The sequence below is a fragment of the Streptomyces sp. NPDC001231 genome (assembly GCF_042896885.1).
In the GTDB taxonomy this organism is placed as follows: Bacteria; Actinomycetota; Actinomycetes; order Streptomycetales; family Streptomycetaceae; genus Streptomyces.
Genome location: NZ_JBIAXS010000016.1, coordinates 95737 through 150414, shown reverse-complemented (window position 1 = coordinate 150414; position 54678 = coordinate 95737). Strand labels below are relative to the sequence as shown.

The following is a 54678-nucleotide window of genomic DNA, read 5'->3' as shown; positions in this document are numbered from 1 at the left end:
ATAATAGGTCGGCGACACCGGCAGGTGCACACGACATGACACACCACACGACAAGGGAGCCGCACAGGCCCCGGAGGAGTCCCAGGTTGAGCACCCACACGACGGAGTCCGCGGACCGGCGGATCTTCATCGACAAGCAGAGCCCCACCGCCTACCGCGCGCTCGTCCAGACCGCGGAAGCGGTCCGTACGGTCACCGCCGAGGCGGGGCTCGACCGGACGCTCGTGGAACTGGTCAACCTGCGCGTGTCGCAGATCAACGGCTGCGCCTACTGCCTCAACCTACACACCAGGGCGGCCGTGCGGGCGGGCGAGACCACCCAGCGGATCGGGGTGCTGGCGGCCTGGCGGGACACCGAACTGTTCACCCCCGACGAGCGCGCGGCGCTCGCGCTCGCGGAGGCGACCACCGACCCCGGTGACGCGACCCTTCAGGAGGCCGCGTACGACACGGCCCGCGAGGTGCTCACCGACGACCAGATCTCCGCCGTGATCTGGGCTGCGGTCACCATCAACGCGTTCAACCGGGTCTCGATCATGAGCAAGCATCCGGTGCGGCCGCAGTAGACGGCCCCTGGCCGGGGCGGCTCAGCGCTGCCGCAGGTATTCCGCGCCCAGCGCCCGCAACCGGTCGTGGACCCCGGTGTAGGCGCGGGCGCCGCCGAGGATCCGCTTGGGCAGCTTGGCGACCATCGTGTACTGGGTGTCGCAGACGTTCGCGGCCGGCGCAAGACCGGCCTGGCTGACCAGCTGATAGGCGTCCAGCTGGTCGAGTCCCAGCAGGTCCGCCGTCCACTGCACCAGATCGTGCTGGCTGATCCGGAAGGCGTCCTCCAGTGGGCGCGCGTGGCCCGTGCTCAGCAGGAAGTCGTCGTTCTCCAGCCGCGGCACCGCGGGCGCGCCGCCCTTGACGAGATCCACCGCCACGACCGTGTTCATGGCGGTCTCCACCGCGGTCCCGCACACCTCGCCCTCACCCTGCCGGGCGTGGCCGTCCCCGATGGCGAGCATCGCGCCCTCGATGTTGACGCCGAAGTACACGGTGGTTCCGGCGCGCAGTTCGGGGGTGTCCATGTTGCCGCCGTGCACACCCGGCGAGATGGACATCAGCCGTTCGCCCGCGGCGGGGGCGACGCCGACCGTGCCGTGCATCGGATCCAGCGGCAGGTCCACCGCGAAGTCGCTTCGGCGGGCCTCGAACCGGCAGGTGCCGGCCTTGGCGTCGATGGCGTAGAGCCAGACCCGCTCCTCCAGCGCCGGATGCAGCATGGCGGTGGCATGGGTGGCGGTCAGCGCGCCGAAGTGCGGGAAGGTGCTGGACACGCCCCAGTCACGGGCCGGGGAGATGTCCACGAAGTGCACCGCCAGCGCGTCGCCGGGTTCGGCGCCGGCGACGGCGATGGGACCGGTGACCGGGTTCAGGTAGGGGAAGGCGCACACCTGGCTGGGCAGGTCGGCCGTCGCGCGTACCCGGCCGCCGAAGCAGTCCTCCGTGGTCAGCTCCACGACGCTGCCGGGCGGCACCGTCACGACGGGCGACCCGCCGCCGAAGGAGTAGGCGTACCGGTCCGGGTCCGTGGGGATGCTGATCACCTGGGCGAGCGTGTTCAATGCGACTCCTTGCCTGCGGGGGAATACGGGATGCGGCGTGGGCGAGCGGCGCCTATCCGTCGCGCGGCGGTGTCGCCGCCGGCTCGTCCGTGGTCTCCATGACGGCCAGGCGCGGTCGGCGGCCGGTCAGCAGCAGCCCGGCCAGTACCGCCGCACCGACGCCCAGCCAGACGAACCCCAGTCGCTGCGCGGCGATGTCGGCGTTGAACACGACGTAGGCCAGGATGGCGAAGCCGATGGCGGGCGCGATCAGATGCCGCCAGTAGTCGCGGCTGCGCCGGCGGATCAGGTAGTGGACGACCACGGACACGTGCAGGACCAGGAAGGTCGTCAGCGCGCCGAAGTTGATCAGAGTGCTCAGCAGAGTGACGCCGTCGTCGCGGGAATTCATGTAGAGGCCCAGCACCAGCGAGACGGCGGCCGTGAGCAGGGTCGCGTTGACCGGAACCCGGTGCCGTGGGTGAACCCTGGCCAGGAAGGAGGGCAGTTGCCGGTCCCGTGCCATCGCGTAGAGCAGGCGGGAGGTGGCGGCCTGGGCCACCAGCGAGTTGGCGAAGCCCCAGGCCACGGCGGTGGCCGCGGCGGTCAGGGTGGCCAGCCACTCGCCGGAGGCCACGCGGGCCGCGTCGTAGAAGGCGGTGCCGTCGGGATCGCCCCGGTCGATGAGCTTGTCCGGGTCGGGCACCAGCAGGGAGGCCAGCCAGGTCTGGACGATGAACAGGGCGCCGGCCAGCAGCAGCGCCGCCACCATGGAACGACCGATGGCGTGGGCGGATTCCTTGTTCTCCTCGGCCAGCATCGAGATGCCGTCGAACCCGAGGAAGCTCAGCACGGCGATGGAGACGGCGCCGAAGACCAGCCCCCAGGAGAAGGTCCCGCCGTTGTAGACCGCGGTGAAGTCGAAACCGCGCCCCTTGCCCTGGGCGAGCGCGATCACGCCGACCACCACGAAGACCGCCAGCACGACGAGTTCGGCCAGCAGCATCACCTTGTTGACCCGCGCGGTCATCTGGATGCCCGCGTAGTTGACCGCGGTGTTGAGCACCACGAAGCCCAGCAGCCAAAGCCACACCGGGACGGCCGGGACCAGCGAGTTCATGGCGATCCCGGCGATCAGGTAGAGCAGTCCGGGCACGAGCACGTAGTCGAGAAGGATCATCCAGCCGGAGAGGAACCCGACGGGAGCCGCGATGCCCCGTCCGGCGTACGCGTAGACCGAGCCGGACATGGGGAACGCCCGGGCCATCTGCGCGTACGACAGCGCGGTGAACATCATCGCCACCATGCCGATCGCGTAGGTCAGGGCCACCATGCCGCCGGAGCCCTGGAAGACGCTGCCGAAGATCCCGAAGGGCGCGATGGGCACCATGAAGACCAGCCCGTAGACCAGCAGGTCGCGGAAGGTCAGGGAGCGGTGGAGTTCTTGCCGGTAGCCGTAGTTCTGGAGCGAGTCGGGAGGCGGATGTTCGGCCATCGCGTTCTCCTCACTGCTGGGTGCCGGAACTGCGGGGGAGAGCGTAGGGCCAGTCGGTTCCGGACGGAAGCGTCACGGTGCAGACGGGCCGATCGGTCGCGCTCCGGACGCGTGGCCGCCGCTCATGGGCGAGGGCGCTCCGAAGAGCGCCCCAGGTGATGGTCCCGCACAGGCCCGCGCCCGGCCCGGTCAAGTGCGCTGGTCGCCACGTGGTCCCCGAGAATGACCGAGGGGCCTTTTCAGATGTCCTCTGAAAAGGCCCCAGACCGGCGACTTCGCAAAGTCGGGACGACAGGATTTGAACCTGCGACCCCTTGACCCCCAGTCAAGTGCGCTACCAAGCTGCGCCACGTCCCGGTGCGTTCGTGCGGGGATCCGCCCGAACGCGCAGGTGAACCTTACCTTACGCGGGCGGGTGCGGCCGATTTCCGGCTATCCCTCGGCGCCCGTGTAGGCGGCGGTGGTGCGGTCGGCGGCCTCGCGTGCGCGTGCCGGGTCCTCACCGCTCGCGACGTTGGCCGCGTACCACCGCTCGCTGCTCGCGGCGACGAATCGGCGGCCCTCCTCGGAGCCCACCCAGGCCATGGCCTCGCGGGAGTCGACCGGAGCGCCGCTCGACAGATGGCGGGTCAGGCCGATGAGCATCATGTCCCAGCCGACCCCGACCGCGCCGGGACCGAACTCGCCCCACTTGGTGTCGTCGATGTGGAAGAGGTGGTCCAGCTCGAAGCGCGTGCCGCCGCCGTCCCGCGCGGTCAGGCGCAGCTCGATCCAACTGGTCTCGCCGCCGTACTCCCAGGTCGCGGCGAAGCCCTTGGGCGGGTCGCAGCGTTCGATCGTGCCGCCGGCGTTGCCCTCGAGTTGGTAGTGGCCGCCCAGGCGGAGTTCACCGGTGACGGGGAGGAACCAGCGCGGGATGCGTTCGGGGTTGGTGCAGGCGTCCCAGACGTCGTCGAGCGGGGCGTCGTAGGACTGACTCACGGTGACCACACGGGCCTCGGCCGCCTTGAAGACGCGGCGGCCGACCTGGCGGTCCACGGCGTTGATCTGATGGGTCACGTCGATCATGGGGTGCTCCTCGGAGGGTCGTCGGCACCGCGCAGCCGGCGTTCGCGCCTGCCGCGGGCCAGCTCGGTGGCCAGCGCGTCCAGGGGCTGGGCCCAGAAGCCGCGGAACCGGTCGAGCCAGGCGTCGACGTCCTTGAGCGGTGCGGAGTTCACCGCGTACAGCCGCCGGGCGCCCTCGGGACGGACGGTCGCGAAACCGTTCTCCCGCAGCACCTTCAGATGCTGCGACACCGCGGGCTGCGAGATCCCGAACTCCGCCGTGACGGCCTCGCAGACGGCGCCGGAGGTCTTCTCGCCGTCGGCGAGCAGTTCCAGTATCCGCCGCCGGACGGGGTCGCCGAGGACGTCGAACGCGTGCATGGCCGCCAACGTATCACCCACCACTTATATAAGTCACCACTGATACGCCATCCGGCGCGAACCTGGGCCCGGCACACCCTCAGCGGGTGCGCCGGGCCGTCTCGGCGGCCTCGTGTTCACTCTCGACGTCCTTGGCGTAGACGAGGAAGTCGTCGACCATACGGTGGAAGAGCGCCGCGAGGCGGCGCAGGTCCTCCGGGGACCAGTCGGCCAGGGCGAGCTGCATACCGCGGGCCCCGACCTCACGGATGCGGGAGATGGCGTCCCTGCCGAGGTCGGTGAGCTGGATGCGCTGGGCACGGCGGTCGTCGGGGTCGGGAATCCGGATCACATGGCCGGACCGCTCCAACTGCTGCACCGTGCGCGTGACATGGGAGGCCTCCACACCCAGGCGGTTGGCCAGCTCCCCCGGCCGCTGCGGCTCGCAGTCGGCGATCTGGCGCAGCAGGGCGACCGCCGCCCGATCCAGCGGCACCCCGGCCAGACTCATCAGCCTCTCGTGCTGCCGGGCCCGTGTCCCCAGGTAGGTGATGCGCATCAGGGCGCGCTCGATCTCGGCCACTTCGGGCGAGACGGGTCCGGTGGGCGACGATGGAGTGACCATACCGACAACTTTACCATATCATTGCCTTACTCAAGCAATTTGCTGCGAACCCGGAACGCGGTACGGCGATGCGTGCGCGGAGCCGTTTCCCCGGCCGCTCACACCCTCGGGCCGCGTCCCCGGGGACGGCTGGGACGTCCCCGGGGACGCGGGGACGGCATCACGGAGGCGTGGCGCGGAAACGCTGGGCGGCATGCGATCACGACGCGTGATCGCAGGAACGACAGCCCGGAGGTTTCCATGATCCGACGGACCCTCACCAGCGGCGTGCTGGCCACGGTCGCGGCGCTCGCGCTCGTGCCCACGGCGGCCGACGCCGCGCCGGCCGACCCCGGCTCGCGCCCGGCCGTGTCGGCGGTCGCCCCGCACCTGCTTCCCTCGATGCTGCCCGAGCCCGCCCAGCAGGCGCGTCACGTCAACCGGTGGGCGACGCACCACCGTTCGACCCACTCCCTCGGACGCGTGGTCACGCACCGCCGGGCGCTGAACGTCCGCTCCGGCCCCAGCACCCGGTACCGGGTGGTCGGCGTCCGGCACGCACACCGCCTGGTGGCACTGAGGTGCCGGACGCACGGGTCCTGGGTGGGCGGCACGCGGCAGTGGTACCGCCTCGCGCACGCACGGGGTTACGTCTCCGCGCACTACGTACGGGTCCGGAGCACCCTGCCGTGGTGCTGACACGCCGTCACGCACCTGTGCGGTGACCGGCGGGCCCGTCCAGGAGCAGCGCGCTCCCGGACGGGCCGTCGGCTCGAGGTGTGTGGGTGCCCTCAGCCCGGGAATCCATCCCGACAACCGGGGCGAAACGCCCAAAGCGGGAGTGGAGTCGGGAGCAGCAGCATGCGGCAACCCCAAGGAACGGCAGCGTCACCCGGGCAGTTGACGACAGCCCTGCGCGAGCTGCGGGACCGTACGGGTCTGAGCCTGGCGGCCCTGGCCGCGCGCACTCCGTACAGCAAGTCCGCCTGGCACCGCTATCTGACCGGGGCCAAGCACCCTCCCCGGTCGGCCGTGGAGGCGCTCGCCCGGCTCGCGGGCGCCGATCCGGTCCCGGCGCTGGCACTGTGGGACGCCGCCGGCGAGTCCCCTTCCGTGGCCGCCGAGCCCGATCCCGAGCCTGATCCCGAGCCCGGGCCTGATTCCGAGCCCGGGCCTGATTCCGAGCCCGGGCCTGATCCCGATCCCGGGCCCATCCCCCGTCCCGAGTCCGAGTGCCCGTCCGAGCCGGCGAACCCGCCCAGGGCGCGGCTGGGACGCCTGCCGCTGCTGACGGCTCTCGCCCTGCCCGCCGCGGCCACCGCGGTGGCCGCGGTCCTCCTCACGCCCTCCCCCGACAGGCCACCCGGCGCCCGGGTGGTAGTGGCGTCGCCACGCTGTCACGACGCCTCCTGTCAGGGCGAGTTGCCCGATGCCTCGGTCTGCGCCGGGGACGCGCGCACCCAGAGCTCCGTGGCGGGCGCGACGTACACCGTGCAGCTGCGGTACTCGCCCTCCTGCCGTACCGCCTGGTCCCAGGTGCGGGTACGGGGCGCGGTCGCCCGGGAGATCTCCGTACGGATGGGCGGGAACGTCCTGTCGGCCACCTACGCCGCCAACGACACCAGCGGCGACACGAGCCCCATGCTCAGCGTCTCCTCCCCACGGGGTGTGGAGGCCTGCGCCGAGGTCGAGGGGAAGCTGGCCTGCACCGGTCTGGGCCCCGACGCGCCGGACCACCCGTGACACCCCCCGGGTGGGACGCGTCTCTTCCAGGTTCCTCCCCTCACGCCAGGCCTTGGCCGACTCGCCGCGCTCGCCGAAGGTCAGGCACGCGATGGTGACCTTCTCACCGCGCGCGGCGGCCAGGGCGATCGCTCCGCCCGCGCGCCACACGAAGTCCCCGGCGTGCGCGGTGACGACGAGTGTCGATCGCGGACGGGACCGGGGCCGCCCCTGGTCGGGCGAAGTCGAGGGCTGGGGGGAGGGCGCGCCTGGATGCGTCGTTGCTCATACTCCGTGCCTTGGTGGACAGGTGTGCGCCCACGACTCGCCGCCGTACGCGCGACGCACGCGTCGCGCGACCTCCCTGCCGGGCGACGCGTCAGTCGCGCAACGCGTCGATCACGCTGGTGAGGTGGGCGCGGACGGCCGCCTCGGCCGCCTGCGGGTCCCTGGCCCCGATCGCCTCGATCATGGCCAGGTGCTCGCTCAGGGACTGCTGTGGACGTCCCGGCCGCAGCGCCAGCTGATAGCGGTGGCGCACCAGTTGGGCGTTGAGCCGTTCCAGCAGTTCCACGGCCGTGCGCTGGCCGGAGAACTCCCGGATCCGGCCGTGCAGTTCGTGGTTGAGGTCGGAGTAGGTGACCGGCTCGCCCTCCTTCACGGCCCTCTCCATCGCCGTGCCGAGGTCCACGAGTTCGGCCAGCTGCTCGTCGCTCGCCGCGGCGGCCGCCTTGGCCGCGCACAGCCCTTCGAGGACCATGCGGCACTCGGTGATGGCGACCGCTTCCTCCACGGTCACCACCCGTACCCGCGAGCCCCGGTTGCGGATCCGCTCGACCAGGCCCTGAGCCTCCAGATCGATCAGCGCCGCGCGGATGCTGGCCCGTGTCACACCGAACTGCTCGGCGAGTTCGTTCTCCACCAGCCGCTGAGCCGGTGCCATCTCGCCGTGCAGGATCGCCTGCCGCAGCCGCGTGAGCGCATGCCGCTTGGCCTGCTCCCCGCTGCTCGGACCGGCTTGGTTCGGCATCGTGCCCTCCTTGAGTGAGTGCGTGTCGAACCTAAATCTAGCGACAAGATTGTCAACAATTTTGTCGGTCATATTGCCCGCACATGCCTGCCCGCGTGCGCCTGCCCGCATGGGCCCGCTCGCACGTGCCGGGCTTCCCGCCGGAAGCGACGAAGTGTCCGTGGGCCGGGGCCGATCCCCCACACTCTGTCAACGTTCCCGTGCCGTCCGCCCCGGCTAGGGTCACGGCATGACGCACAGTTTCGTTCTGCACGTTCCCGACGCCGACCTCGTGCCCGAGCCGCTCGAACCGGAGCAGATCGTCTCCGGGACGCCCGAGGTGACCGGCAAGGTGGTCTGGGAGTCGGCCGACGGCCGGCAGATCCGCGGGATCTGGCAGATCACCCCCGGGGTGGTCACCGACACCGAGGCGGACGAGTTGTTCGTGGTGATCAGCGGCTCGGCGACCATCGAGGTCGAGGGCGGGGCGACCCTGCACGTCGGCCCCGGCGACATGGCGGTGCTGCGCGAGGGCGACCGCACGACGTGGACGGTGCACGAGACGCTGCGCAAGGCGTACGCGATCAACCTGTGAGGCAGGTCGCGGGGTTCAGCCGGCCACCGGGTGCGGCGGCATGTTGTACGGGGTGACCACCTGGATCGCCGACGGAAGCGTCGGTCCCGCGGGCGGCAGGGCGCCGTGGGCCCGCATCACCAGGTGGCAGGCCTCCCGCATGTCCTGCCGCAGGTCGTGGTGGAGCACCGCTGACAGGCGGTGCTCGCGCAGCAGGCGGGTGTTGTCCTGGTCGAGGTCGTGCGCGATGAACACCGCGCACTCGCGGCCGAGGTCCGCGAAGGCCCGCAGGGTGGCGATGTTGCCACCGCCGATCGAGTAGACCGCGCGGATCTCCGGGTCGCGCTCCAGGGCGGCCCGCACGAGGTCGTACTGCGTGGCGTCCAGCCCCTGCCCCTCGGCGATCTCCACCAGCGCCCGCCGGGGGTGTCGGGCGCGCATGGCGCCGCGGAAGCCCATCTCGCGTTCCTCCTCGTTGCGGAAGAAGCCGCTGCTGAGGCTGGTGAGCACGTTGCCGGGCCGGTCGCCCAGCCACTGGCCCATCAGGTACGCGGCCGTCGCGCCCGCCGCCCGGTTGTCGCTGCCGACGTAGCCGAGCCGGGCGCTGGCGGGCAGGTCGGTGACCAGGGTGACGACCGGGATGCCGGCCGCCACCAGCCGGCCGACCGCCGCGCTGACCTCGGGGACGTCGGGGGCCTTGAGGATCACGCCCTGCGAGCCGCGCCGCGCGATCCGGTCGAGTACGGCGATCTGCTCGCGCGCCGGACCGGTCTCGCGGAAGTGGAAGCGGGAGCGCACCACGGCCGGGTGCAGGGACGGCAGTTCGGCCTCCAGGGCGGCCCGTACGGCGGTGCTGAACCGCTCGGGCGCCTGCATCACGATGTCGACCATGAAGGTACGGCCCACCAGCCGGACCTGGGTGCGCTGACGGTCGAGGTCGGCGATGGCCCGGTGCACCTCCCGCGCGGTGCTCTCCCGCACCCCGCCGCGACCGTTGAGCACCCGGTCGACGGTGGCCTCGCTCAGCCCTGCCTGACGTGCTATCTCGCGGATCGGGAAGGGGTGGCCCATGCGGCAGGCTCCTTGGGAGGTTCCCTGAGGGGTTTTTGATGGCTCGCTGCTGGTTGTTCGAGGTGTTTGTACTGACAAGAATGGCAGGACGCGACGGCCCTCGTGGCCGGGTCCGCCGGCGACCGTCCCCGTGACCGAGTCCGCCCGTCACCGTCCCCGAGTCCGCCCATGACCGTCCCCGTCACCGAGCCCGCCCGACGACCGTTCCCCTGGCCGCGTCGCCCGACGACCGAAAGGACGACGATGTCCTCCACCCCCGTACACCGCCGCGTCCGGCTGTCCGAGCAGGACTGCGACCTCGACTCCTTCCGCGCGCTCGTCGACCGAGCGACCGATGCCGCCGACTACCCGCACGCCTCGTCGGTGGAGCACAACGTCCTCGTCTACGACGCCGAACGGCTGCACGGGGCCGGGGAGCACAACGCCCTGCGGGCCGAACTGGTCCACGCCCTGGACGAGGGCCCCGGCATCGTGGTGTTCCGGGGCGCCTTCCCCGACACCGCGGTGGTCGACCGGGCCACCGCCGTCTTCCGCGCCCTGATCGCCGGGCAACGTGCCTCGGGCGCTGGCGCCGGGGACCACTTCGCGAAGCCGGGCGCCAACGACCGGGTGTGGAACGCCCTGGAGAAGGCGGCGCTGCACGACCCGGAGACGTTCGCCGACTACTACGCGAACGACGTCCTGGCACTGGTCGGCGAGGCCTGGCTGGGCCCCGGCTACCAGGTCACCTCGCAGATCAACGTGGTCAACCCGGGCGGCGCGGCCCAGACGGTGCACCGCGACTACCACCTGGGGTTCCTGGCCAACGAGGTCGCCGCCGCCTACCCGGCGCACGTCCACCGGCTCTCCCCCGTGCTGACCCTCCAGGGCGCTGTCGCGCACTGCGACATGCCCGTGGAGTCCGGTCCGACGATGTACCTGCCGTACTCGCAGCGGTACGAGCCGGGTTACCTCGCCTGGCGACTGCCCGCGTTCCAGGCCTACTTCGAGGACCACCACGTGCAACTGCCGCTGACCAAGGGGGACGCCGTCTTCTTCAACCCGGCGCTCTTCCACGCCGCCGGGACGAACCGGTCGGCGGACATCCGGCGCATGGCCAACCTGCTCCAGGTCTCCTCCGCCTTCGGGCGGGCGATGGAGACCGTGGACCGCGAGGCCGTCGCAGGCGCCGTCTTCCCGGTGCTGCTCAAGCGCAAGGCGGAGGGTGCCGACGCCGCATGGCTGGACCGCGTCGTCGCCGCGAGCGCCGAGGGCTACCCGTTCCCCACCAACCTCGACAGCGATCCGCCGGTGGACGGTCTGGCCCCGCCCTCGCAGGCGGACCTCGTACGGCGGGCGGTGCGCGAGGAGTGGACACCTGACGCGCTCCGCGCGGAGCTGCGGGCCGCTGCCGAGCGACGCGAGAGCTGAGGAGAGTCATGGGACTTCTCGACGGATCCACGAACGGTCTGCTGCACGGCAAGGTCGTCCTCGTCAACGGCGGCAGCCAGGGAGTGGGGGCCGCGATCGCGCGGGCCGCCGTCCGTGAGGGCGCCGTGGTCGCCGTGACCGGGAGGCGGACCGAGCCGGGCGAGGACCTGGTGGCGGAGCTGACGGCCGCCGGGGGCAAGGCCATGTTCGTCCGGGCCGACCTGGCCGACGCGGAGCAGGCCAAGGGATCGGTGGCGCGGGTGGTCTCCGCGTACGGACGGATCGACTGCCTGGTGAACTCCGCGGGGCTGACCTCGCGCGGCACGCTCCTCGACACCACGCCCGAGCTGTTCGACGCGCACATCGCGGTCAACCTCAAGGGGCCGTTCTTCGCGATGCAGGCGGCGGTGGCCGACATGGTGGCCCGCGGGGCGCCGGGCACGGTCGTCAACATCATCACGTCCTCGGCGCACGGCGGGCAGCCGTTCCTGGCGCCTTACGTCGCCGCCAAGGCCGGCCTGGCCGGGCTCACCCGCAACGCCGCGCACGCCCACCGCTTCGACCGGGTGCGGATCAACGGCCTGAACATCGGCTGGACCGCGACCGAGGGCGAGGACGCCACCCAGCGTGCCTTCCACGGCGCCGGTGACGACTGGCGGGAGCGGGCCGGAGAGCGGCTGCCGATGGGCAGGCTCGGCCGGCCCGACGAGATCGCCGACTTCGTGGTCCTGCTGCTGTCCGAGCGGTCCGGGGTGGTCACCGGATCCGTGATCGACTGGGACCAGAACGTGCTCGGCGGACTGGACTGACGTACTGCCGCACCACTCGCGCGACCACGCACCACCCACGCACGACCCACGCACCCAAGGAGCATCAGCCCCCATGCGTATCGGAATCCTCGGCCTCGGCCGGATCGGCGCCTTCCACGCCGAAACCCTCTCCGGACTCGACACGGTCGAGTCGCTCGTCCTCGCCGACCCGTTCACGGACGCCGCCAAGGCCGCCGCCGAGCGGTTCGGGGCGGAGGTGGCCGACTCGGCCGAGGCGGTACTGGCCGCCGGGGTGGACGGCGTCGTCGTGGCCGCCGCGACCGACGCCCACCCGGCGCTGATCCTCGCCGCCGTCGACGCCGGTGTCCCCGTCTTCTGCGAGAAGCCGGTGGCCCGCACCATGACGGAGGGCGTCGAGGTCCTCAAGGCGGTCCAGGGCAGCGGTGTACCCGTGCAGATCGGCTACAACCGCCGCTTCGACGCCGGTTTCGCCGCCGCCCGGGCCGCCGTGCGGGCGGGCGAGCTGGGCAGGCTGCACACCGTGCGGTCCACCACGCTCGACCCGGCGCCGCCGCCGGCCGCGTACATCGCCGCCTCCGGCGGGATCTTCCGGGACTGCTCGGTGCACGACTTCGACATCATCCGCTGGGTGACCGGGCGGGAGGTGACCGAGGTGTACGCCGTCGGCGGCAACCGGGGCGCCGACTACATCAGGGAGGCGGGCGACGCCGACACCACAGGGGCGGTACTCACCCTGGACGACGGAACGATCGCGGTGGTCTCCAACAGCCGCCACAACGCCCGCGGTTACGACGTCCGCATGGAGCTGCACGGCTTCGAGGACTCGATCGCCGTCGGCCTGGACGACAAACTGCCGCTGCGCTCCGTCGAACCCGGGGTGACCTTCCCCGACGGCACCCCGCACGACTTCTTCATGGACCGCTTCACCGCCGCCTACCGCGCCGAACTCACCGCGTTCACCGAGGTCGTGGCCGGCCGACTGCCCTCTCCGTGCACAGTCGCGGACGCGCTGGAGGCCGGCTGGATCGCCGAGGCCTGCACCCTGTCCCTCCACGAACACCGCCCGGTACGCATCGACGAGGTACGAACCGCCTGACCCACCGACGCAAGACCGGCTGCGCGGGTCCGCCGGTCCGGCCCCGACCGACCCGGCGGGCCTGCAAGCCCCACGCCACGGGCCACACAACCAGCCCGCTGGCCCGGCGGGTCCCCGTGGCCCGCTCCGGCAATCCACGCGTCCATCCGCTCGACCTCCCCTGCGAACCCGCATGCCCCTCCGGGTCACGTAACCACCCTGACGGGCTGGCGGGCCACGCGACCGGCACGCGGCTCGCATGACCGGCCGTGCGGCCCTGTGCGGTCCACGTGATCAGCCCGGCGAGTCCCCGTGGCCCGGTCCGGCAATCCACCTGCCCGGCCATCCGACCCAAGCAGCCGCCTCTGCCAACCCGCATGCCCCGGCGGGCCCACGCGGACTGTACGGCCGGGCTGACGGGCTGGCGGGCCACGCGGCCGATCCGGCGGGTCCCCATGGCCGGCCATGCGGACCGTTGCGGCCCTTGTCGTCAGGGCTGCGGGCCCGCCCCCGCGAGTGCGGCGCGTTCGCGGGCTGTGCGGACCGTTGTCGAGAGGGTGGCGATGTCGTAGGCGCCGTGGTGGCGGCGGCCGTTGACGAAGAAGGTCGGGGTGCCGGAGACGGCGCTGAGGTCGGCCGACTCCACGTCGTCGGCCACGCGCTGCGCGCCCGCCCGTTCCCGCAGGTCCCGGCGGAAGCGGTCCACGTCGAGGCCGATCTGCTCGGCGTGGCGCAGGAGGTCCTTGGGGCTCAGGTCGCCCTGGTGGCTGATCAGGACGTCGTGCAGATCCCAGAAGCGGCCCTGGCGGGCGGCGCCCTCCGCGGCCTCGGCGGCGAGCTGCGCGTTCGGGTGGACGTCGGTCAGCGGCAGGTGCCGCCAGACGTAGCGCACGTCGTCGCCGAAGTCGGCGAGCAGCTCCCGCACGACCGGCTCGGCGAGTCCGCAGTACGGGCACTCGTAGTCGCCGTACTCGACCAGGGTCACCGGGGCGTCGAGCGGCCCGCGGACGTGGTCGCGCTCGGGGTCGACGGGCTCGCCGAGGTCGACGATGACCCGGCCCCGGCCCAGCAGCGCGCGGGCCCGACGACGCTGGGGCAGCAAAGCGAGGACCCCGGTCACCAGCCAGGTGACGGCGAAGGAGCACAGGACGGTCGCCAGGATGCCGATCTTCGCCTCCTCCAGCCGGGTTCCGCGAAAGGCGAGGGTGGCGATCAGCAGGGACACGGTGAAGCCCACCCCGGCCAGGCCGCCGCCCGCGGTGATGGCGCCCCAGCCGATCGGCGGGCGCAGCCGGCCGCGGCTCAGCCGCACGGCGAGCCAGGTGGAGCCGACGATGCCGATCGGCTTGCCGACGACGTAGCCGAGCAGGATGCCGACGGTGACGGGTGAGGTGAAGGCGTCCGCGAGCCGGGCCGCGCCGAGCGGGAGACCGGCGTTGGCCAGCGCGAACAGCGGCACGATGAGATAGCTGGTCCAGGGGTGGAGCATGCGCTGAAGCCGCTCGTTGGGCGACAGCGCGGTGGCCAGGCCCCGGCGCAGGGTGCGTTCCAGCTCGGGTGTGGGCTGCTCGCGGAAGCGCCGGAAGAGCCGGCTGGCGCGTTCCAGGGCGTGCCGCCGGGCCGGGTGGGCGTAGGTGAGCAGGCCCATGACCAGTCCGCTGACCACCGGGTCGACGCCGGAGCGCAGCAGCGCGCCCCACAGGACCAGGGCGACGAGCGCGTACACGACGGAGATCCGTACGCCGGCCACGCGCAGCGCGATCAGCACGGCGAGGACGCCGAACGCGGTGAGCAGGGCGGGCACGTAGAGGGTCCCGCTGTAGGCGAAGGCGATGACGGCGAGAGCGAGGAAGTCGTCGGCGACCGTGACGCCGAGCAGGAAGACGCGCAGGCCGCCCGGCAGCCGGGAGCCGAAGACGGCGAGGATGCCGAGCGCGAACGCCGTGTCGGTGGACATGGCCGCGCCCCACCCCCGGGCGGTGGCGTGGCCCGCGTTGACGGCCAGGTAGATCGCCACGGGTACGGCCATGCCGCTGATCCCGGCGATCGCCGAGAGCGCGAGCCGCCTGCGCTCTCTCAGCTCGCCGATGTCGAACTCCCGGCGGGCTTCCAGGCCGACGACGAAGAAGAACAGCGCCATCAGCCCGCTGTTGATCCACTCCCGCAGTCCCAGGGAGACCCCGGTCGAGCCGACCATGAACGACACGTGGGTGCGCCAGAACGACTCGTAGGTGCCGGGCCGGACGTTGGCCCACACCAGCGCGGCGACCGCGGCGGCGAGCAGCACGGCGGCGCTGCCGGTCTCGGTGCGCAGGAAGGTGCGCAGCGGGCCGTGCGCGCCGGCGCCGCAGGCGGTCCGCCCGCTCATGGGCGGCTGTTCCGGAAGTGTGGTCGGGGGACGGGACACGTCGTCAGTCCATGGAGGGGCCGGTCACCGGGCGGTTGTCCGGGCCGGCAGGTCGAAGACGTGCCCCGGGGTGACGATCTTCGTGATCGCCTCGCCGAGCAGGGTGCCGGGCTCCGTCCCCTTGTCGTCGATGTCGCTGTTCAGCAGGACGACGAGAGTCGTCCGCGCCGAGGGGAGGTAGACCGTGAGGGACTCGTAGCCCGGCAGTGAGCCGTTGTGGCCGATCCAGCCCCGCACGTCGAAGATGCCGAGGCCGTATCCGGCGCCGGGGACCGAGGTCGGGGGTGTGGTGAGCCGCTGCTTCTGGGAGGCGGGGCTGATGAGCCTGGTGCCGTCGGGCAGGACGCCCGTGGCAACGGTGCGCGCCCATACGCGCAGGTCGTCGAGGTTGGAGACCATCGCTCCGGCCGCCCAGCCCCAGGAGGGGTTCCAGTCGGCCGCGTCTTGCACCTCGCCGTTCGCCGTCTGGTTCGTGTAGCCCTGCGCGTGCGGCCGGGGGAACTGCGCCCCGGCCGGGAAGAAGGTCTGGTCGAGTCCGGCCGGCCGCAGCACATGGGTGCCGATGTAGTCCGCGAGCGGCCGACCGCTCGCCTTCTGGACGACCAGGCCCAGCAGGATGAGGTTGGTGTTGCTGTAGTCGAACTTCCGGCCCGGTGGGAAGAGCACGGGGTGCTGGAAGGCGCAGGCGAGCAACTGCTTCGGGCTGAAGGGCTGGCGCGGATCCGAGGTCAGCGCCTTGCGGAAGCCCGCGTCGGCCGTGTAGTCGGGCAGTCCGCTGCGCATCCCGGCGAGCTGCCGCAGGGTGATCCCGTCCCCGTTCGGCACGCCGGCGACGTACTTGCCGACGGGGTCGTCCAGGCCCACCTTGTGCCGGTCCACGAGATGGAGCAGCGCCGTCACGGTGAAGGTCTTGGTCTCGCTGCCGATCCGCATGTACAGGTCGGGCGACATCTTCCGTCCGGTGCTCCTGTCGGCGACGCCGAAGGACTTGACGTACTGGCCCCGGTCCGGTGTCCACAGTCCCACGGTCACCCCGGGCACGCCCGCCTGCCGCATGACGCGCAGCACGGCCTGGTCGAGCTGCCGGACCACGTCGGGACTCAGTCTCCGCACCCCGGTCGGGGACAGCCCCGAAGGCGCGGTGGCGGTGACGGCGCCGGGGCGGCCGGCGGGTCCGGCGGAGGCGGTCCCGCCGGCGAGCGGCACCACGAGGATTCCGACGGCGGTCGCGGTGACGACACTCCGTCGCAGTCGTGGACACGCGTGCGTCATGCGCCGGCTCCAAGCGCGTGGGAACGAGCCCGCGGCCGTCCCGGACGAGCAGGGGACGAGGGGCCGCCGCGCGATTCCGTCGGCGCGAACCGACGGAATCGCGCGGGCGATGACCCGCGCCGCACTTCAGCTTAGGAGCACCCCCGCGGCACCGCCTGTCGGCGACGGCTACGCGCCCCGCCATACGTTGGCGAAGGCCGCGTCCTCGATGGCCCGGCGCTGGCGGACGGCCTCCAGTTCCATCACTGCGTCGTGGACGACGGCGAGGACGGTGAGGACCGCGTCGTCGGTGAGGCCCGGCTCGGCCGCGGTCATCTCGTCGCGGATCCCGACGGCCGCGGCGAGGGTGAGCAGCACCGGTTCGTCGGCCGCCCAACGGTAGTCCGCGCGGCGCCGCGCCTCGGTGTCGCTGAGGACCGAGCGGCCGCCCCGGAGGGGCAACCAGCGGCTGCGTTCCCAGGTGACCTGGCCCTCCTGTTCCAGGGCGGTCAGATAGGCCCGGGCCAGGCCGCGCCCGCGCCGCCAGAGCCAGTCCTCCAGGGTTTCGTACGGCACCTGGCGCACCAGCGAGGAGGCGGCCTCGTCCAGCAGCCGGTCGTCGAGCTCCGGCAGGGGCCGCGGCACGATCCGGTCGCCGACCAGCTCCAGCACCTCGGCCCGCAGCAGGTCGTACGCCTCGGCGCCGGCCAGCGCCAGGGAGAGGTCCCCGCGCTCCAGCGACCGGCTGGGTTCCAGGTCCAGGGCGACGATCATCAGGTCACGCGCTGTGCTCATTACGCTCCCCGTCGAGGAGTTGCCCGCCACTGCGCACCGCCGCCGGAACGTGACGTTCGGTGCTTCCCGTACGCCCCGACTGTAGCGCGGCGGGCGAGGCGCGCGGCGGGTGTCATCCGTACAGTGCCGGGCGTTCCGGCAGCTCCACCTCCACCCGGCCGCCCTCGGTCAGGGACCGGACGCCCGCCGCGCAGACCGCGGCCGCGGCGTAACCGTCCCAGGCGGTGGGACCCGTGGCCGTGCCGTGGCGGACGGAGTCGATCCAGGCGCGCAACTCGCGGTCGTAGGCGTCTTCGAAGCGTTCCAGGTAGTCCTGGGCGATGGTGCCGCCCCAGCGGCCCGCCGTCTGGGTGACCATGGCGTGGCCGTCGCCGACGCGGGCCGTGCCGCGCTCGCAGACGGCCTCGGCCTGGACCTGGTAGCCGAAGCCGCAGTTGACGAAGATCTCCGCGTCGGCGATGACGCCGCCGTCCGTCTCCAGGACGACGAACTGCGGGTCCTGGATGCCGTCGGGGGCGTCTCGGGACGGCGTGGGGCGCAGGACCGTCACCGCGGTGATCTCCTGGCCGAGCAGCCAGCGGGTCACGTCCATCTCGTGCACGAGCGAGTCGCTGATGAGCAGCTCGCTGGCCCATCCGGGCGGGGCGGCCACGTTGCGGTGGCGGTGGTGCAGCAGCAGCGGGCGGCCCAGCCGGCCGGTCCGCAGGAGTTGTTCGAGCCGGACGTATTCCGGGTCGTAGCGCCGCATGAAGCCCACCTGGATGCGCCGCCGGCCGAGCCGCTGCTCGGCTTCGAGCACGCGCAGGGCGGAGGCCGGGTCCGGGGTGAGGGGCTTCTCGCACAGGACGGGCAGGTCGTGGGCGAGAGCGGCGAGCAGTGCCTCCTCGTGGGCCGGGCTCGAAGAGGCCACGAGCACCGCGTCGACGTCGGCCGCGGCCAGCGCGGCGGCCGGGTCGGTGTACGCGGCGCAGCCGCCGGCGCGGACCGCGACGGCCGAGGCGCGTTCCGCGTCGGCGTCCACGACGGCGCTCACCCGGGCCCCGCTGACGACCTCCTGGATCCTGCGCACATGGTCGGCGCCCATCCGGCCCACGCCGATGACGGCGACGTTCAGCGTCGATGACCGGGCCATCGTCGTCCTTCCTCGGCGGGGTCAGGCACCGCAGGACTTGAGGAACCTGCGTGTGCGCACCGCGATGGGCAGCGGCTTGTCCGGCTCGCACGGGTACATGTCCTGCTCGACGATCGCGAAGAGGTCCACGCCGAGTCCCTGCGCGGCCGTCAGGACCGGTTCCAGCGCCGGTACTCCGGCCGGCGGCTCGCACATGACGCCCCGCTGGACCGCCGGCCCGAAGGGGACCTCGTTCGCCACCACCTCGGCGAGGATCTCCGGGTCGACCTGCTTGAGGTGCAGGTAGCCGATGCGCTCGCCGTAGGTCTCGATCAGCTTGACGCTGTCGCCGCCGCAGTAGGCGTAGTGCCCGGTGTCCAGGCAGAGGCTGACGAGATCGGAGTCGGTGGAGTCGAGGAAGCGCTCGACGTGGGCCTCGATGTCGATGTGGGTGTCGGCGTGCGGGTGGACGACGATGTCGAGACCGTACGTCTCCTTGACCTGCCGGCCGAGCCGTTCCATGCCCTGGGTCAGGTGCGCCCACTGCTCGCCGGTCAGCTCCGGCGGCTCCAGGATCTCGGCGGTCTTGTCGTCGCGCCAGAAGGAGGGGATGACGACGAGGTGGCGTGCGCCCATGGCCCGGGTGAGTTCGGCGACCTGGCTCACGTGTTCCCAGGTGGACTCCCACACCGACGGGCCGCGGTGCATGCCGGTGAAGACGGTGCCCGCCGAGACCTTGAGGTTGCGCTTGGCCACCTCGTCGGTGAGCCGGGCCGGGTCGGTCGGCAGATAGCCGTAGGGGCCGAGTTCGATCCAGGAGTAGCCGGCTTCGGCGACCTCGTCGAGGAAGCGGTCCCAGGGCACCTGCCCGGGATCGTCGGGGAACCAGACACCCCAGGAGTCGGGAGCGGAGCCGACCCGGATGCGGTCCAGCACGGGGGCCATGTCATCAGTTCCCTTCGGTGGGTGCCGGTGCGGGCGCGGTGGGCGCGGCGAGGTCCTCCGCCTCCGGGAGCTCCTCGGTGTCGACACCGCGGACCTGCGACAGCTCGTGCTTGAGGGCGGCGAGTTCGGTACCGCCGGCCATGTGGTGGGTCAGCTCCTCCAGGCCGACGTCGCCGCGGCCGGCGCTGAGTTCGAGGGTGCCCAGGCGCAGCACGCTGAAGTGGTCGCCGACCATGTAGGCGTGGTGGGGGTTGTGGGTGATGAAGATGACGCCGAGGCCGCGGTCGCGGGCGGCGGCGATGTACTTGAGGACCACACCGGACTGCTTGACGCCGAGGGCGGCGGTGGGCTCGTCCAGGATGAGGACGCGGGCGCCGAAGTGGACGGCACGGGCGATGGCCACGCACTGGCGCTGGCCGCCGGAGAGGGTGCCGATGGGCTGCTCCAGGTCGTCCAGGACGATGCCCATGTTGCGCAGTTCCTCGTCCGCGGTCCGCTTCATCCGGGCGATGTCGAGGCGGCGGACGGGCCAGGGGCCCTTGGTCATCTCCGAGCCGAGGAAGAAGTTCCGCCACACCGGCATGAGCGGGACGGTCGCGAGGTCCTGGTAGACGGTGGCGATGCCCTTGGCGAGGGCGTCGCGCGGGCTGGAGAAGCGCACCGGTTCCCCGTCGACGAGGAACTCGCCCTCGGTGTGCCGGTGCAGCCCGGAGATGATCTTGATGAGGGTGGACTTGCCGGCGCCGTTGTCGCCGAGCACGCAGGTCACGTGCCCCGGGTGGACGGCGAGGTCGACGCCGTGCAGGGCGCGGATGTTGCCGTAGGACTTGCCGGCGCCGCGCAGTTCGACGACGGGCCCGTCGTGCGCGGGCGGGGTGTCGGGGAGGACGGCTCCGTGGGCCGCCGCCTTGTCGGTCGTCATGTCGGTCACCTCCGGGTCGCCGTGCGCCGGACCCACAGATTGATGAGGACGGCTCCGAGCAGCATCACGCCGAGGAAGGCCTTGAACCAGTCGGGGTTCCAGCCCGCGTAGACGATGCCCTGGTTCACCATGCCGAACATGAAGGCGCCGAAGACGGGGCCGATGGCGGAGCCGTAGCCGCCGGTGAGCAGGCAGCCGCCGATCACGGCGGCGGCGATGTAGATGAGCTCCTGGCCGACGCCCTCGCCGGACTGCACGGTGTTGAACGAGAACAGCTGGTGCATGCCCGCGAACCAGGCGCCGAAGCCGACCAGCATGAACAGGGTGATCTTGGTGAAGGTGACGGGCACGCCGACCGCGCGGGCGCTGTCCTTGTTGCCGCCGACCGCGAAGATCCAGTTGCCGTACTTGGTGCGCAGCAGGACCCAGGTGGCCAGCGCGGCGAAGACCAGCCACCACACCACGGTGATCTTCACCTCGACACCGCCGACGTCGAAGGACGAGGCGAAGACGGCCTTGGCCTGGTCGAAACCGTCCATGTCGCTGATGTCGTCGGTGGCGACGTTGCCGGTGACCAGTTTGGTGACGGCGAGGTTGACGCCCTGGAGGATCAGGAAGGTGCCCAGGGTGACCAGGAAGCTCGGCAGGCCGGTCTTCACCAGCAGCCAGCCGTTGAAGGCGCCGACGCCCAGGGACACCGCGAGGGCGACGATCACCCCCGCCCACACGTTCATCGTGAGCTGGTAGCTGAGCATGCTCGCGGTGAGCGCCGAGGTGATCACGGCGACACCGGAGGAGAGGTCGAACTCGCCGCCGATCATCAGCAGCGCCACCGGCAGGGCCATGATGCCGATGGTCGACGACTGGTACAGGACCGTCGCCATGGAGCCGCCCTGGCGGACCGAGGGTGCGACGACGAGGAAGAACACGAGCACGGCGACGGCGCCGAGGAAGACCCCGACCTCAGGGCGGGCCAGCAGCCTGAGCGCCAGCGGGCGCCGTACGGTTCGGCCGTCCGTCTGCTGGGAGCCGGGAACCGGCGGTGTGCCCACCGCCGGTGCGGCCTGCTGGGACATGTCGCTCACCGGGTGCCCTTCGCGGCGAACCCCGCGATCTTCTCGACGTTGGACTTGTCGACGAAGGCCGGTCCGGTGAGCACCGGCTGCTCACCGCCGCCGCTGTAGTTGCCGTTGTTCTTGTACAGCCACAGGCCGTCCACGGCCAGGTAGCCCTGGAGGTAGGGCTGCTGGTCGACGGCGAACTCGATGTCGCCCTTCTTGACGGCGCCGGCCAGCTCCTTGTTGAGGTCGAAGGTGGCGACCTGGGCCTTGCTGCCCGCGTCGCCCACCGACTGCACCGCGGTCATCGCGACGGGGGCGCCGAGGGTGACGACGTGGTCGACGGAGCCGTTCTGCTTGAGCTTGGCGGTGATCGTCGACTTCACCGACGGCATGTCCGCGCCGTTGACGTAGAGGTTCTCGATCGAGCCCTGGAAGGTCTTCTTCACGCCGTCGCAGCGCTGGGTCAGGCCGACGTTGCCCTGCTCGTGGATCACGCAGACGGCCTTCTTGGCGCCGACCTCGTTCAGCTTCTTGCCGAACGCCTCGCCCGCCACCGACTCGTCCTGCCCGAAGAACTCCAGCAGGTTGAGCTTCTTCCAGTCGTTCAGGCCCGAGTTGAGTCCGACCACGGGTATGCCGGCCTGCTCGGCCTTGGCCAGCACGCTCCGCATCGCGTCCGGCTTGGCGAGGGTGACGGCGATGCCGTCGACCTTCTGGTCGATGGCGTTCTGGACGAGGTTGGCCTGGGTGCCTGCGTTGGGGTCGGCGGAGTAGACGAGCTTGATGTTGTCCTTGGCGGCGGCCGCCTCCGCGCCCTTGCGGACGATGTCCCAGAAGGTGTCGCCGGGCGCTTGGTGGGTGACCAGCGCGACCGTCATCCGGGGCGTGGTCGCCTTGCCCGCGGTGCCGCCACCGTCCCCGCCCTCCTCGGCCTTCTTTCCGCCCGAGCCGCTGGAACAGCCGGCGAGGGCCAGGGCCGCCGCCGCGGTCACGGCCACAAGGGGGGCGACTCCGCGGAAGCGGCGAGAAGAGCGGTCCATCTTTCCTGCACCTCACTGTGGTTCGGGGAGAACTCGGGGAAACTCGGAGGAGGGTAGGGCATCGAGAGGTTCGGGGCCCAGGGCCGGCAAGGACGGATCCGGGGCTGTGTGCCGCTTGCGCGGCTGGTGCGTTGGGACCGGATCCAATCCCCTGGCGCGCCCGCTGTCAATACTTTGTTAAGACATCCGTTCACGAGCTAGTCCGAATGTAAGAACAAACTCTTGACAGTGTGACCGTCCGCGTCCTACATCTGGGAGGCGGCAGGCCCCGGGATCCGTGTCCCCACCGTCGCGGGGCCCCCTGGGATCCGCACCCCAGCCCAGCCCGAGGAGCGTCGCGCATGGCAGAGCCCGTTGAGTCCGCCCAGTCCTTCGACCTGATCACCATGGGACGCATCGGAGTCGATCTCTACCCCCTGCAGTCCGGCGTACCCCTGGCCCGCGTGGAGACCTTCGGCAAGTTCCTCGGCGGTTCCGCGGCCAACGTGGCCGTCGCCGCGGCCCGGCTCGGCCGCTCCACCGCGGTGATCACCCGCACCGGCGACGACCCGTTCGGCGCGTATCTGCACGAGGCGCTGAAGGGCTTCGGCGTAGACGACCGCTGGGTCACGCCGGTCGCCGCGTACCCGACCCCGGTGACCTTCTGCGAGATCTTCCCGCCGGACGACTTCCCCCTGTACTTCTACCGCCGGCCCAAGGCCCCGGACCTGGAGATCCACACCGACGAGCTGGACCTCTCCGCCATCCGCGCGGCCCGGATCTTCTGGATCACCGGCACCGGCCTGAGCGAGGAGCCGAGCCGCTCCGCCACACTCGCCGCCCTGGCCGCGCGCGACAAGGCGGGCACCACCGTCTTCGACCTCGACTGGCGCCCGATGTTCTGGCCGGATCCCGCCCAGGCCCGCCCGTACTACGCCGAGGCGCTGCGACACGCCACCGTGGCGGTCGGCAACGTCGACGAGTGCGAGATCGCCACCGGCGTGCGCGAACCCGAGGCCTGCGCCGAGGCTCTGCTGGCGGCCGGCGTGGAACTGGCCGTCGTCAAACAGGGCCCCAAGGGTGTCCTCGCGGTGCACCGGGACGGCACCCGGGCCGAGGTCCCGCCGGTGCCCGTCGAGGTCGTCAACGGGCTCGGCGCGGGCGACGCGTTCGGCGGCTCGCTCTGCCACGGCCTGCTGTCCGGCTGGGACCTGACCACGACCATGCGGTACGCCAACGCGGCCGGCGCCCTCGTCGCCTCCCGCCTCGCCTGTTCCTCCGCGATGCCCACCCGTGCGGAGGTCGACGGCCTCCTCGCGCGAGCCACTGCCTGAACGGAGCCACCTCTTGAGCCTCACCATCCCCGACCTGACCGCGGTCCGTGCCCGGCACCCCGAGGCCGTCGCGGAGGCGGCCGCGCGCCGGGTGCGCCGGCCGCTGATCGGCGACAGCGGCCGGCTGATGATCGTGGCCGCCGACCACCCCGCGCGCGGCGCGCTCGGGGTCGGCGACCGCAGACTCGCCATGGCCAACCGGGCCGACCTGCTCGAACGCCTCTGCCTCGCGCTGTCACGGCCCGGCGTCGACGGAGTGCTCGCCACCGCCGACGTCCTGGAGGACCTGCTGCTCCTGGGGGTGCTCGACGGCAAGGTCGTCATGGGGTCGATGAACCGCGGCGGCCTGTCCGGCGCCTCCTTCGAGATGGACGACCGCTTCACCGGGCACCGCGCCCGCGACATCGCCCGGCTCCGCTTCGACGCGGGCAAGCTGCTGCTGCGCATCGACTACGACGACCCGGGCTCGCTGACCACGATGGAGTCCACCGCGCGGGCCGTCGACGAGATGGCGGAGCTGCGCCTGCCGGTCTTCGTCGAGCCGTTCATCGCGCGCCGCGCCGGCGGCAGGGTCGCCAACGACCTGTCCGCCGAGGCCGTCACCCGCTCCATCGCCATAGCGTCGGGCCTGGGCGGCACCTCCGCCTACACCTGGCTGAAACTGCCCGTCACCGAGAACCCGGACGACATGGCCGAGGTCCTGCGGACCTCCACACTGCCGGCCGTGCTGCTCGGCGGCGAGATCGGCGACGACCAGGAGGGCGCCTACGAGCGCTGGCGCAAGGCCCTCAGGCTCCCCACCGTGCAGGGCATGGTCGTCGGCCGGTCGCTGCTGTACCCGGCCACGGGCAGTGTGGAGAGCGCGGTCGACACGGCAGTGAGCCTGCTGTGACCGGGCCCTTCGGGTCCGGGCCTCGCCCCGGCCCCGCCCGCGCTCTGCCCCGGGCCCGCCCGCGCTCTGCTCCGGGTCCGCCCCGGCCCCGCCCGCGCTCCGGCCGTGAGGCCAGTGCTCCAGCCGTGATCCGCCGTGATTCGCCGTTGTCCCGCCCGCGACAAGGAGGCACTTCGTGACCAGCCCGTACCACCTCCCCGCCGGAAAGGCCCTCGGCGGGCCCTACGTCGTGGACGTGAACCCGGAGTCCGCCGGCTGGGGCCACTCAAGCCTGCGCGTCCTGGAACTGCCGCCCGGCGGCTCGCACACCTTCGGCACCGGCGACAGCGAGTGGATCGTGCTGCCGCTCAGCGGCGGCTGCACGGTCGCCGGCGACGACGACTTCGGCCGTGACACGTTCCAACTGGCCGGCCGCGAGAGCGTGTTCAGCGGCGTGAGCGACTTCGCGTACGTACCCCGCGACGCCCGCGTGACCGTCTCGTCCACCGACGGCGGACGGTTCGCGCTCACCGGCGCCCGCTGCGCCCGGCGCCTGCCCGCCCGTTACGGTCCGGCGTCCGGCGTACCGGTGGAGCTGCGCGGCACCGGGAACTGCTCCCGCCAGGTCAACAACTTCGGCGCGGCGGACGTCTTCGAGTGCGACAAGCTGATCGCCGTGGAGGTGATCACCCCGGGCGGCAACTGGTCCTCCTTCCCGCCGCACAAGCACGACGAGCACCGGCCGGGCGAGGAGTCGGTCCTGGAGGAGGTCTACTACTTCGAGTTCGCCGCCCACGACGGCACCCCCGGCCTCGGCTACCAGCGGGTCTCCCCGTCCGGTCCCGGCCGGGAGACGGACGTGCTGGCCGAGGTGCGCGGCGGTGACGTGGTCCTGATCCCGGACGGCTGGCACGGACCGTCGATGGCCGTGCCCGGCCACCACATGTACTACCTCAACGTCATGGCGGGCCCGGACGCCGAGCGCGCCTGGCTGATCTGCGACCACCCCGACCACGCGTGGATCCGCGGCACCTGGCCCGAGCAGCCCGTCGACCCCCGCCTGCCCCTGTACACCGCTCCTTCCCCGTGAGGTCACGATGAGCCACTCCACGATCCGCCTCACCGCCGCCCAGGCGCTGGTGCGGTTCCTCGCCGCCCAGTACACCGAGCGGGACGGCGTACGGCACCGGCTGATCGCCGGCACCTGGGGCATCTTCGGCCACGGCAACGTGGCCGGTCTCGGACAGGCACTGATGGAGGCGGGCGAGGACGTCATGCCGTACCACCAGGGCCGCAACGAGCAGGCCATGGTGCACGCGGCGGTCGGGTACGCCCGGCAGCGCGGCCGGCTGTCCACCCAGGCGGTCACGACGTCCATCGGACCGGGCGCCACCAACCTCGTCACGGGGGCGGCCCTGGCCACGATCAACCGCCTGCCGGTGCTCCTGCTCCCCGGCGACTACTTCGCCTCGCACGCCGCCGACCCGCTGCTCCAGCAGCTGGAGCACCCCGTCGAGGCGGACGTGTCGGTCAACGACACCCTGCGCCCGGTCTCCCGCTGGTTCGACCGGATCACCCGCCCCGAGGCCCTGATCCCCTCCGCCCTGAACGCCATGCGGGTGCTCACCGACCCGGCCGAGACCGGGGCGGTCACCCTCGCGCTGCCGCAGGACGTGCAGGCGGAGGCCTTCGACTGGCCCGAGGAGTTCTTCGCCGAGCGGGTGTGGCGGGTACGGCGTCCCGCTCCGGACCCGGCCGAACTCGCCGACGCGGTACGGGCCGTGCGGGCCGCCCGGCGCCCGCTGGTCGTCGCCGGCGGCGGCGTCCACCACAGCGGGGCCGAGGACGCGCTGAAGGCGTTCGCCGACGCCACCGGCATCCCGGTCGCCTCCACCCAGGCGGGCAAGGGTTCGTTGCGCCACGACCACCCGGCCGACCTCGGCGGCATCGGCCACACCGGCACGGCCGTCAGTGACGACCTGGCCCGCACCGCGGACCTGGTCATCGGCGTCGGCACCCGCTACACCGACTTCACCACGGCATCCGGCACGCTCTTCCAGAACCCGGAGGTCCGTTTCGTCAACCTCAACGTCACCGCGTTCGACGCCCACAAGCTGGCGGCCACGACCCTCGTCTGCGACGCGCGTACCGGCCTCACGGCGCTCTCCCAGGCACTGGACGGGCACCGTGTGGACGCCGGGTACGAGGCCGGGTACCGCGCCGGCAAGGAGCGCTGGGAGGGGGTGGTCGAGGCGGCGTTCCGCGCCGACGACGACGATGCCGTACCGACCCAGAGCCAGGTGCTGGGCGCGCTGGACGCGGTCGTGGGCGACGACGACGTGGTGATCAACGCGGCCGGTTCCCTCCCCGGTGACCTGCACAAACTGTGGCGGACCCGCTCCCCGCGCCAATACCACCTGGAGTACGGCTACTCCTGCATGGGCTACGAGATCCCGGCCGCGATCGGCGTGCAGCAGGCCGCGCCGGACACGCCGGTGTGGGCGCTGGTCGGCGACGGCACCTACCTGATGATGCCGACGGAGATCGTCACCGCCGTCCAGGAGGGCCTGCCCGTCAACGTGGTGCTGGTCCAGAACCACGGGTACGCCTCCATCGGCGGCCTGTCGGAGTCGGTGGGCGCCGAGCGCTACGGCACCGCCTACCGCTACCGCGCCGCCGAGGGCTCCTTCACCGGCGCACCCCTCCCCGTGGACCTCGCCGCGAACGCCGCCAGCCTCGGCATGGAGGTGCTGCGCGCCAAGACGGTCGGCGAACTGCGCCGGGCGCTCGGCGCGGCCCGCGCCTCCGACCGACCGACATGCGTCTACGTCGAGACCGACGTCGAGCGTCCCGCCCCGGCCGCTCCCCCGGCCGAGGCCTGGTGGGACGTGCCGGTGGCCGAGGTGGCCGCCCGTGAGCCCGCCGTCCGGGCCCGGGCGCGCTACGACCGCGAGGTGGCCGCCCGCCGCCGCCATCTGTGAACGCCCCGGCGGGGGCCGCTCCGGCCCGTGTCCCATCCGACCCGACCCGAAGGGGGTGCCGCCGTGGCGACGACCGGTGACCGGTCCTGTCCCGGGACCGTCTGCGCGCTCGATTCGCTGGACTTCGCGCTGGACCGGGGCAGTCCGGTGCCGCTGTACCACCAGTTCGCCCAGCAGCTGGAGGCCGCGATCGAACGCGGGCTCCTCACCCCGGGGAACCTCCTGGGCAACGAGATCGACCTGTCCGCGCGCCTGGGCCTGTCCCGCCCCACGGTCCGCCAGGCCATCCAGTCCCTGGTCGACAAGGGCCTGCTCGTGCGGCGGCGCGGGGTGGGCACCCAGGTGGTGCACAACCGCGTCAAGCGCCCCCTGGAGCTCAGCAGTCTCTACGACGACCTGGAGACGGCCGGGCAGGGACCGACCACCAGGGTGCTGCGCAACGAGCGGGTGCCCGCGACCGCCGACGTGGCCGCCGCGCTCGGCCTCGCGGAGGGCGCCGAGGTCACGGTGCTGGAACGGCTGCGGTTCACCCACGGCCGGCCGGTGGCGTTCCTGTGCAACCACCTTCCGACGACCCTGCTCGAACCGGACACCGCCCGGCTGGAGTCGACTGGCCTGTACCGCGTGATGCGCTCGGCGGGCATCACCCTGCACAGCGCCCGCCAGACCATCGGCGCCCGCGCGGCCACCGCCGAGGAGGCCCCCCTGCTCGACGAGCGGGAGGGCGCCGCCCTGCTCACCATGCAGCGCACGGCCTACGACGACACGGGCCGCGCGGTCGAGCACGGCACCCACGTGTACCGCGCGTCCCGGTACACCTTCGACTTCCAGCTGTTGGTGAGGACGTGACACCGCGATGCTCGGCATCGCCCGACCTCACAGCCTCGCCCTCACGGGACAACTCCCACCCCGTACGGGACCACCTTCAAGAGAGGCCCGAGGGAGACGGCTCCCCACCTCGCCGTCTCGGAGGATGCTCAGTCGAGACAGAACTCGTTGCCCTCGATGTCCTGCATCACGATGCACGACTCATTGACGCCATCGGCACGCAGCAGTCGCACGCGTTCCGCGCCGAGCGCGACCAGTCGTGCGCACTCGGCCTCGAGCGTGGCGAGGCGCTCCTCACCCACGAGCCCGGTGCCGACCCGCACGTCAAGGTGCACCCGGTTCTTGACGACCTTGCCTTCGGGAACGCGCTGGAAGTACAGCCGCGGGCCCACGCCTGAGGGATCACTGCAGGCGAACGATGCACCCTGCCGCTCAGGCGGCAGAGAGCGATCGAAGTCGTCCCACGTGGCGAACCCCTCCGGTGGCGGCGGTACGACGTATCCCAACACCTCGCACCAGAAGCGCGCGACGCGCTCAGGTTCTGCGCAGTCGAAGGTGACTTGGACCTGCTTGATCGATGACATCGGCGCACCATAGCAGGGGACTCTGTTGCTCAATACCCGGTGCGGATCCGCATGTTGTCGGCAGGTCGGCCCCTGCCGGCCGCTGCCGTGTCGTGCGCTCGCAGGGGGTGAACCGATGTCGACGCCTCCAAGGGGTTGGCCGCCGTTCCGGACCAGACCGCGGCCACGGTCCTCGCCGCCTCTCCCGACGGCAGCCTGCCGATCCGGGACCGCGCCTGCAGTCCGCAGAGGCTGATCGTGGCTGCCCGTCTGCGCGGTCAGGGGGCGCTACTGCTTCCCCTACTGGTTCCCGCACATGATCAAGGGGATGTTTCAGATTCCTCTGAAACATCCCCTGACCTGCGACTCCTTCGAGTCGGGACGACAGGATTTGAACCTGCGACCCCTTGACCCCCAGTCAAGTGCGCTACCAAGCTGCGCCACGTCCCGGTGCGCGTTCGTGCGGTGAACCGCGTGATCGCGCGAACGTCACTTTACCGCACCTGGGGGCCGCGCCGAAAAGGGGCACGGGGTCGGGGACAATCGGCGTATGAGCGGCACTTCCTTCGACAGGCCGGCGGGCGCGCGGGACCGGGACAGTGAGGGGCGGGCGCGCAACGCGCGGCCCCGGGACGGGCTCGGGCGGCCCCTGCCGTACGGCGCCGACGGTGTACCGAGGCAGCCCGAGGGCGTGGTGCGCACCCCGCCTGCGACGATCGCCGAGGCTCAGGCGCTGCTGGACGCGGGCAAGCCGTTCCACGCGCACGAGGTCTTCGAGGACGCCTGGAAGGCGGGGCCACCGGCGGAGCGCGCCCTGTGGCGGGGGCTGGCCCAGCTCGCGGTGGGGCTCACGCACGCGGCCCGCGGCAACGTCACCGGCGGCGCCCGGCTGCTGCGGCGCGGGGCGGGGGCGGTGGAGGAGTGGGTGGCGGACACCGGGGAGCGCACTCCGTACGGCATGGACGTACCCGGGGTGGTGGCGTGGGCGCGGGAGCTGGCGGACGCCGTGGGCAGCGGGGCGGCGGGTGCCGTGGACGCCGCGGAACGGGCGCCTCGGCTGCGTGGCGGCGGGGCGTAGCCTGCGGGCGGCGTGAGCGGTGCCGGTAGCGGTCGGTGCGGCGCCGGTGGACGCGTTGTCAGTGCCGTACGGCAGACTCGGGGCGTGCGAAAGATTCATGTGATCGGCATCGGCGCGGGCGACCCCGACCAGCTCACCCTCCAGGCTGTCAGGGCGCTGCGCGACACGGACGTGTTCTTCGTCCTCGACAAGGGCGAGGCGAAGTCGGACCTCGTACAGCTGCGCCGGGACATGCTTCGCACGCACATACCGGAGGGGACGTACCGCGTGGTGGAGGCGCGTGACCCGGAGCGGGACCGGGCGGCGGGCGGTTCCGCCTACTCCCCCGCCGTCGGCGACTGGCGCAGCGCACGCGCGGACATCTACGAGCGGCTGATCACGGGGGAACTGGGCGAGGACGAGACCGGCGCGTTCCTGGTGTGGGGCGATCCGGCGCTGTACGACAGCACGCTCGGCATCCTCCAGGAGGTGCTGGCGCGGGGCACGGTGGACTTCGCGTACGACGTGGTGCCCGGCATCAGCAGCGTCTCGGCCCTGGTGGCCCGGCATCGTACGGGGCTCAACCGGGTCGCCCGGCCCGTGCAGATCACCACCGGGCGGCGGCTGGCCGAGGGGTTCCCGGACGGCGTGGACGACGTGGTGGTGATGCTCGACGCACACCAGGCCTTCCGGCACTTCGCCGACCAGGACATCGACATCTACTGGGGCGCCTACATAGGCACCCCGGAGGAGATCCTCGTCTCCGGCCCGATCGCCGAGGCCACGCCGCGCATCGAGCGACTGCGGGCCGAGGCACGCGAGCGCAAGGGGTGGATCATGGACACGTATCTGCTGCGCCGCAAGCCCGAGGGTCGGCCGGAGAGGGCGGAGTAGGCCGGTCGGCCCGGCCGAGGCGCTCAAGGACGGCCGCGACGTCCGGTACGGCGGTCAGCTCCGGAGGCAGCGGCGGACGGCGTACGACGACGACCGGCAGCCCGAGTTCCCGCGCGGCCGAGAGTTTGGCCGCGGTCGCCGCTCCCCCGCTGTCCTTGGTCACCAGCACGTCGATGCGGTGCTCCCTGAGCAGCTGTGTCTCGCCGGCCACGGTGAACGGCCCGCGGGCGAGCACCACCCGTGTGTCCGGGGGCATCGGCGGCTCGGGCGGCTCGACCGACCGTACGACGAAGTGCGTCTCGGCCAGGTGGGCGAAGGCGGCGAGGCCCAGCCGTCCCGTGGTCAGGAACGCCCGGCGCCCCAGCCGCGGCAGCAGCTCCGCCGCAGCGTGCAGCGAGGCGACCGGGTGCCAGCGGTCCCCGGGGCCCGGCCGCCATCCGGGCCGGCGCAGGACCACCACGGGTACGCCGGTCGCCGCCGCGGCCCGCGCCGCGTTCCGCGTGATCACCTCGGCGAAGGGGTGGGTGGCGTCGACGACGGCGTCCACGCGGTGCTCGCGCAGCCAGGAGGCCAGCCCCTCCGCCCCACCGAACCCTCCGACCCGTACGTCCCCGTCGAGCGCTCCCGGCCGCGTCACCCGCCCCGCCAGCGAACTGGTCACCCGCACCCCGTCCCGCGCCGCGAGCACCGTGGCCAGTTCACGGGCCTCGGCGGTTCCACCGAGAACCAGGATGTGCGAGGACATGACATCGAGCGTAGGGGGTGACGGACGGGGGCGGCACCAAGGGTGCGGGCGACGAGGGCGCGAGGTCCCGCCGGCCGGGCCCTGTCGGCCGGCGGGCCTCATCCGCGTGCGGTGCGTGTCCTCACGCGCGTGCGGTACGTGGCATCACCTGCGATTCGAACCCGCGATTCGGCATGGCACCGCGCGCGGCATCGCCTACCGACGCTGCGTGGCGCGGCGCATCGCGGAGGCGAGCGTGTCCGCACGGCCATCGGCCTGGCCGTCCCCGGCGCCGTGGCCTGCCCCCAAGATCCCCGGCCCACCGCGCGTCGGGCGGGTGCGCCCGGCCGCGGACCAGCAGGCGCAAAACGCCCAGGGGCTCAAGGCGCCCAGAGGCTGATGCGTGGTCGGCGCGGGAACCCCGGGCAACGGGTGGGCGGGCTCAACGCTGCTGCCCGGCTCGGTGCAGGTCGTGTGCGGACAGGGGGCCCACCGACCAGCCGGCGTCGTGGCAGGCGCGGAGAAGGCCGGGCAGGGCGCCGAGGGTCGCCTGCCAGGAATCGGGGGCGCAGGCGTGGTCGGTGTCGTGCAGGAGGATCGTGCCGCCGCCGCGAAGGTCCGCGGTGACGGTCGTGCGGACGGAGGCGGGGGTCGCGTCCGCCGTCCAGTCGCGGCCCCAGGCGGTCCACAGCACGGGGCGCAGACCCGCGCGCCGGGCGGCGGCCCAGCGGCCCGCGGTGAGAATGCCGTAGGGCGGGCGGTACCACCGCGGCCGCAGGCCCGTGGTGTCGTGCACGGCGAGGACCGCCCGCGCGGTCTCCCGGACGTCCCGGGCCGGAGCCGGCAGCCAGGGGCGGCTGTGGGTCCACCCGTGCACGGCGAGTTCGTGCCCCCGGTCCGCGATGTGCCGGGTGAGGCCGGGGAATCGGGCCACTCTCTCGCCCAGGACGAAGAACGTGGCGCGTACGTGCAGCCGGTCCAGCTCGTCCAGGAAGTGTGGCGTGGAGTACGGGTCCGGGCCGTCGTCGAAGGTCAGTGCGACGTGGTCGGGGCGGCCGGTCCCGGCGAGGCCGGGGAAGCACAGGGCCCGCAAGCGGGGCAGCCAGGTGGCCGCCGGGACGATGTGGGCGGCCGCGACGGCGGCCACCGGTGTGAGGGCCGCCAGCGCGGTGCGCGCGGGACGGCTGCCTGGTCCTGCCACCTGCCGACTCCTCCTCACCGGTGCTCTGCCCGCCACCTGCCGACTCCTTCTCGTGCTCATGGCCTCACGGGTGCTCCGCCTGCGCCCTTCCCGGACCGGAGGCCGCGCCGACCGCCGATTCCGCGTCCCACTTGCCCGAGACGGCGGGGGAACGGGACAGACCCACCGTCCCGGCCGCGAGCAGACCGATACCGATCGCCTCGGGCACCATGCGTACGCCCAGGGCGATGTGTTCCCCGAACAGCGCCCATCCCAGCGCCACGCTCGTCAAGGCGTCGCCGAGGGTGAGGGCGGGCTGGGAGGCGACGAGTGTGCCCGCCCGGAAGGCGCACTGGAGCAGTCCGAAGGCGGCCAGCCCGGTGATCGCCGTGGCGTACGGCGTCCAGTTGGACGCCAGCACGGCCAGGCCCTGCGGATAGAGGCCCGTCACCTCCTTGAGAAGGGCGGCCGTCGCCGCGAACAGCACGGCCGAGGCCAGACCGAGCACGGCGGCCCGGGGCGGGCCCTTGACCAGCCGCGCCACGCCGATCAGCAGGAGCACCAGGCACGCCAGGGCGACGCCGACAGGGATCCAGCGCGCGCCCTCGGCCGTCGCGCGTCCGGCGGACGGCGAGGCGGCGCCGAGGAAGACGGCCAGTCCGGCGGCCAGGGCGAGGAAGGACAGCCAGGTGATCCGGGCCGGCCGCCGGCGGAAGACGATGCTGCCCATCGCCAGCGTGAACAGCAGTTCGGTCGCCAGCAGGGGCTGGACGAGTGACAGGCTCCCGACGGCCAGCGCCGCGGCCTGCAACACCGCGGACACGGCCAGCATGGCGGCCCCGGCCAGCCAGAACCGCCGCCGTCTGACCTTGACGGCGTGCGGCGTACCCACGGCGACCGGCCCGTGTCCGCCCTCCGCCGCCCGGGGATCCTGGCCGCCGCCATCCCCGCGCCGGTCCGGCGTCTCGCCCGCCGTACCGCCGGTGCGCCGGTCGCCCCCTTCCCCGCCCTCCGGTGTCTCCGTCGTCTCCGTCGCCGCGCGCCTCATCAGTACCGAGGCCGCGGCGTTGGCGCACGCGGCGAACAGTGCGAGGACGACGGTGAGCACGTTCACCCCGTGCGTCACCCGAACCGTGCGGCGAGGCGGCGGTACAGGCCGGGCGCGGCACCGCGCACCCGGCCCGGCAGCCGGGTCCAGCCGGGGACGTACACCTCGTCCCGGCCCCGCGACACCGCCTCCCACACCGCGTCGGCGACCCGGCTCGCCGGGACGGGCCGGGGCCGGGAGCGCCGGTAGGGCACTCCGCGGCGGTCGAAGAACGGCGTGTCGACCACCCCGGGCACCACATGGCTGATGCCGACCCCCGTGCCGCGCAGTTCGTAGCGCACGGCGTCGGCGAAGGCGCCCAGCGCGGCCTTGGCGGCGGAGTAGACGGCCTCGTCGCGGACACCGACCGTGCCCGCCAGGGAGCCGATGATGACCACGCGGCCCGTGCCCTGCCTGATCATCTGGGGCAGCAGCAGCCGGATCAGGTGCAGCGTCGCCAGCACGTTGACGTCGAACAGCTCGTCGATGGCGGGCTGCGGCATGGTGCTGAACGGCCCGGCCCACCCGATGCCCGCGCCCGCCACCAGCAGGTCGACGCGGCCGACGCTGTCGAGCGCGAACTCCGCCAGCCGCCGCTCGGCGCCCTCGCCGGACAGGTCCGCCGGGAAGGCCACGGCCGAGGTGCTCCGGGCGACCTCCTCCAGCCGTGCGCGGTCGCGCCCGTTGAGCACCAGGCGCCAGCCGCCCTCCGCGGCGAGCCGTCGTGCCACGGCCGCGCCGATCCCGGACGAGGCCCCGGTCACCAGCGCGCCCCCGCCCGGCGCCGCGGCACCGCCGGTCCGGCCGGGCGCGGCGCTCGGCGCCGCCGGTGCCTCGACCGGCGTGCCGGAGCCGGACCGTACGCGGGAGGGGGCGTGGGACATCGGGACGCACCTCGAGGATCGGACGGACCGAGGGCCGCCGGTGCGGCCCCGGCGGTACGGGACGGCCTCCGGGCTGGTGAAGTATCCCGGAGGCTGTGCCCGAAACGTGGGACGGGCGGAAGGGTGTGCCCGTTCGTTTGACTGCGGTGGGTGAGGGTTACTCACTTCCAGTGTCGTCCGAATCGTCCGTGCCGCCACCGCTGCCCGCCGCCCGCGAGCCCGGCACGCGCCACGCGCCCGCCCGGCCGGCCCCGACGTCCCCGCCGGAGGCGGAGCGGCTGCTCGTGGTGACCGCGAGCATGGGGTCGGGCCATGACACGGTGGCCGCGGAACTGGCCCGCCGCGCCCGCGCCGCCGGCAAGGAGGCCCGTGTCGTGGACGTGCTGGCCCTGCTGCCGGGCGGTCTGGGTAGCGGCCTGCGCGGCTTCTACCGGACCGTCGTGCGTCGGGCCCCCTGGGTCTACGCCGGTATCTACGGCCTGTTCCTCGCACCCGGCCCCCGGCCACGCCCGAGCGGCACCCCGCTGGCACGGCTGGCCGGTGGGCGTCTGCTGAGCCTGGTGGGTGAGTGGCGGCCCGATGTCGTCGTGCCGGTCTTCCATCTGGCCGCCCAGCTCACCGGTCACCTCCGGGCGCGCGGCGCGCTGCGGGTGCCCAGCGCGGTGGTCGTCGTCGACTTCGCGGCGCACCGGCAGTGGCTGCATCCGGGCAACGACCTGCATGTGTGCCTCACGGACGAGACCGCTCGGGAGGTCCGGAGGGGCACCGGCCGGGCGGCGGAGGCGACCGGTCCGGTCGTGGCACCGGAGTTCTTCGCCGCGGGACCGGGGACGGCGGTGTGGCGGCGCCGGCTGGAGCGGCACGGCGACGGGCGGCCCGCGGTGCTGGTCTCCGCGGGCGCCTGGGGAGCCGGCAGCCGGCTGGCCGACACGGCCCGGCTGCTCGCCGCGCACGGTTTCCTGCCGGTCGTGCTCTGCGGACGCAACGAACGGCTGCGCCGCGCCCTGTCCGCGGCGCCGGGGGTCCTCACCCCCGGTTGGGTGACGGACATGCCGGAGTTGCTGCACGCGTGTGCCGCCCTGGTGGACAACGCGGCCGGGCAGACCGCGGTACAGGCGCTCGCCGCGGGCCTGCCCGTCGTCGGCCACCGCCCGCTGCCCGGACACGGCGCGGAGGGGCTGCGCCGTATGGCGGCCCTCGGCGTCTGCGACCACGCGCCCGACCCTGATGCCCTGCTGCGCGCCCTGGCCCGCCTCACGGCGCCGGGCGCACCACGTGAGGAACGGATCGCGGCCGGGCGCGCCCTCTTCCGGGAGGACCCGCTCGACCTGGTCGTACGGGCCGCGGGAGCGAGCCGCCCTTCCTAGTGCCCCGACAGGCAACGTTCGCCCCGTCGCGACGCCAGGCACGGTCCCTCAAGCTCTTCGAGCAGGGGGACCCCCAGAGCACGCACCGGACGCCGCTCCTTGACGGGCAAACGTTGCCTGCCACGGCACTGGGCTCCGTCCCTCTGGGGACTTCTCAGGGCCGGTCGCCCCGGGTCTCGTCCCGCCGGAGGTCCAGGCGTCCTACGCGGGCGACGTTCTCGCGGTCCTCGGTGTCCTCGCTCGGCGCGGCGGCGAACCAGGCGTCGAGGATCTCCTTGAGCAGCGGTTCGGAGGTCAGCCGCAGGCCGAGCGCCAGCACATTGGCGTCGTTCCAGCGGCGTGCGCCGTCCGCCGTGTAGGCGTCGGTGCACAGAGCGGCGCGTACACCGGGCACCTTGTTCGCGGCGATGGACGCGCCCGTGCCGGTCCAGCAGCACACGACGGCCTGGTCGGCCCGCCCCTCGGCGACGTCACGGGCCGCGGCGGCCGAGCACGCCGCCCACTGCGGGTCGTCCCCGGGGCGCAGCGCACCGTGGGTCACCACCTCGTGCCCGCGCTCGCGCAGCAGGGCGACCAGCGAGCGGGCGACGGGTTCGGCCATGTCCGAGGAGACGGAGATCCGCATGTGCCGGAGACTACTCAGCGCGCCGGCCGGACTCCAAGGGCGCCCGCCCGCTCCGGCCGGCGACGGCGCGCGCGTCCTCCCGCGGGCGCGTCCGCGAGAACCACGCCATCCCCGCGTCTAGGAGAACCACGCCATCCCGAGGAGCACCGCGGAGACGAAGAGGACGGCGCCGCCCACGACGGCGGCGGCACGGGAGTGGCGGCGCAGCGAGGAGCGCAGTCCGGGTCGGCGCGGGGGCACCCGGTGCACGCTGGTGTTCCAGCCGGAGTCCATGCCGGCGGCCCCCGACGCGACCCCGGCGCGGGCGGGAGCGGGGGTGGGAGCGGCGGCGGCGCGGCGGTGCACGGGAGCCGTGCCCCGCTGGCTCGGACCGCGGTGCTGCCCGCGTCCCCCGCCGCCGTCCCACTGCTCCGGGGGAAGCGGTTCGGGAACGCCAAGCCACGCGCCGCCCGCGAACCAGTCCGCTGCCTGCCGGGCCGTGGGCCGTTCCTCGGGCCGTTTGGCCAGCATGCTCAGCAGGTACGCCTCGAAGGCGGGCGGCAGCGCCGCGCCCCGCTGGTGCGGCGGTACGGGCGGGGAGTCGACGTGCTGGTAGAGCAGCGCGGTCGCGGTCGACGCCTCGAAGGGCGGGGAGCCGACGGACAGGTGGTAGAGCACGCAGCCCAGTGAGTACATGTCGGAGGCCGCGCTCGCCGGGGTGCCGATGGCCCGTTCGGGCGCCAGGTAGAGACCGGTGCCGACGATCTGCCCGGTGGTGGTGAGCGCGCCGGAGGGGTCGTCGACGAAGCGGGCTATGCCGAAGTCGGCGATGCGGACGGTGCCCTGGTGGTCGCTGAGCAGGTTGCCGGGCTTGACGTCCCGGTGCACGATGCCCTGGGCGTGCGCCGCGGCGAGGCCCTCGGCGGAGTGCTGGGCCACCTGGGCCAGCCGTTCCGGCGAGAGCGGGCCGCCGGCGGTCAGTTCACCGGCCAGGCTGTCGCCCTCGATGAGTTCCATCACGAGGAAGCAGCGGTCCTCCCAGGCGCCGAAGTCGAGCGTCCCGACCACGTGCGGATGGTTCAGCCGGGCCGAGGTCTGCGCCTCCAGTCTGAACCGGGCCTCGGCGGAGGCGTCCGACCCGTCGTTCAGCAGCAGTTTGACCGCGATCGGTCTGCCGAGCACCTCGTCGAGGCCTCGCCAGACCTCGCCCATTCCGCCGCGCCCGATGACCGTCTGCAGCCGGTACCGCCCCGCCACCAGCACCCGTAGCCCCGCCCTCAAGATCCCCGAAGTCCCGCCCTCACGACCGCTCCCCGCAGCGGGCGCGGCAGCAGCCGGGCAGCGCATGCGGATCGCGGCAACCGCGGCTCATCTTAACGATCACTCAGGGTGCTCCCGACCCATGCCCGGCCCTCCCGGGCGGATTGTCCGGACAAGAAACCTTCCGACTTTCGGACCGGGGCCCTCCGAGTGAAAAGCGCGGAGTCGCTCGTCCTACAAATATGTAGAGCTGATCATGTATGTCATCGTCGCCCTACCCGGCTGATCCACTCGGGAAGGAGAGGACGAACAGTGACCCCTCTTACATGGCTGCTCATCCCCCTGGCGACGTTGTTCATGGCGAGCGTCTGGGCCCTCCTCGCGGGACGGCCGCGGCGCGCCGACGACGTGGAGGACGTGGAGCGCTATGACCGCTTCCGCGCGGCGCTGGGCCGCGCGGCCTCCTGACCGGACGACCTCCCGTCCCGGACGACCTGCCGACCCGGACGACCTGCCGACCCCGGCACCTCCTGACCGGACATCTCCCGACCGGACACCTCCCGACCGGATGACCGGTTAGCGCAGCAGCAGCTGCAAGCCGCCCACGACGGTGGCCGCGATCACCAGCTGCTCGAAGAGCCGCTGGTTGATGCGGTGCACCGCCCACTTGCCGAGCAGCGCACCGGGCACGACGAAGACCACGAGCACGGCGTCCAGGAGGAGCGAGCGGCCGTCGATCAGCCCGAGACCGGCGCTGAAGGGCACCTTGGAGACGTTGACGATGAGGAAGAAGAAGGCCGACGTACCGAGGAAGCCGAGCTTGCGGAAGCCCGCCGACAGCAGGTACAGCGACATCACCGGGCCACCCGCGTTGGCGACCATGGTGGTGAAGCCGCCGAGGACGCCGTAGGAGCGGGCCTTGAGACGGCCCGGACGGGTGGTGACCGAGTCCGGCTCCTCCTCCCGGTCGGCGCTGCGGCGCCGCCACACCGTCACCCCCGCCATCAGCAGCAGGATCGCCCCGATCGACGTCCGTACGATCCCGTCGTCGGCCCACATCAGGAACAGGGTGCCGACGACCACCCCCGCCGCGACCGCCGGGAACAGCCGCCACAGCGTGGGCCAGTGCGCGTGCCGCCGGTAGGTGAGGACGGCGAGTACGTCGCCGGCGATCAGGACCGGCAGCAGCACCCCGGTGGAGGCGCGGGCGGGCAGGACGGCCGCGAAGACGGCGAGGCTGACCGTGTTGGCCCCGCTGACGGCGGTCTTCGAGAAGCCGACGAGCAGGGCCGCGAAGGCGAGCGCGGCGAATCCCCACCCGGATATGTTCCAGAGCGTCATCGTGTTCATGCGGTGACCGATGCTATGTCCTGACAACCGCGGGGCGTAAGGACCGTCTCACCTGGAGGAGCCATTGCCGACGTCCGCGAGCACGTCCTGACCGGCGTCCGGGGCGCACTCGCCGTCCGCGAGTGGCCGCATCCGCGACCGCGGTACGTCGCGCTCGTGGTGCACGGGTACGGCGAGCACTCCGGCCGCTACGAGGAGCCGGCCCGCGCACTGGGCGCGCACGGAGCGGCCGTGTACGGCCCCGACCACGTGGGCCACGGGATGTCGGCGGGCGAGCGCGTGGTGGTCGAGGACTTCGAGGAGGTCGTCACCGACGTGCACGCCGTGGCGGATCTCGCCCGTGCCGCGCACCCCGGGCTGCCGCTCGTGCTGATCGGCCACTCCATGGGCGGGCTGATCGCCGCCCGCTACGCCCAGCGCCACGGCGCGGAACTCGCCGCGCTCGTGCTGTCCGGACCGGTCATCGGCGCCTGGGAGCTGCCGGGCCGGCTGCTGGCCCTGGACGAGATTCCGGACACGCCGGTCAGTCCGGCCGCTCTCTCCCGGGACCCGGCGGTCCGTGCGGCGTACGCGGCGGACCCGCTCGTCTGGCACGGCCCGATGAAGCGGCCGACGGTCGAGGCGTTCGCGCGGACCCTGAAGGCCGTCGCCGAGGGCGGCGACGTCGGGGAGCGGCCCCTGCTGTGGCTGCACGGCGACGACGACCGGCTGGTCCCGCTCGACGGGAGCCGGGCCGGGATCGAGCGGCTGGGCGGCGCGCTGACCGAGCGGATCTACCCGGGCGCCCGGCACGAGGTGTTCCTGGAGACGAACCGGGCGGAGGTGTTCGCCGACCTGACGGACTTCCTGGACCGCGTGCTCGCGCGCTGAGCGCCCGTCTCCGGCCGGAAAAGGGCGTCCGGCCTGGGCGGGGCGACTGTTTGCCCCCTTTCTACGAGGGCACTCGCGCCCCTGGAGCGGTTGCGCGGTGCGGGTGGGACCGGCGAGGCCGAACGCGTCGCACCGCTCCGTACCGCCAGAGACGACTCCCAGAGACGACTCCCCTAGGAGGACCACCGTATGACCGTCGTGAAGAGCACGATCCCCGAAGCGGCCCGTCAGGTCACCGGGGACGCGCTGCAGAACACTCTCGTGGACCTTCTCGGGCTCTCCCTGATCGGGAAGCAGGCGCACTGGAACATCGTGGGACCGCGGTTCCGGTCCATCCACCTCCAGCTCGACGAAGTGGTGGCGGCGGCCCGCGAGTTCGCCGACACGGTCGCGGAGCGCGCCGCGGCGCTCGGCCTGCCGCCGGACGGACGCCCGGAGACGATCGCCTCGGCCTTCACGCTGCCGGGCCCCAAGGACGGCTGGGTACGCGACACGGAGGTCGTCGAGGTCATGGTCGAGTCCCTGGAGGCTGCCATCAAGCGGCTGCGCGAGCGCATCGACGCGACGGAGAAGCCCGATCCGGTCTCCCAGGACCTGCTGATCACGATCACGGCCGAACTGGAGAAGCAGCGCTGGATGTTCGCCGCCGAGAACGTGAGCGAGCGCGGCTGAGCGCCGCACGGAGGTGGGCCGGCCGGGCCGGTGTGCGCACCGCCGTCACCCGAGCGGCCCCGTCCCGCGGCGGCGGGCATGCGGGACGGGAGCGCCGCGCCTAACGTCGAGAACGCACACCAACGGCGGTGTCCGGGACGGCCCCAACGCCGTCCGAGGGCGCCGGTTCGGCGTGGGAGGCCGGTCAGCCAATGAGACTCACCGAAGCACGCCGCCGCGACCGGGACCGGCCGCTGCTCGTCAGCAGATGGCACGAGACGGCGGACCGGCATCTGACCCCGCTGCAACGGTCGTTGCTGATCACGTGGATCTCCTTCGGGGTCACCTTCGGCACCGTCCGCGTCATCACGCACGGCATCCGGGGCGGCTGGCTGCCCTGGGGCAACATCTCCGCCGGTGGCGAGCACCTGCACCACTACAACTTCGGCATCGCCACCCTCGCCGGCGTGGGCCTGATCGCCGTACGCGGTGACGAACGCGCTGTCGGGCACCCCGCCGTCGCGGCCGCCTACGGCTGCGGCACCGCCCTCATCTGCGACGAGTTCGCACTCCTGCTGGATCTCCGGGACGTCTACTGGGCCAAGCAGGGACGGATCAGCGTCGACGTCTCCCTCGGAGTCATCTCCGTGCTGGGCGCCTACCTGACGGCGAAGCCGTTCTGGCACGAGATCGGCCGTGTCACCCGGCACCACATCGTCGCCGCGGCCGCACGCCACGGCGGCGCCACCGCCTGATTCCCGCACCGTCCACCACGGCCCGGCCGCCGTCACGCACGCCGCGCGGGCGGTCGCACCCACCGTGAGGAGCAAGGCATGAGCCCAGCCGAGCGCCAGGAGCACGGCACCGAGGTCTCCGGGCAGGACCCCGCCCCGCAGCAGTGCGGGGTCCCGGACCGGCCCGAGCGGCCCCAGGCGTCGGGACCTGAGCCGTCCGCGATACGCATGCGCGTATCGCGGGCCGATCCCTGGTCGGTGATGGCGATGAGCTGTCTGGTGCTGCTGGGACTCGGTGCCTGCGTGCTCGTCACCATGGTGCTCGTCTGGGCCATGCTCACCGCGATGGACCCGGAAGCCTGGCCCTCCTTCGGCTGGACGCTCGTCATCGCCGCCGGTGTCGTCACCCTGGAGGTCGTCCTGGGTACGGCCCTGGCGACCCTGGGCGCGTTCCTCTACAACATGTCCTCGCAGTACGCCGGGGGCGTCCATCTGACGCTGGCCGACGACGCGGCGATGACCTGCGAGGGCCGGCCCGAGCTGCTGCCGGACGTCGGCCGTGTGTTCCGCCGTCTCCAGGACCGTCTGGGATTCCCGCCGCCCGGTAGCGGAGCGCGCTACGTCGAGTTCGCCGACCGCTGCGGCGACGCGTGGCGGCGGCTGCGCGGTCGGGCCGGCGGCCGACGGCTCACTCGGCAGGGCACTCCGCAGGACAGCCGGTACGACACTCGGCAGGACGAGGACAGCCGGCCCGGCCCGGACGGCGGCCACGGCCAGGACGGCCGCGACCGCAGGGACCGGGACGACCCGGACACCCGGGTCGAGGAGACCACTCCCGGCTGACGGCCCGGGCTCCCCGCTGCCGACGGCCGGGACTCCCCCGGTTCCGGGCACCCGACGGCACCCGGCGGTCAGCCGCCGAGGCCGGGCGGCAGGTGCAGCAGGCGCGCGATGGTGCGCAGTACGCCGTTGTCGTTGTTGGAGGGGGCCAGGTGGCGGGCCCGGCCGATGACCTCGGGGTGGGCGTTGGCCATGGCGAACGACCACTCGGCGGCGTCCAGCATCTCCAGGTCGTTGAGGTAGTCGCCGAACACCAGGGTCTGGGCCGGCGTGATCCCCAGATCCCGCTGGAGCCGGCGCAGCGCGGCGCCCTTGTCGGCGGTGCGGTTCATCACGTCGACCCAGTGCTCGCCCGAGACGACGACCTGGTGGGTGGCGGCGAACGGCGCCAGCGCCGGGGCGGTGGTCCGTTCGGCCGACCCGAAGTCGAACAGGGCCACCTTGATGATGTCGTCGTCGACGGCCGCCGCGTCCGGCACGATCCGGTGCCGGACGTAGTACTTGCGGACCTCGGCCAGGAAGGCCTCGTCGGTCCGCTCCACATGGGCCGACCGCTTGCCGCAGACCACGGCGCCCACGTCCACGCCCTGGGCGACGAGTTGCCGGACGGCTCCGACGAGGCGGGCCGCGACGGCCGGGTCCAGGGGGTCGGAGCTCAGCTCCACGCCGTCCCGGACGACGTAGGTGCCGTTCTCCGCGATGAACACCATGCCCTCGTCGTGGCCGGCGAACTGCTCGGCCAGCGTGGCGTACTGGCGGCCGCTCGCGGGGCTGAACAGCACGCCGCGGCGGCGCAGCTCGGCCAGGGTCGGCCACAGTCCGGCCGGGAGCCGCTTGGCGTCGTCCAGGAGCGTGCCGTCCATGTCGGTGACGATCAGCCGTATGCCGGCGGGGCCCGTGACGGTTTCCGGGGCGGGTTCGGAGGTGGTGAGCATGGGCGAGGGTGTGCTGGGCATGTCCGTTTTCCGTGGCGGGCGCGGCGGGCGCGTCCGGGGTGGTGGGGCGCCGGCTCCGTTGCCGTGCGCGGGGGCGGTGGTCGACGCCGTACCGACTCCGGGACGTCGCCGGCCGGGTCGGTCGGGCCGCGCCGCCGCGGTGGCGCCACGGCCCCGCCAGCCTACCGGGGCCGCCTGGCAGGGGCTTTTCCCGACCGGGTCCGGGGCCGTCCGGGGCTCGGGTCCGGCGGTCTTCCCGGCCGGCCGGGTTCGGCCGATTCCCGGACACGGTGATCACCGGGCGGCACAATGGCGGCGTCGGCCGCGGGCAGGGAGCGACCACGGCCACGGCAGTCACGAGACGGCACGCGACGGACCAGGAGCGCAGACGTGAGCGAGAGCCACACCCCGCCGGACGGGTCGCCGAGGCTGAACACCGCGGTGGCGCACAACGCGCGCGTGTGGAACTACTGGGTCGGCGGCCAGGACAACTACGAGGTCGACCGGCAGGTCGGCGAGCACGTCGCCGGGATGTTCCCGGTGATCCGGGACGTGGCCCGCGCCGACCGCGAGTTCCTCGGACGGGCGGTCCGCCACCTGGCCGCCGAGCGCGGGGTGCGCCAGTTCCTCGACGTCGGCACCGGCCTGCCGACGGTCGACAACACCCACGACATGGCCCAGCGGATCGCCCCGGACGCGCGGATCGTGTACGTCGACAACGACCCGGTCGTCCTCGCGCACGCCCGGACGCTGCTGACCAGCACCCCCGAGGGCGCCACCGCCTACGTCGAGGCCGATGTGCACGCCCCGGAGGCCATCGTCGAGCGTGCCTCCGCGACGCTCGACTTCGGCCGGCCCGTCGCGGTGATGATGCTGGGCATCCTGAACTTCGTCCTGGACACCGACAAGGCGCGTGACATCGTCCGCCGCCTCATGGCCACGGTCCCCTCGGGCAGTTTCCTGGTGCTGACGCACCCCACCTACGACGCCGACCTCGGTGGCGAGGGCAACATCCCGGCGATGGAGTTCTGGAACGCCAACGCCACGCCGCCGATCACCGCCCGCTCCCGTGCCGAGGTGGCCGCCTTCCTCGACGGCCTGGACCTGGTCGAGCCCGGCCTGGTGCCGTGCTCGCGGTGGCGCCCGGACGGCGACTCCCCCGCCGCGGTACCGCAGTTCGGCGCGGTCGCCGTGAAACCCTGACGCGGGCGGTACCCGGCCGCCGGTTCGCCCGAGCCCGTCGAGGAGGACTATGACCACCCTTGCCGACCCCGTCCCCGGCGGGCGTCCCGGTGACGTCGAGCGGGCCACCGCGCTCAGCGGCGAACTCGCCGGGCGGGGCGTGCACGGAGTCGTGCTGGCCTACGTCGACACCGCGGGGATCGCCCGGGTCAAGACGGTGCCGACGGCCAAGCTCCCCTCGGCGGCGGCCTGGGGTGCGGGCATGTCCCCGGTGTTCGACACCTTCCTGGCGCACGACTCGATCGTCACCACCGACGTCCTCGGCTCCCCCGACGGCGATCTGCGGCTCTACCCCGACCTCGACCACCTGGTGGTCCTGTCCGGGCAGCCCGGCTGGGCCTGGGCTCCGGTCGACCGGATCACGCAGGAGGGTGAGCGCCACCCCGGGTGCAGCCGTACGTTCCTGCGCCGGATCACCGCCGACGCCGAGCGGCACCACGGCATCACCTTCGAGGCGGCCATCGAGGTCGAGTGGGCCGTGGGCCGAGGAAACGCGCCCGGCGGCGAGTTCGAGCCCGCGGTGTCGGGTCCGGCGTACGGGGCCGTCCGGCAGGTGGAGCTGAGCGACTGCGCCGCCGATCTGCTGGCGGCCCTCGCGGCGCAGGGCGTGGACGTGGACCAGTTCCACCCCGAGTACGCGGCCGGGCAGTTCGAGGTGTCCGTCGGCGCGCTGGACCCGGTGGCGGCGGCCGACCGCAGCGTGCTGGTGCGGCAGACCGTGCGGGCCGTGGCCCGGCGGCACGGGCTGAAGGTCTCCTTCGCGCCGGCCGTCCTCGCGCGGGGCGTGGGCAACGGCGGCCATGTCCACCTCTCGGCCTGGCGCGACGGGACCAACCTGCACTCCGGGGGCGACGGCCGCTACGGCATGACGGCCGAGGCCGAGTCCTTCACGGCCGGTCTCCTCGCCCACCTGCCCGCGCTGACGGCGGTGACCGCGCCGAGCCCGTCCAGCTATCTCAGGCTCAAGCCCTCCCAGTGGGCCGGGGTGTTCACCGCCTGGGGCCGGGAAACCCGCGAGGCCGCGCTGCGCGTGGTCACCGGGACCCGAGGGCAGGGCGCGCGGGCGGCGAACCTGGAGGTCAAACCGGTCGACCTCGCGGCCAACCCGTACCTGGGGCTGGGCTGCCTGATCGCCGCCGGACTGGACGGGATGGCGTCGTCCGCGTCCCTGCCCGAGGAGATCACCGGGGACCCGGCCCGGTTCGGCGAGGCGGAGGCGGCGGCCCGGGGCGTACGGCGCCTGCCGGTCTCGCTGGCGGAGGCGGTCGCCGCGTTCCGCGGGGACGACCTGCTGCGCACGGCTCTCGGACCGGTCCTCGCCGACGCGGTCACCGCCGTGCGGCAGGGCGAGATCGCGGCCGTCGAGGGGCTGGACGACGAGCAGGTCGCGGCGGCGTACCGCTGGACGTACTGATGAGCGCGTCGGCCGGGGCCGGAGCGGTCCACGAGGCGCTGGCGGCGCTGCCGCTCGTGGACCACCACTGCCACGGGGTCGTCACCGCCGACCTGGACCGGACCGGATTCGAGTCCCTGCTCACCGAGGGCGAGGTGTGGCCCGGCAGCGGGATCTCGCCGTTCGACAGCCCGGTCGGTGTGGCCGTGCGCCGGCACTGCGCCCCGGTCCTGGACCTGCCGCGCCACGCGTCCGCCGAGGTGTACCTGGCCCGCCGGGCCGAGTTGGGCGCGGCGGAGGTCAACCGGCGCTTCCTCGGCGCCTGCGGCACGGCCGTCTTCTGCGTCGACACCGGTTTCGCTCCCGAGCCCGGCACCACCCCGCGGGAGCTGGCCGGCGCCGCGGGCGGCGGCGCGGTGGCGTACGAGGTCGTACGGCTGGAGCGCGTCGCGGAGGCCGTGGCGGCCGGGGGCGTCGAGCCCGGCGAGTACGGCGACGCCTTCCGTGCGGCCGCGCGGGACGCCGTGCGGCGGCCGGGCGTGGTCGCGGTGAAGTCGGTGGCCGCCTACCGCACCGGCTTCGGCCTGGACCCGGCACGCCCCTCGCGGGAGGAGGTCGCGCGGGCGGCGGCCGGCTGGCTCGCCCGCGCGGGCGACCGTCTCGACGACCCGGTGCTCGTACGGCATCTGCTGTGGACGGCCGTCGACCTCGGTCTGCCCCTCCAGCTGCACACCGGGTTCGGCGACAGCGACATCCGCCTGCACCGCACGGACCCCGCCCTTCTGACCGACTGGCTGCACCTGACCGCCGGCACGATCCCGGTCCTGCTGTTGCACTGCTGGCCCTACCAGCGCCAGGCCGCCTATCTGGCCGCCGTGTTCGAGGGGGTGTACCTCGACGTCGGCCTGACGCTGCACCACGTGGGTCCCGCCCGGGCCCGGGCGGTCCTGGCCGAGGCACTGGAGATCACGCCGTTCCGCAAGCTGCTGTACAGCTCCGACGCCTACGGTGTGGCCGAGTTCCACCACCTGGGCGCGGTGGCCTTCCGGCAGGGCCTGGCCGGGTTGCTGCGGGAGCGGGTGGACGCCGACGAGCTGAGCCCGGCGGACGCGCTGCGGATCGCCCGCTGGGCGGGGCGGGACAACGCCCGGCGGGTCTACGGATTCACCGGCCTCACCGACCTCGACGACCCCGCTGACCCCACCGATCTCCCTGCTACCGACCTCCCCCATTGAGCACCACTGAAAGTATGATCAAGCGATGTCTGACATGACCGAAACCACGCCCGGTTGGCTGACCACGGACGAGCTGGAGTCGGCACGCGCCCGCATGCCGATCCTGTACGTCGAGGCGGTGCCGGTGCGCGTCGACGACAGCGGCGAAGTGACCAGCATCGGCCTGCTGCTGCGCATCGGACCGGACGGAACGGTCAGCCGGACCCTGGTCTCCGGCCGGGTGCTGCACCACGAGCGCGTGCGGGACGCCCTGCTGCGCCATCTGGAGAAGGACCTCGGCCCGGTGGCGCTGCCCCGGGTGCCGGCGTCCCTCCAGCCGTTCACCGTCGCCGAGTACTTCCCGACGGCCGGCATCACGCCGTACCACGACCCGCGTCAGCACGCCGTGTCGCTGGCCTACATCGTGCCGGTCGCCGGTGACTGCCGTCCCCGGCAGGACGCGCTGGACCTGGTGTGGTTCAGCCCGCAGGAGGCGGCCTCCGCCGCGCTGCAGAGCGAGATGCCGGGCGGGCACGGGGTACTGCTCAAGCAGGCGCTGGCCCACGTGGGTCACGCGTACTGACGGACGCCGGGGAGGGCGCCTCCGGCATCACCGGCGGCGCCCTCCCCGGCACGGCCGGCTATCCGGCGGTCGCACGGGCCGCCGGGGCCGGGCCGCGGTCGTCCTCCGTCACGAGGTGGTCGGCCGGACCGTCCGGGTCGAGGAGCCGGCCCAGCCGTCCCGGCACGTCGAAGCCGACGAGGACCACGACGATCATCGTCCCGGCGAAGGTGAGGACGGCCAGCGCGTGGCCCAGGTCCATGCCGGAGGCGAGGCGGGCGCCGAGGACGGGCGCCACGGCGCCGCCCAGGGCACCCACGTTGTAGGTGAAGCCCAGCGCGGCGGCCCGGGTGTGGGTCGGGAAGTGACCGCCGATGTACCGGGGCAGCAGGCCGGAGATGCCGAAGCTGGTGGCCTGGAGCACGAACAGCAGCACGCCGAGCAGCGGCAGGCTGTCGCGCACCGCGAAGACCGGGAAGACGAAGGCCAGTGAGGCCAGCAGGGTGGAGGCGTACGCCTTCCTGGTGCCGATCCAGTCGCCCATGAACCCGGCCAGCCAGCAGCCGGCCATCGTGCCGAAGCCCGCGTAGTAGAGCGCGTCGGTGACCTGGCCGGCGTCGTAGCCCAGGTCGGTCTTCAGATAGGTGGGCAGCAGCGCCTGAATGGGCCAGGATCGTGACGATCATCGACACGTACAGCAGCCAGCCGCGGCGGCCGCCCAGCTGCACGGCGAAGGCGATCAGACAGGCTCCGGCGAGCACCGACAGCACCGGTACGAGACCGTCGCCCAGCGGAGTGAAGACCGCGAAGAGCGAGACGGTGGCGGCCACCGCGAGCACCACGTTGACGGTGGCCCTGGCCCGGGTGGTGAACAGCGGGCGGAAGGGGTTGGGCCGCTGCTCCCGCTCGGCGACCGAGGCCTTCCAGTCGGCGGCCTCGGGCAGCGCGCGGCGCATCCACAGCGCGACCAGGACGGGGATCAGGCCGAGGTAGAACATCCAGCGCCAGCCGAGCGTCGGCACGACCCACTTGTAGACCTGGGCGGCCAGCACCGTGCCGACGGAGTAGCCGGAGATCAGGAAGCCGCTGGCCCGGTTGCGCATGTGCACCGGCCAGCTCTCCATGACGTAGGTGGCGCTGGACGAGTATTCGCCGGCCATGCCCATGCCGATGGCGAGCCGGGCGACGAACAGGCTGGTGTAGTCCCAGGCGAATCCGCAGGCGAAGCTGCCCAGCGAGTACAGCAGGATGCTGACCACCATCGACAGCTTCCGCCCGAAGCGGTCACCGAGGGCACCGAGGAGCGCGCCGCCGAGCCACCGCGTGATGAACGCGGCGGAGACCAGGCTCGCGGCCTGGACGGTGTCGAGGTGGAAGTCGGCGCTGATCTCGGTGAGGACCAGGGTGATCAGGACGAAGTCGAAGCCGTCGAGGACGTAGCCGATCCAGGCGGCGAAGAACGACTTCCACTGACTGCGGCCCACCTGGCGGAACCAGGGCGGCTTGGATGGCGCGGTGTGGTGCACGGTTGCTCCAGGATGCCGGACGGACTCGTCGCCGAGCACCGTCGGAAGGTAAAGACGCCTCTATCGACGTGTGAGGTGCGTCGCGAAGCGGTGGGTGAGGGCGGTCGGGGCGGTGATGGCGGTGCCGACGACCACGCTGTGGGCACCCCGGGCGAGCGCCTCGGCCGCCTCCTCGGGGGTGCCGATCCGTCCCTCGGCGACGACCGGGGTGCCGGTCGCGCGGGCGAGGGCGGCGACCAGTTCCAGGTCGGGGCCGGACTGGCGCGGGGAGCCGGGCGCGTATCCCGACAGGGTGGTGGAGACGAAGTCGGCGCCCTGCCGGGCGGCGAGCACGCCTTCCTCCAGCGTGGCGACGTCCGCCATGACCAGGGCACCCGCGGAGTGAACGGCGGTCACGAGGTCGGCGAAGGAGCCGCCGTCCGGGCGCGGGCGCGCCGTGGCGTCCGCGGCGACCACGTGCGCGCCGGCCTCGGCGACGGCGAGGGCGTGGCGCACGGTCGGGGTGATGTAGACGCCGGTGTCGCCGTCCTTCCACAGCCCGATCACGGGCAGGGCGACGGCGGCCGCGACGGCGGCCACCACCTCGGGACCGTTGACGCGGACGGCCGCGGCGCCGCCGGCCTCGGCTGAGCGCGCCAGCCTGACCAGGGTCGCGGTGTCGCGCATCGGGTCGCCCTCGGGAGCCTGGCAGGAGACGATCAGCCGGCCGGCGACGGCGGCTACGGGCGAGGGGGTCGTGGTCATCGAGGTCCTTCCGAGGAGTGCGGGGACAGGGTGCGGGTGAGCAGGGCCGCCCCCAGTACGGCCGCGTCGGAGCCGAGGCGCGGCGGCACCGGGCGCAGATGGCGCAGGGGGGCCATCAGCTCGGCGCGGAAGGAGTCGGTCAGCGCGGACCAGTACAGGTCGCCGATCCGTGGTACGCCGCCGCCGATCACGACGCGGTGCGGGCCGAGCGCGTTGGCCAGGCCGCCGACGGCGCTTCCCGTGGCCCGCGCCCCGGTGGTGATCGCCTGTCGTGCGGTGGCGTCGCCCGCGGCCGCGCGTTCCGCCACGGTCTGGAGGCGGTCGGCCGTCCGGCCGCTCAGGCGCTCGTACAGTGCGGTGATCGCGGGTCCCGAGGCGATCGCCTCGAGGTGGCCGCTGCCGCCGCAGGTGCAGGGCAGGCCGGTGGCCTCGGGGCTCGGCACATGGCCCAGGTGGCCCGCGATGCCGGCGCTGCCGTGCAGCATCCGGCCGTCCACCGCGACGGCGCCGCCGACTCCGGTGCCCACGGCGACGTAGACGAGGGAGGCGGACGGGTCGCCGGCCTCGGCGAGTTCGGTGGCGGCCGTGGCGCGTACGTCGTTGTCGCAGGCGACCGGCAGCCCCGTACGGTCGGCCAGGCCCGCGGCCAGCGCGGTGCCGGCCCATCCCGTGATGGAGTCGGTGGCGCTGGTGACGGTGCCGGTGCGCGGGTCCACGACACCGGCGGCGGCGACTCCGATCGCCCTGGCGCCGTCGTCCACCTCGCGGGCCGCGGCGGCGAGCGCGTCGAGCACGGCCCGCGCGCCCGCCCGCGCCGGTGTCGGGCGGGTGTGCCGGCGCAGCACCGTGCCGTCCGGGCCGACCAGGGCGGCCGCGATCTTGGTGCCGCCGAGGTCGAGTCCGATGACGGGAGCGGTGCCGGGGGCCGGGGGCCGCGTCATCGGACCGGGGTGAGCCCGGCGGCGCGCAGCCGCGCGTCGACCTCGGCGACGGGTGCCGCGCCCAGCTGGATCTGCGGGAAGGCGGTGTCACCGCAGTCGATGACGCCCAGCAGGCGCAGGGCCGCCTTGAACGCGCCCAGCGCGGAGGAGCTGCGGCCCATCTCGGCCTCGGGGCCCGCGTCGACCATGGCGAACAGGCCGGCGAGCCGCTCCTGCTCCTTGGTGGCCAGCGACCAGTCACCCGTCCGGGCGGCCTCGTAGAGCCGGACGTAGCCGGCGGGGTCGACGTTGCCCAGGCCGGGGACGACGCCGTCGGCGCCGGCCAGCAGCGCCGCGTCGACGGTCAGTTCGGAGCCGGTGAGGACGGAGAAGGCGGGCGCGGGTCCCTCGGCGCGGCCCTGGCGTCCGCCGAGTGCGACGAGCAGGCGGCGCAGGGAGCCCTCGTCGCCGCTGCTGTCCTTGAGGCCGGCCAGGGTGCCGTCGGCGGCCAGTTCGAGGATCAGGGCGGTCGACAGCTTGCTGTGCACGGAGACCGGCAGGTCGTAGGCGAACAGCGGCAGGTCCACCGTCTGGCGGATCCGGCGGAAGTGCGCGGCGATCTCCCGGGGGTGGGTGCGGGTGTAGAAGGGCGCGGTGACGACCAGTGCGTCCGCGCCGAGCTGGGCCGCCTCGCGGGCGTGGTCGAGGACGCGGGGGGTGGTGGTGTCGATGACGCCCGCGAGGACCGGTACCCGTCCGTCGACCGCGTTGACCACCGTCTCCAGGGCGGTGCCCCGCTGCTCGTCGGTGAGGTAGGCGACCTCGCTGGTCGAGCCGAGGGCGAAGAGCCCGTGGACGCCGCCGCCGAGCAGGTGCTCGACCAGCCGGGCCAGGGAGGCCGTGTCGACCTCGCCGTGGGCGTCGAGCGGGGTGCACACGGGCGGGACGACTCCGCGCAGGGGTGCGGTCAGAGGCATGGGGGCTACTCCATGGGCTGGAAGACGGGACTGCTGATCGCGGCCGGCTGCTCCGCGAAGCGACGTCAGATGTCTGACGTCTGAACAATAGGACGCGGCCGCCCGGGTCGGTCAAGAGGGGGATGGCTCACACTCTCGAATCCGACCCGGGCGGCAAGTCCCCGTGAGGGGAACGACGTCCGGGGCCCGCCGTCGCGGGCGGGCCGCTACGGTGACCGGTCAGGCGGTGCGCTCGACCTCGCCCACCGCGCCCCGGCCCGCCTGCGCCTGAGCCTCCGTCAGCCGCCTGCGGACCGGCGCGTAGTGGCCGGACAGGGCGTGCACGAACCCCTCGGAGTCCCCCTGCCTGGCCGCCCGCACGATGGCGCGGTGGTCGGCGATGGTTCCCGCCTCGGCCTCCTCGGAGATGCCCTCCAGTTGCGGCGCGACGATGGCGTAGACGTCCCAGAAGGCCAGCGAGAGCTGGCTGACCAGCTCGTTCTGGAGCGGTTCCATCAGCCGCTCGTGGAAGGCCCGGTCGCATTCCGCGAAGCCGCGGTCGTCATGGGCGCCGCGACGGTCCATCTCGTCGACGAGGGCGTCGAGAGCGTCGAGATCCTCGGACCCGAGCGTCGCCATGATCCGTGCGGCCATGCCGCGTTCGATCAGCTCGCGCACCTCGATCAGCTCGGACAGGATCCGGAAGTCGTCCTTGGGGCTGAGCAGACCGCGGAAGGCCAGACCCTCCACCAGCGCGGACAGGCTCAGCCGGCCGACGTAGGTGCCATGACCGCGCCGCACCTCGACGATGTCCAGCACCGCCAGGGTCTTCACGGCCTCGCGGACGCTGGACCGGCTGGCACCGAGGGCGGCGCACAGCTCCGCCTCCGACGGCAGCGGGTCTCCCGGCTTGAGGTGATTGTCGAGGATGTAGCTCTTGATCGCCTCCGAGACCTCCTGACGCAGTGACGGCCTGACCGCCGCCCGGACCTCTTGAGGACGCGACGAATTCACCTCTTGACCCCTTCTGCTCAACGAAGCTACCTTCACAGCCTATCAAGGTCGGACATCAGACGTCTGATGGCGCGGCCCCAATTTCTCTACCGTTTCCTGGCTTTGTGCCGCCCCAGGAGGGACCCCACGTGTCGTACAAGACGCCCGTCGGCATGGATCGTCGCAGATTCCTGCGCTACGCGAGCGCCCTCGGGGCCGCCTCGGCCCTGACCGCCTCGATCTCCGCGTGCAGCGGCCCGGCCTCGACCGGCTCGAACACCGGCGCGAGCAGCGGAGGAGGCACGGACACCATCGAGACGGGCATCTCCTACCCGCTCTCGACCGGCTTCGACCCGATGATCGCCTCGGGCGCCACCCCGATCGCGGCCAACCTGCACGTCTTCGAGGGCCTGGTCGATCTGGACCCGGCCACGCTCCAGGCCCGGCCCGGTCTGGCCACCGCGCTGCCCGTCAAGGTGAACGCCACCACCTACCGCGCCACCCTGCGCGAGGGCGCCACCTTCCACGACGGCTCCGACGTCACCTCCGAGGACGTCGTCCACAGCTTCGAGCGGATCCTCGACGAGAAGAACGCCTCCCTGATGGCGCAGTTCCTGCCGTTCCTCGACTCGGTCGAGGCGGTCGACGCCAGGACGGTCGAGTTCAAGCTGAAGTACCCCTTCGCGCTGTTCCCCGGCCGCGTCTCGGTCGCCAAGATCGTTCCGAAGAAGCTGGTGGAGGCGGACCAGAAGGGCTTCGACGCCCTGCCCGTGGGTTCGGGCCCCTACCGGATGGTCTCGGCGACCCGCGAGGACAAGATCGTCTTCGAGGCGTACGACAAGTACAACGGCAGCCACCCGGCCAAGGCCAAGAACATGGTCTGGCGCCTGGTCTCCGACCCCGCCGCCCGGGTCAGCGCCATGGAGTCGGGCCGGGTGCAGGCCATCGAGGACGTGCCCTACCTGGACGTGGACCGCCTCGCCAGGAAGGCGAAGGTCGAGTCCGTGCAGTCCTTCGGCCTGCTCTTCCTGATGTTCAACTGCAAGCAGAAGCCCTTCGACGACAAACGGGTGCGCCAGGCGCTCCACTACGCGCTGGACACCGACAAGCTCATCACCACGGCCATGGCCGGCAACGGCTCGGCCGCGCGCAGCTACCTCCAGCCCACCCACCCCGACTTCCAGCAGGCCGCCACGGTCTACGGGCACGACCCGGCCAGGGCCAGGAAGCTGCTCGGCGAGGCCGGCGTCAAGAACCTCAAGGTCACCCTGCTCACCACCGACACCGGCTGGGTCAAGGACGTGGCCCCGCTGGTCAAGGAGAGCTGGGACGCCATCGGCGTGAAGACCACGCTCAGCATCGGCCAGTCCTCCGCCCAGTACGCCAAGGTGGACGCCGGCTCCTACACGGTCCTGCTCGCCCCCGGCGACCCGTCCGTCTTCGGCAACGACGTCGACCTGCTGATGCGCTGGTACTACTCCGGACTGTGGCCCGAGAGCCGCTACGGCTGGGGCGGGACCGCCGCGTACAAGAAGGTCAACTCCCTGCTGGACAAGGCCGCCCAGGCCACCGACGAGGCCACGCGCAAGGACCTGTGGGGCCAGGCCGTCGACCTGGTCGCGGACGAGGCCGCCCTCTACCCCGTCCTGCACCGCAAGCTGCCCACGGCCTGGAACGACAAGGCGCTGAAGGGCTTCAAGCCCCTGCCGACCACGGGCCTGTCCCTCCTGGACGTCAGCCGCGCCTGACCCGCGTCTGACCCCGGAGCCGCGGGGGGCGGCCCCCCCCCCCCCCCGGGGGGGGGGCGCCCCCCCGGCCCCCCCCCCCCCCGGGGCCCCCCCAGGGGGCCAACCACCC

53 protein-coding genes, 2 tRNA genes and 2 pseudogenes are annotated in these 54678 nt (G+C 72.9%); 25 read left to right on the top strand and 32 right to left on the bottom strand.

What is annotated here, in order from left to right:
• Positions 1–86: 86 nt before the first annotated feature.
• The gene (locus ACFY3J_RS20915; protein WP_384176542.1) at positions 87–566 is read left to right on the top strand and encodes a carboxymuconolactone decarboxylase family protein; all 480 of its coding nucleotides are present in this window, start codon (positions 87–89) and stop codon (positions 564–566) included.
• A gap of 21 nt (positions 567–587) precedes the next feature.
• Here the strand turns inward: ACFY3J_RS20915 and ACFY3J_RS20910 are convergent, their stop codons facing one another.
• From ACFY3J_RS20910 to ACFY3J_RS20885, 6 genes are all read right to left on the bottom strand, one after another.
• On the bottom strand, positions 588–1610 hold the full coding sequence (locus ACFY3J_RS20910; protein WP_384176540.1) for an acetamidase/formamidase family protein: 1023 nt from the start codon (positions 1608–1610) through the stop codon (positions 588–590).
• Positions 1611–1662: 52 nt separating this feature from the next.
• Positions 1663–3084 carry an APC family permease gene (locus ACFY3J_RS20905; RefSeq protein ID WP_390841443.1) on the bottom strand — a complete coding sequence of 474 codons (1422 nt, stop codon included), beginning with the start codon at positions 3082–3084 and terminating at the stop codon, positions 1663–1665.
• A 283-nt stretch (positions 3085–3367) separates the two neighbouring features.
• A tRNA-Pro gene (locus ACFY3J_RS20900) sits at positions 3368–3441 on the bottom strand.
• Positions 3442–3516: 75 nt separating this feature from the next.
• On the bottom strand, positions 3517–4152 hold the full coding sequence (locus tag ACFY3J_RS20895) for an SRPBCC family protein (RefSeq protein ID WP_384176536.1): 636 nt from the start codon (positions 4150–4152) through the stop codon (positions 3517–3519).
• On the bottom strand, positions 4149–4511 hold the full coding sequence (locus ACFY3J_RS20890) for an ArsR/SmtB family transcription factor (RefSeq protein ID WP_376406298.1): 363 nt from the start codon (positions 4509–4511) through the stop codon (positions 4149–4151). Before ACFY3J_RS20890 ends, ACFY3J_RS20895 begins: the two co-directional genes overlap by 4 nt.
• 79 nt (positions 4512–4590) lie before the next feature.
• A complete protein-coding gene (locus ACFY3J_RS20885) occupies positions 4591–5115 on the bottom strand; it encodes a MarR family winged helix-turn-helix transcriptional regulator (RefSeq protein WP_384176534.1) in 525 nt (174 codons plus the stop codon).
• 240 nt (positions 5116–5355) lie between these two features.
• Here ACFY3J_RS20885 and ACFY3J_RS20880 point away from each other — a divergent pair, with 240 nt between their 5' ends.
• Together ACFY3J_RS20880 and ACFY3J_RS20875 are read left to right on the top strand one after the other, a co-directional pair.
• Positions 5356–5793: an SH3 domain-containing protein gene (locus tag ACFY3J_RS20880; RefSeq protein WP_384176532.1), complete on the top strand. Its 438-nt coding sequence runs from the start codon at positions 5356–5358 to the stop codon at positions 5791–5793.
• Between the two features lie 162 nt (positions 5794–5955).
• Complete coding sequence (locus tag ACFY3J_RS20875) at positions 5956–6837, top strand: DUF2690 domain-containing protein (RefSeq protein WP_384176530.1); 882 nt, start codon at positions 5956–5958, stop codon at positions 6835–6837.
• On the opposite strand, the pseudogene ACFY3J_RS20870 reads toward ACFY3J_RS20875, so the two are convergent.
• Positions 6784–7047 (bottom strand): annotated as a pseudogene (locus ACFY3J_RS20870) (PIG-L family deacetylase); the annotation flags it as partial. The gene ACFY3J_RS20875 and the pseudogene ACFY3J_RS20870 sit on opposite strands and share 54 nt — an antisense overlap.
• Positions 7048–7195: 148 nt before the next feature.
• The gene (locus ACFY3J_RS20865) at positions 7196–7846 is read right to left on the bottom strand and encodes a GntR family transcriptional regulator (RefSeq protein ID WP_384176528.1); all 651 of its coding nucleotides are present in this window, start codon (positions 7844–7846) and stop codon (positions 7196–7198) included.
• 229 nt (positions 7847–8075) lie between these two features.
• On the opposite strand from ACFY3J_RS20865, the gene ACFY3J_RS20860 reads away from it, so the two are divergent.
• The gene (locus ACFY3J_RS20860) at positions 8076–8420 is read left to right on the top strand and encodes a cupin domain-containing protein (RefSeq protein WP_384176526.1); all 345 of its coding nucleotides are present in this window, start codon (positions 8076–8078) and stop codon (positions 8418–8420) included.
• A gap of 15 nt (positions 8421–8435) precedes the next feature.
• Here the strand turns inward: ACFY3J_RS20860 and ACFY3J_RS20855 are convergent, their stop codons facing one another.
• Positions 8436–9470: a LacI family DNA-binding transcriptional regulator gene (locus tag ACFY3J_RS20855; protein ID WP_384176524.1), complete on the bottom strand. Its 1035-nt coding sequence runs from the start codon at positions 9468–9470 to the stop codon at positions 8436–8438.
• Between the two features lie 243 nt (positions 9471–9713).
• Here ACFY3J_RS20855 and ACFY3J_RS20850 point away from each other — a divergent pair, with 243 nt between their 5' ends.
• The 3 genes from ACFY3J_RS20850 to ACFY3J_RS20840 all read left to right on the top strand — a co-directional run bounded on the left by ACFY3J_RS20850 (position 9714) and on the right by ACFY3J_RS20840 (position 12767).
• A complete protein-coding gene (locus ACFY3J_RS20850) occupies positions 9714–10880 on the top strand; it encodes a phytanoyl-CoA dioxygenase family protein (protein ID WP_384176522.1) in 1167 nt (388 codons plus the stop codon).
• A gap of 8 nt (positions 10881–10888) precedes the next feature.
• Complete coding sequence (locus tag ACFY3J_RS20845) at positions 10889–11689, top strand: SDR family oxidoreductase (RefSeq protein ID WP_384176520.1); 801 nt, start codon at positions 10889–10891, stop codon at positions 11687–11689.
• 73 nt (positions 11690–11762) lie between these two features.
• On the top strand, positions 11763–12767 hold the full coding sequence (locus ACFY3J_RS20840; protein ID WP_384176518.1) for a Gfo/Idh/MocA family oxidoreductase: 1005 nt from the start codon (positions 11763–11765) through the stop codon (positions 12765–12767).
• Positions 12768–13236: 469 nt separating this feature from the next.
• Here the strand turns inward: ACFY3J_RS20840 and nhaA are convergent, their stop codons facing one another.
• From nhaA to ACFY3J_RS20800, 8 genes are all read right to left on the bottom strand, one after another.
• Positions 13237–15114, bottom strand: coding sequence for a Na+/H+ antiporter NhaA (gene nhaA, locus ACFY3J_RS20835; protein WP_384176517.1), 1878 nt, complete (start codon positions 15112–15114; stop codon positions 13237–13239).
• 63 nt (positions 15115–15177) lie between these two features.
• The gene (locus ACFY3J_RS20830) at positions 15178–16425 is read right to left on the bottom strand and encodes a serine hydrolase domain-containing protein (RefSeq protein WP_390841441.1); all 1248 of its coding nucleotides are present in this window, start codon (positions 16423–16425) and stop codon (positions 15178–15180) included.
• Positions 16426–16593: 168 nt separating this feature from the next.
• Positions 16594–17199 (bottom strand): GPP34 family phosphoprotein, encoded by a 606-nt coding sequence (locus ACFY3J_RS20825; RefSeq protein WP_384176513.1) that lies wholly within the window; start codon positions 17197–17199, stop codon positions 16594–16596.
• Between the two features lie 112 nt (positions 17200–17311).
• Positions 17312–18331 (bottom strand): Gfo/Idh/MocA family protein, encoded by a 1020-nt coding sequence (locus ACFY3J_RS20820; RefSeq protein WP_384176511.1) that lies wholly within the window; start codon positions 18329–18331, stop codon positions 17312–17314.
• A gap of 21 nt (positions 18332–18352) precedes the next feature.
• Positions 18353–19255 (bottom strand): sugar phosphate isomerase/epimerase family protein, encoded by a 903-nt coding sequence (locus ACFY3J_RS20815; RefSeq protein WP_390841440.1) that lies wholly within the window; start codon positions 19253–19255, stop codon positions 18353–18355.
• A gap of 4 nt (positions 19256–19259) precedes the next feature.
• Positions 19260–20177: an ATP-binding cassette domain-containing protein gene (locus ACFY3J_RS20810; RefSeq protein ID WP_384176507.1), complete on the bottom strand. Its 918-nt coding sequence runs from the start codon at positions 20175–20177 to the stop codon at positions 19260–19262.
• Between the two features lie 5 nt (positions 20178–20182).
• The gene (locus ACFY3J_RS20805) at positions 20183–21253 is read right to left on the bottom strand and encodes an ABC transporter permease (protein WP_384176887.1); all 1071 of its coding nucleotides are present in this window, start codon (positions 21251–21253) and stop codon (positions 20183–20185) included.
• Positions 21254–21258: 5 nt separating this feature from the next.
• Entirely contained in the window at positions 21259–22278 is a 1020-nt protein-coding gene (locus ACFY3J_RS20800; RefSeq protein WP_384176505.1) for a sugar ABC transporter substrate-binding protein, read from the bottom strand.
• Between the two features lie 341 nt (positions 22279–22619).
• Between ACFY3J_RS20800 and iolC the strand changes: the two genes are divergently transcribed.
• From iolC to ACFY3J_RS20775, 5 genes are all read left to right on the top strand, one after another.
• The gene (gene iolC, locus ACFY3J_RS20795; protein WP_384176503.1) at positions 22620–23591 is read left to right on the top strand and encodes a 5-dehydro-2-deoxygluconokinase; all 972 of its coding nucleotides are present in this window, start codon (positions 22620–22622) and stop codon (positions 23589–23591) included.
• A 13-nt stretch (positions 23592–23604) separates the two neighbouring features.
• Positions 23605–24483, top strand: coding sequence for a deoxyribose-phosphate aldolase (locus tag ACFY3J_RS20790; RefSeq protein WP_384176501.1), 879 nt, complete (start codon positions 23605–23607; stop codon positions 24481–24483).
• Between the two features lie 175 nt (positions 24484–24658).
• A complete protein-coding gene (gene iolB, locus ACFY3J_RS20785; protein ID WP_384176499.1) occupies positions 24659–25552 on the top strand; it encodes a 5-deoxy-glucuronate isomerase in 894 nt (297 codons plus the stop codon).
• A gap of 7 nt (positions 25553–25559) precedes the next feature.
• On the top strand, positions 25560–27443 hold the full coding sequence (gene iolD / locus ACFY3J_RS20780) for a 3D-(3,5/4)-trihydroxycyclohexane-1,2-dione acylhydrolase (decyclizing) (protein ID WP_390841438.1): 1884 nt from the start codon (positions 25560–25562) through the stop codon (positions 27441–27443).
• A 63-nt stretch (positions 27444–27506) separates the two neighbouring features.
• Positions 27507–28292: a GntR family transcriptional regulator gene (locus ACFY3J_RS20775; protein ID WP_384176495.1), complete on the top strand. Its 786-nt coding sequence runs from the start codon at positions 27507–27509 to the stop codon at positions 28290–28292.
• 128 nt (positions 28293–28420) lie between these two features.
• Here ACFY3J_RS20775 and ACFY3J_RS20770 read toward each other — a convergent pair whose 3' ends face one another.
• Together ACFY3J_RS20770 and ACFY3J_RS20765 are read right to left on the bottom strand one after the other, a co-directional pair.
• Positions 28421–28855 carry a VOC family protein gene (locus ACFY3J_RS20770; RefSeq protein WP_384176493.1) on the bottom strand — a complete coding sequence of 145 codons (435 nt, stop codon included), beginning with the start codon at positions 28853–28855 and terminating at the stop codon, positions 28421–28423.
• A 355-nt stretch (positions 28856–29210) separates the two neighbouring features.
• Positions 29211–29284, bottom strand: a tRNA-Pro gene (locus tag ACFY3J_RS20765).
• Between the two features lie 100 nt (positions 29285–29384).
• Between ACFY3J_RS20765 and ACFY3J_RS20760 the strand changes: the two genes are divergently transcribed.
• Positions 29385–29912, top strand: a complete 528-nt coding sequence (locus ACFY3J_RS20760; RefSeq protein WP_390841437.1) for a DUF309 domain-containing protein — start codon at positions 29385–29387, stop codon at positions 29910–29912.
• Positions 29913–29996: 84 nt separating this feature from the next.
• Positions 29997–30785, top strand: a complete 789-nt coding sequence (cobF, locus tag ACFY3J_RS20755) for a precorrin-6A synthase (deacetylating) (RefSeq protein ID WP_390841436.1) — start codon at positions 29997–29999, stop codon at positions 30783–30785.
• On the opposite strand, the gene ACFY3J_RS20750 is transcribed toward cobF, so the two are convergent.
• From ACFY3J_RS20750 to ACFY3J_RS20735, 4 genes are all read right to left on the bottom strand, one after another.
• Entirely contained in the window at positions 30727–31530 is an 804-nt protein-coding gene (locus tag ACFY3J_RS20750; protein WP_390841435.1) for a cobalt-precorrin-6A reductase, read from the bottom strand. The two genes, cobF and ACFY3J_RS20750, sit on opposite strands and share 59 nt — an antisense overlap.
• 421 nt (positions 31531–31951) lie before the next feature.
• The gene (locus tag ACFY3J_RS20745; protein ID WP_390841473.1) at positions 31952–32674 is read right to left on the bottom strand and encodes a polysaccharide deacetylase family protein; all 723 of its coding nucleotides are present in this window, start codon (positions 32672–32674) and stop codon (positions 31952–31954) included.
• Between the two features lie 100 nt (positions 32675–32774).
• Positions 32775–33803: a DMT family transporter gene (locus ACFY3J_RS20740; protein ID WP_384176486.1), complete on the bottom strand. Its 1029-nt coding sequence runs from the start codon at positions 33801–33803 to the stop codon at positions 32775–32777.
• Between the two features lie 8 nt (positions 33804–33811).
• Positions 33812–34660 carry an SDR family NAD(P)-dependent oxidoreductase gene (locus ACFY3J_RS20735; protein ID WP_390841434.1) on the bottom strand — a complete coding sequence of 283 codons (849 nt, stop codon included), beginning with the start codon at positions 34658–34660 and terminating at the stop codon, positions 33812–33814.
• Between the two features lie 299 nt (positions 34661–34959).
• Here ACFY3J_RS20735 and ACFY3J_RS20730 point away from each other — a divergent pair, with 299 nt between their 5' ends.
• The gene (locus ACFY3J_RS20730; protein ID WP_390841472.1) at positions 34960–36027 is read left to right on the top strand and encodes a galactosyldiacylglycerol synthase; all 1068 of its coding nucleotides are present in this window, start codon (positions 34960–34962) and stop codon (positions 36025–36027) included.
• A 154-nt stretch (positions 36028–36181) separates the two neighbouring features.
• Here the strand turns inward: ACFY3J_RS20730 and ACFY3J_RS20725 are convergent, their stop codons facing one another.
• Complete coding sequence (locus ACFY3J_RS20725) at positions 36182–36652, bottom strand: RpiB/LacA/LacB family sugar-phosphate isomerase (RefSeq protein ID WP_141356133.1); 471 nt, start codon at positions 36650–36652, stop codon at positions 36182–36184.
• 117 nt (positions 36653–36769) lie between these two features.
• Positions 36770–37912, bottom strand: a complete 1143-nt coding sequence (locus ACFY3J_RS20720) for a serine/threonine-protein kinase (protein WP_384176481.1) — start codon at positions 37910–37912, stop codon at positions 36770–36772.
• Between the two features lie 291 nt (positions 37913–38203).
• On the opposite strand from ACFY3J_RS20720, the gene ACFY3J_RS20715 reads away from it, so the two are divergent.
• Positions 38204–38359: a hypothetical protein gene (locus tag ACFY3J_RS20715; protein ID WP_384176479.1), complete on the top strand. Its 156-nt coding sequence runs from the start codon at positions 38204–38206 to the stop codon at positions 38357–38359.
• 108 nt (positions 38360–38467) lie between these two features.
• Here ACFY3J_RS20715 and ACFY3J_RS20710 read toward each other — a convergent pair whose 3' ends face one another.
• Entirely contained in the window at positions 38468–39241 is a 774-nt protein-coding gene (locus ACFY3J_RS20710) for a sulfite exporter TauE/SafE family protein (RefSeq protein WP_384176477.1), read from the bottom strand.
• Between the two features lie 63 nt (positions 39242–39304).
• On the opposite strand from ACFY3J_RS20710, the gene ACFY3J_RS20705 reads away from it, so the two are divergent.
• The 4 genes from ACFY3J_RS20705 to ACFY3J_RS20690 all read left to right on the top strand — a co-directional run bounded on the left by ACFY3J_RS20705 (position 39305) and on the right by ACFY3J_RS20690 (position 42339).
• Positions 39305–40111 (top strand): alpha/beta hydrolase, encoded by an 807-nt coding sequence (locus tag ACFY3J_RS20705; RefSeq protein ID WP_384176475.1) that lies wholly within the window; start codon positions 39305–39307, stop codon positions 40109–40111.
• 189 nt (positions 40112–40300) lie between these two features.
• Positions 40301–40783 carry a Dps family protein gene (locus tag ACFY3J_RS20700; RefSeq protein ID WP_384176473.1) on the top strand — a complete coding sequence of 161 codons (483 nt, stop codon included), beginning with the start codon at positions 40301–40303 and terminating at the stop codon, positions 40781–40783.
• 191 nt (positions 40784–40974) lie between these two features.
• Positions 40975–41517, top strand: coding sequence for a hypothetical protein (locus ACFY3J_RS20695; protein WP_384176471.1), 543 nt, complete (start codon positions 40975–40977; stop codon positions 41515–41517).
• Positions 41518–41595: 78 nt separating this feature from the next.
• The gene (locus ACFY3J_RS20690) at positions 41596–42339 is read left to right on the top strand and encodes a DUF3566 domain-containing protein (RefSeq protein ID WP_390841433.1); all 744 of its coding nucleotides are present in this window, start codon (positions 41596–41598) and stop codon (positions 42337–42339) included.
• A 68-nt stretch (positions 42340–42407) separates the two neighbouring features.
• Here the strand turns inward: ACFY3J_RS20690 and ACFY3J_RS20685 are convergent, their stop codons facing one another.
• On the bottom strand, positions 42408–43292 hold the full coding sequence (locus ACFY3J_RS20685; RefSeq protein WP_390841432.1) for a Cof-type HAD-IIB family hydrolase: 885 nt from the start codon (positions 43290–43292) through the stop codon (positions 42408–42410).
• 369 nt (positions 43293–43661) lie between these two features.
• On the opposite strand from ACFY3J_RS20685, the gene ACFY3J_RS20680 reads away from it, so the two are divergent.
• Genes ACFY3J_RS20680 through ACFY3J_RS20665 form a run of 4 tightly spaced genes read left to right on the top strand, consistent with a single transcriptional unit; the run spans position 43662 to position 47703 of the window.
• Positions 43662–44474, top strand: coding sequence for an SAM-dependent methyltransferase (locus tag ACFY3J_RS20680; protein WP_384176465.1), 813 nt, complete (start codon positions 43662–43664; stop codon positions 44472–44474).
• A gap of 49 nt (positions 44475–44523) precedes the next feature.
• Entirely contained in the window at positions 44524–45927 is a 1404-nt protein-coding gene (locus ACFY3J_RS20675; RefSeq protein WP_390841430.1) for a glutamine synthetase, read from the top strand.
• Positions 45927–47141 (top strand): amidohydrolase family protein, encoded by a 1215-nt coding sequence (locus ACFY3J_RS20670; protein WP_390841428.1) that lies wholly within the window; start codon positions 45927–45929, stop codon positions 47139–47141. Before ACFY3J_RS20675 ends, ACFY3J_RS20670 begins: the two co-directional genes overlap by 1 nt.
• A gap of 34 nt (positions 47142–47175) precedes the next feature.
• Complete coding sequence (locus tag ACFY3J_RS20665) at positions 47176–47703, top strand: NUDIX hydrolase family protein (RefSeq protein WP_172633172.1); 528 nt, start codon at positions 47176–47178, stop codon at positions 47701–47703.
• Between the two features lie 58 nt (positions 47704–47761).
• Here the strand turns inward: ACFY3J_RS20665 and ACFY3J_RS20660 are convergent.
• The 5 genes and pseudogenes from ACFY3J_RS20660 to ACFY3J_RS20640 form a co-directional block, all read right to left on the bottom strand.
• A pseudogene (locus ACFY3J_RS20660) lies at positions 47762–49208 on the bottom strand (sialate:H+ symport family MFS transporter).
• A 60-nt stretch (positions 49209–49268) separates the two neighbouring features.
• On the bottom strand, positions 49269–49952 hold the full coding sequence (locus ACFY3J_RS20655) for an N-acetylmannosamine-6-phosphate 2-epimerase (RefSeq protein WP_384093061.1): 684 nt from the start codon (positions 49950–49952) through the stop codon (positions 49269–49271).
• Entirely contained in the window at positions 49949–50893 is a 945-nt protein-coding gene (locus tag ACFY3J_RS20650; protein ID WP_384176458.1) for an ROK family protein, read from the bottom strand. The genes ACFY3J_RS20655 and ACFY3J_RS20650 overlap by 4 nt, the downstream gene beginning before the upstream one ends.
• On the bottom strand, positions 50890–51849 hold the full coding sequence (locus tag ACFY3J_RS20645; RefSeq protein WP_384176456.1) for a dihydrodipicolinate synthase family protein: 960 nt from the start codon (positions 51847–51849) through the stop codon (positions 50890–50892). The genes ACFY3J_RS20650 and ACFY3J_RS20645 overlap by 4 nt, the downstream gene beginning before the upstream one ends.
• Before the next feature lie 219 nt (positions 51850–52068).
• Positions 52069–52842: a FadR/GntR family transcriptional regulator gene (locus tag ACFY3J_RS20640; protein WP_384176454.1), complete on the bottom strand. Its 774-nt coding sequence runs from the start codon at positions 52840–52842 to the stop codon at positions 52069–52071.
• A 152-nt stretch (positions 52843–52994) separates the two neighbouring features.
• On the opposite strand from ACFY3J_RS20640, the gene ACFY3J_RS20635 reads away from it, so the two are divergent.
• Positions 52995–54569, top strand: a complete 1575-nt coding sequence (locus ACFY3J_RS20635) for an ABC transporter substrate-binding protein (RefSeq protein WP_384176878.1) — start codon at positions 52995–52997, stop codon at positions 54567–54569.
• Positions 54570–54678 lie beyond the last annotated feature (109 nt).

Excerpts from the sequence above, each read along its gene's own strand:
- ACFY3J_RS20905 (WP_390841443.1), bottom strand. The coding sequence starts at position 3,084 with ATGGCCGAACATCCGCCTCCCGACTCGCTCCAGAACTACGGCTACCGG.
- ACFY3J_RS20885 (WP_384176534.1), bottom strand. The coding sequence starts at position 5,115 with ATGGTCACTCCATCGTCGCCCACCGGACCCGTCTCGCCCGAAGTGGCC.
- ACFY3J_RS20730 (WP_390841472.1), top strand. The coding sequence starts at position 34,960 with ATGGGGTCGGGCCATGACACGGTGGCCGCGGAACTGGCCCGCCGCGCC.
- ACFY3J_RS20665 (WP_172633172.1), top strand. The coding sequence starts at position 47,176 with ATGACCGAAACCACGCCCGGTTGGCTGACCACGGACGAGCTGGAGTCG.
- ACFY3J_RS20860 (WP_384176526.1), top strand. The coding sequence starts at position 8,076 with ATGACGCACAGTTTCGTTCTGCACGTTCCCGACGCCGACCTCGTGCCC.
- ACFY3J_RS20880 (WP_384176532.1), top strand. The coding sequence starts at position 5,356 with ATGATCCGACGGACCCTCACCAGCGGCGTGCTGGCCACGGTCGCGGCG.
- ACFY3J_RS20820 (WP_384176511.1), bottom strand. The coding sequence starts at position 18,331 with ATGGCCCGGTCATCGACGCTGAACGTCGCCGTCATCGGCGTGGGCCGG.
- ACFY3J_RS20690 (WP_390841433.1), top strand. The coding sequence starts at position 41,596 with ATGAGCCCAGCCGAGCGCCAGGAGCACGGCACCGAGGTCTCCGGGCAG.
- ACFY3J_RS20810 (WP_384176507.1), bottom strand. The coding sequence starts at position 20,177 with ATGACGACCGACAAGGCGGCGGCCCACGGAGCCGTCCTCCCCGACACC.
- ACFY3J_RS20815 (WP_390841440.1), bottom strand. The coding sequence starts at position 19,255 with ATGGCCCCCGTGCTGGACCGCATCCGGGTCGGCTCCGCTCCCGACTCC.
- ACFY3J_RS20750 (WP_390841435.1), bottom strand. The coding sequence starts at position 31,530 with ATGTCCTCGCACATCCTGGTTCTCGGTGGAACCGCCGAGGCCCGTGAA.
- ACFY3J_RS20710 (WP_384176477.1), bottom strand. The coding sequence starts at position 39,241 with ATGAACACGATGACGCTCTGGAACATATCCGGGTGGGGATTCGCCGCG.
- ACFY3J_RS20890 (WP_376406298.1), bottom strand. The coding sequence starts at position 4,511 with ATGCACGCGTTCGACGTCCTCGGCGACCCCGTCCGGCGGCGGATACTG.
- ACFY3J_RS20645 (WP_384176456.1), bottom strand. The coding sequence starts at position 51,849 with ATGCCTCTGACCGCACCCCTGCGCGGAGTCGTCCCGCCCGTGTGCACC.
- iolC (WP_384176503.1), top strand. The coding sequence starts at position 22,620 with ATGGCAGAGCCCGTTGAGTCCGCCCAGTCCTTCGACCTGATCACCATG.
- ACFY3J_RS20845 (WP_384176520.1), top strand. The coding sequence starts at position 10,889 with ATGGGACTTCTCGACGGATCCACGAACGGTCTGCTGCACGGCAAGGTC.
- ACFY3J_RS20855 (WP_384176524.1), bottom strand. The coding sequence starts at position 9,470 with ATGGGCCACCCCTTCCCGATCCGCGAGATAGCACGTCAGGCAGGGCTG.
- ACFY3J_RS20695 (WP_384176471.1), top strand. The coding sequence starts at position 40,975 with ATGAGACTCACCGAAGCACGCCGCCGCGACCGGGACCGGCCGCTGCTC.
- ACFY3J_RS20865 (WP_384176528.1), bottom strand. The coding sequence starts at position 7,846 with ATGCCGAACCAAGCCGGTCCGAGCAGCGGGGAGCAGGCCAAGCGGCAT.
- nhaA (WP_384176517.1), bottom strand. The coding sequence starts at position 15,114 with ATGAGCGGGCGGACCGCCTGCGGCGCCGGCGCGCACGGCCCGCTGCGC.
- ACFY3J_RS20700 (WP_384176473.1), top strand. The coding sequence starts at position 40,301 with ATGACCGTCGTGAAGAGCACGATCCCCGAAGCGGCCCGTCAGGTCACC.
- ACFY3J_RS20830 (WP_390841441.1), bottom strand. The coding sequence starts at position 16,425 with ATGACGCACGCGTGTCCACGACTGCGACGGAGTGTCGTCACCGCGACC.
- ACFY3J_RS20805 (WP_384176887.1), bottom strand. The coding sequence starts at position 21,253 with ATGTCCCAGCAGGCCGCACCGGCGGTGGGCACACCGCCGGTTCCCGGC.
- ACFY3J_RS20760 (WP_390841437.1), top strand. The coding sequence starts at position 29,385 with ATGAGCGGCACTTCCTTCGACAGGCCGGCGGGCGCGCGGGACCGGGAC.
- ACFY3J_RS20875 (WP_384176530.1), top strand. The coding sequence starts at position 5,956 with ATGCGGCAACCCCAAGGAACGGCAGCGTCACCCGGGCAGTTGACGACA.
- ACFY3J_RS20800 (WP_384176505.1), bottom strand. The coding sequence starts at position 22,278 with ATGGACCGCTCTTCTCGCCGCTTCCGCGGAGTCGCCCCCCTTGTGGCC.
- ACFY3J_RS20685 (WP_390841432.1), bottom strand. The coding sequence starts at position 43,292 with ATGCCCAGCACACCCTCGCCCATGCTCACCACCTCCGAACCCGCCCCG.
- ACFY3J_RS20650 (WP_384176458.1), bottom strand. The coding sequence starts at position 50,893 with ATGACGCGGCCCCCGGCCCCCGGCACCGCTCCCGTCATCGGACTCGAC.
- ACFY3J_RS20670 (WP_390841428.1), top strand. The coding sequence starts at position 45,927 with ATGAGCGCGTCGGCCGGGGCCGGAGCGGTCCACGAGGCGCTGGCGGCG.
- ACFY3J_RS20725 (WP_141356133.1), bottom strand. The coding sequence starts at position 36,652 with ATGCGGATCTCCGTCTCCTCGGACATGGCCGAACCCGTCGCCCGCTCG.
- ACFY3J_RS20840 (WP_384176518.1), top strand. The coding sequence starts at position 11,763 with ATGCGTATCGGAATCCTCGGCCTCGGCCGGATCGGCGCCTTCCACGCC.
- ACFY3J_RS20770 (WP_384176493.1), bottom strand. The coding sequence starts at position 28,855 with ATGTCATCGATCAAGCAGGTCCAAGTCACCTTCGACTGCGCAGAACCT.
- ACFY3J_RS20825 (WP_384176513.1), bottom strand. The coding sequence starts at position 17,199 with ATGAGCACAGCGCGTGACCTGATGATCGTCGCCCTGGACCTGGAACCC.
- ACFY3J_RS20655 (WP_384093061.1), bottom strand. The coding sequence starts at position 49,952 with ATGACCACGACCCCCTCGCCCGTAGCCGCCGTCGCCGGCCGGCTGATC.
- iolD (WP_390841438.1), top strand. The coding sequence starts at position 25,560 with ATGAGCCACTCCACGATCCGCCTCACCGCCGCCCAGGCGCTGGTGCGG.
- ACFY3J_RS20850 (WP_384176522.1), top strand. The coding sequence starts at position 9,714 with ATGTCCTCCACCCCCGTACACCGCCGCGTCCGGCTGTCCGAGCAGGAC.
- ACFY3J_RS20675 (WP_390841430.1), top strand. The coding sequence starts at position 44,524 with ATGACCACCCTTGCCGACCCCGTCCCCGGCGGGCGTCCCGGTGACGTC.
- ACFY3J_RS20735 (WP_390841434.1), bottom strand. The coding sequence starts at position 34,660 with ATGTCCCACGCCCCCTCCCGCGTACGGTCCGGCTCCGGCACGCCGGTC.
- ACFY3J_RS20895 (WP_384176536.1), bottom strand. The coding sequence starts at position 4,152 with ATGATCGACGTGACCCATCAGATCAACGCCGTGGACCGCCAGGTCGGC.
- ACFY3J_RS20635 (WP_384176878.1), top strand. The coding sequence starts at position 52,995 with ATGGATCGTCGCAGATTCCTGCGCTACGCGAGCGCCCTCGGGGCCGCC.